Annotated in this window: 44 protein-coding genes, 1 tRNA gene, 2 rRNA genes and 7 pseudogenes (2 of these 54 running past the window's edge); 35 read left to right on the forward strand and 19 right to left on the reverse strand. The window is 58.6% G+C overall.

Going from position 1 to position 57,391, the window contains the following annotated elements; genetic code table 11:
* The 3 genes from ACSQ3F_RS08560 to ACSQ3F_RS08570 form a co-directional block, all read left to right on the forward strand.
* A 23S ribosomal RNA gene (locus ACSQ3F_RS08560) occupies positions 1-2,506 on the forward strand (it extends 447 nt beyond the left edge of the window).
* A 402-nt stretch (positions 2,507-2,908) separates the two neighbouring features.
* A 5S ribosomal RNA gene (rrf, locus tag ACSQ3F_RS08565) occupies positions 2,909-3,023 on the forward strand.
* A gap of 260 nt (positions 3,024-3,283) precedes the next feature.
* Positions 3,284-3,360: transfer RNA gene (locus ACSQ3F_RS08570), tRNA-Met, on the forward strand.
* Positions 3,361-3,629: 269 nt separating this feature from the next.
* On the opposite strand, the gene tnpC is transcribed toward ACSQ3F_RS08570, so the two are convergent.
* A complete protein-coding gene (gene tnpC, locus ACSQ3F_RS08575) occupies positions 3,630-5,282 on the reverse strand; it encodes an IS66 family transposase (RefSeq protein WP_436099828.1) in 1,653 nt (550 codons plus the stop codon).
* 64 nt (positions 5,283-5,346) lie between these two features.
* Positions 5,347-5,505 (reverse strand): IS66 family insertion sequence element accessory protein TnpB, encoded by a 159-nt coding sequence (tnpB, locus tag ACSQ3F_RS08580; RefSeq protein WP_436099829.1) that lies wholly within the window; start codon positions 5,503-5,505, stop codon positions 5,347-5,349.
* Positions 5,506-5,561: 56 nt separating this feature from the next.
* On the opposite strand from tnpB (ACSQ3F_RS08580), the pseudogene ACSQ3F_RS08585 reads away from it, so the two are divergent.
* From ACSQ3F_RS08585 to ACSQ3F_RS08595, 3 genes and pseudogenes are all read left to right on the forward strand, one after another.
* Positions 5,562-5,795: pseudogene (locus ACSQ3F_RS08585) on the forward strand (DUF5372 family protein); the annotation flags it as partial.
* 194 nt (positions 5,796-5,989) lie between these two features.
* The gene (locus ACSQ3F_RS08590; protein ID WP_436099830.1) at positions 5,990-6,451 is read left to right on the forward strand and encodes a helix-turn-helix domain-containing protein; all 462 of its coding nucleotides are present in this window, start codon (positions 5,990-5,992) and stop codon (positions 6,449-6,451) included.
* A 292-nt stretch (positions 6,452-6,743) separates the two neighbouring features.
* The gene (locus ACSQ3F_RS08595) at positions 6,744-8,813 is read left to right on the forward strand and encodes a recombinase family protein (RefSeq protein ID WP_436099831.1); all 2,070 of its coding nucleotides are present in this window, start codon (positions 6,744-6,746) and stop codon (positions 8,811-8,813) included.
* On the opposite strand, the gene tnpB (ACSQ3F_RS08600) is transcribed toward ACSQ3F_RS08595, so the two are convergent.
* The 3 genes and pseudogenes from tnpB (ACSQ3F_RS08600) to ACSQ3F_RS08610 all read right to left on the reverse strand — a co-directional run bounded on the left by tnpB (ACSQ3F_RS08600) (position 8,751) and on the right by ACSQ3F_RS08610 (position 11,461).
* Complete coding sequence (gene tnpB / locus ACSQ3F_RS08600; protein WP_436099832.1) at positions 8,751-9,083, reverse strand: IS66 family insertion sequence element accessory protein TnpB; 333 nt, start codon at positions 9,081-9,083, stop codon at positions 8,751-8,753. The two genes, ACSQ3F_RS08595 and tnpB (ACSQ3F_RS08600), sit on opposite strands and share 63 nt — an antisense overlap.
* A gap of 109 nt (positions 9,084-9,192) precedes the next feature.
* Positions 9,193-10,410: an IS256 family transposase gene (locus ACSQ3F_RS08605; protein ID WP_436099833.1), complete on the reverse strand. Its 1,218-nt coding sequence runs from the start codon at positions 10,408-10,410 to the stop codon at positions 9,193-9,195.
* 206 nt (positions 10,411-10,616) lie between these two features.
* Positions 10,617-11,461 (reverse strand): annotated as a pseudogene (locus ACSQ3F_RS08610) (IS5 family transposase).
* A gap of 80 nt (positions 11,462-11,541) precedes the next feature.
* On the opposite strand from ACSQ3F_RS08610, the gene ACSQ3F_RS08615 reads away from it, so the two are divergent.
* Positions 11,542-11,775: a DUF6429 family protein gene (locus ACSQ3F_RS08615; RefSeq protein ID WP_436099834.1), complete on the forward strand. Its 234-nt coding sequence runs from the start codon at positions 11,542-11,544 to the stop codon at positions 11,773-11,775.
* Here ACSQ3F_RS08615 and ACSQ3F_RS08620 read toward each other — a convergent pair.
* From ACSQ3F_RS08620 to ACSQ3F_RS08630, 3 genes and pseudogenes are all read right to left on the reverse strand, one after another.
* Positions 11,756-11,931 (reverse strand): annotated as a pseudogene (locus ACSQ3F_RS08620) (transposase domain-containing protein); the annotation flags it as partial. The gene ACSQ3F_RS08615 and the pseudogene ACSQ3F_RS08620 overlap by 20 nt on opposite strands.
* A 96-nt stretch (positions 11,932-12,027) precedes the next feature.
* Positions 12,028-12,774 (reverse strand): SDR family oxidoreductase, encoded by a 747-nt coding sequence (locus ACSQ3F_RS08625; protein WP_436099835.1) that lies wholly within the window; start codon positions 12,772-12,774, stop codon positions 12,028-12,030.
* The gene (locus ACSQ3F_RS08630) at positions 12,767-13,516 is read right to left on the reverse strand and encodes an SDR family NAD(P)-dependent oxidoreductase (protein ID WP_436099836.1); all 750 of its coding nucleotides are present in this window, start codon (positions 13,514-13,516) and stop codon (positions 12,767-12,769) included. The genes ACSQ3F_RS08625 and ACSQ3F_RS08630 overlap by 8 nt, the downstream gene beginning before the upstream one ends.
* Positions 13,517-13,625: 109 nt before the next feature.
* On the opposite strand from ACSQ3F_RS08630, the gene ydiJ reads away from it, so the two are divergent.
* Both ydiJ and ACSQ3F_RS08640 read left to right on the forward strand, forming a co-directional pair.
* Positions 13,626-16,685 carry a D-2-hydroxyglutarate dehydrogenase YdiJ gene (gene ydiJ / locus ACSQ3F_RS08635; protein ID WP_436099837.1) on the forward strand — a complete coding sequence of 1,020 codons (3,060 nt, stop codon included), beginning with the start codon at positions 13,626-13,628 and terminating at the stop codon, positions 16,683-16,685.
* 60 nt (positions 16,686-16,745) lie between these two features.
* On the forward strand, positions 16,746-17,477 hold the full coding sequence (locus tag ACSQ3F_RS08640) for a FadR/GntR family transcriptional regulator (RefSeq protein ID WP_436099838.1): 732 nt from the start codon (positions 16,746-16,748) through the stop codon (positions 17,475-17,477).
* A gap of 349 nt (positions 17,478-17,826) precedes the next feature.
* Here the strand turns inward: ACSQ3F_RS08640 and ACSQ3F_RS08645 are convergent, their stop codons facing one another.
* Genes ACSQ3F_RS08645 through ACSQ3F_RS08670 form a run of 6 tightly spaced genes read right to left on the reverse strand, consistent with a single transcriptional unit; the run spans position 17,827 to position 26,556 of the window.
* Complete coding sequence (locus ACSQ3F_RS08645) at positions 17,827-19,512, reverse strand: thiamine pyrophosphate-binding protein (RefSeq protein ID WP_436099839.1); 1,686 nt, start codon at positions 19,510-19,512, stop codon at positions 17,827-17,829.
* Between the two features lie 27 nt (positions 19,513-19,539).
* Positions 19,540-20,733: an NAD(P)/FAD-dependent oxidoreductase gene (locus ACSQ3F_RS08650; protein ID WP_436099840.1), complete on the reverse strand. Its 1,194-nt coding sequence runs from the start codon at positions 20,731-20,733 to the stop codon at positions 19,540-19,542.
* An 8-nt stretch (positions 20,734-20,741) separates the two neighbouring features.
* Entirely contained in the window at positions 20,742-21,557 is an 816-nt protein-coding gene (locus ACSQ3F_RS08655) for an NAD-dependent epimerase/dehydratase family protein (RefSeq protein WP_436099841.1), read from the reverse strand.
* Positions 21,558-21,578: 21 nt separating this feature from the next.
* Positions 21,579-22,790, reverse strand: coding sequence for a pyridoxal phosphate-dependent aminotransferase (locus ACSQ3F_RS08660; protein WP_436099842.1), 1,212 nt, complete (start codon positions 22,788-22,790; stop codon positions 21,579-21,581).
* A gap of 18 nt (positions 22,791-22,808) precedes the next feature.
* Positions 22,809-24,461, reverse strand: a complete 1,653-nt coding sequence (locus tag ACSQ3F_RS08665) for a hydantoinase B/oxoprolinase family protein (protein WP_436099843.1) — start codon at positions 24,459-24,461, stop codon at positions 22,809-22,811.
* 13 nt (positions 24,462-24,474) lie between these two features.
* Complete coding sequence (locus ACSQ3F_RS08670; protein ID WP_436102082.1) at positions 24,475-26,556, reverse strand: hydantoinase/oxoprolinase family protein; 2,082 nt, start codon at positions 26,554-26,556, stop codon at positions 24,475-24,477.
* Positions 26,557-26,823: 267 nt separating this feature from the next.
* Here ACSQ3F_RS08670 and ACSQ3F_RS08675 point away from each other — a divergent pair.
* From ACSQ3F_RS08675 to ACSQ3F_RS08685, 3 pseudogenes are all read left to right on the forward strand, one after another.
* Positions 26,824-27,438, forward strand: a pseudogene (locus ACSQ3F_RS08675) (aldehyde dehydrogenase family protein); the annotation flags it as partial.
* 21 nt (positions 27,439-27,459) lie between these two features.
* Positions 27,460-27,732 (forward strand): annotated as a pseudogene (locus ACSQ3F_RS08680) (electron transfer flavoprotein subunit beta/FixA family protein); the annotation flags it as partial.
* A pseudogene (locus ACSQ3F_RS08685) lies at positions 27,732-28,067 on the forward strand (electron transfer flavoprotein subunit alpha/FixB family protein); the annotation flags it as partial. The pseudogenes ACSQ3F_RS08680 and ACSQ3F_RS08685, both read left to right, overlap by 1 nt.
* Positions 28,068-28,112: 45 nt before the next feature.
* On the opposite strand, the gene ACSQ3F_RS08690 reads toward ACSQ3F_RS08685, so the two are convergent.
* Complete coding sequence (locus ACSQ3F_RS08690; protein ID WP_436099844.1) at positions 28,113-28,634, reverse strand: prepilin peptidase; 522 nt, start codon at positions 28,632-28,634, stop codon at positions 28,113-28,115.
* 331 nt (positions 28,635-28,965) lie between these two features.
* Between ACSQ3F_RS08690 and ACSQ3F_RS08695 the strand changes: the two genes are divergently transcribed.
* From ACSQ3F_RS08695 to ACSQ3F_RS08760, 14 genes are all read left to right on the forward strand, one after another.
* Positions 28,966-29,160, forward strand: a complete 195-nt coding sequence (locus tag ACSQ3F_RS08695) for a Flp family type IVb pilin (RefSeq protein WP_436099845.1) — start codon at positions 28,966-28,968, stop codon at positions 29,158-29,160.
* Positions 29,161-29,264: 104 nt separating this feature from the next.
* Positions 29,265-30,269: a Flp pilus assembly protein CpaB gene (gene cpaB, locus ACSQ3F_RS08700; protein ID WP_436099846.1), complete on the forward strand. Its 1,005-nt coding sequence runs from the start codon at positions 29,265-29,267 to the stop codon at positions 30,267-30,269.
* Positions 30,270-30,343: 74 nt separating this feature from the next.
* On the forward strand, positions 30,344-31,819 hold the full coding sequence (locus ACSQ3F_RS08705; protein ID WP_436099847.1) for a type II and III secretion system protein family protein: 1,476 nt from the start codon (positions 30,344-30,346) through the stop codon (positions 31,817-31,819).
* Entirely contained in the window at positions 31,803-32,120 is a 318-nt protein-coding gene (locus ACSQ3F_RS08710; RefSeq protein ID WP_436102083.1) for a pilus assembly protein, read from the forward strand. The genes ACSQ3F_RS08705 and ACSQ3F_RS08710 overlap by 17 nt, the downstream gene beginning before the upstream one ends.
* Before the next feature lie 114 nt (positions 32,121-32,234).
* A complete protein-coding gene (locus ACSQ3F_RS08715) occupies positions 32,235-33,827 on the forward strand; it encodes a TadE/TadG family type IV pilus assembly protein (RefSeq protein ID WP_436099848.1) in 1,593 nt (530 codons plus the stop codon).
* A complete protein-coding gene (locus ACSQ3F_RS08720) occupies positions 33,824-34,306 on the forward strand; it encodes a TadE/TadG family type IV pilus assembly protein (protein WP_436099849.1) in 483 nt (160 codons plus the stop codon). Before ACSQ3F_RS08715 ends, ACSQ3F_RS08720 begins: the two co-directional genes overlap by 4 nt.
* Complete coding sequence (locus tag ACSQ3F_RS08725) at positions 34,300-34,929, forward strand: TadE/TadG family type IV pilus assembly protein (RefSeq protein ID WP_436099850.1); 630 nt, start codon at positions 34,300-34,302, stop codon at positions 34,927-34,929. Before ACSQ3F_RS08720 ends, ACSQ3F_RS08725 begins: the two co-directional genes overlap by 7 nt.
* Positions 34,930-34,956: 27 nt before the next feature.
* The gene (locus ACSQ3F_RS08730; protein WP_436099851.1) at positions 34,957-36,099 is read left to right on the forward strand and encodes a pilus assembly protein; all 1,143 of its coding nucleotides are present in this window, start codon (positions 34,957-34,959) and stop codon (positions 36,097-36,099) included.
* Positions 36,100-36,164: 65 nt separating this feature from the next.
* Complete coding sequence (locus tag ACSQ3F_RS08735; RefSeq protein WP_436102084.1) at positions 36,165-36,704, forward strand: L,D-transpeptidase; 540 nt, start codon at positions 36,165-36,167, stop codon at positions 36,702-36,704.
* 19 nt (positions 36,705-36,723) lie between these two features.
* On the forward strand, positions 36,724-38,175 hold the full coding sequence (locus ACSQ3F_RS08740; RefSeq protein ID WP_436099852.1) for a CpaF family protein: 1,452 nt from the start codon (positions 36,724-36,726) through the stop codon (positions 38,173-38,175).
* A gap of 5 nt (positions 38,176-38,180) precedes the next feature.
* The gene (locus ACSQ3F_RS08745; RefSeq protein WP_436102085.1) at positions 38,181-39,134 is read left to right on the forward strand and encodes a type II secretion system F family protein; all 954 of its coding nucleotides are present in this window, start codon (positions 38,181-38,183) and stop codon (positions 39,132-39,134) included.
* A 7-nt stretch (positions 39,135-39,141) separates the two neighbouring features.
* Positions 39,142-40,089 (forward strand): type II secretion system F family protein, encoded by a 948-nt coding sequence (locus ACSQ3F_RS08750; RefSeq protein ID WP_436099853.1) that lies wholly within the window; start codon positions 39,142-39,144, stop codon positions 40,087-40,089.
* Between the two features lie 16 nt (positions 40,090-40,105).
* Positions 40,106-41,410, forward strand: coding sequence for an AAA family ATPase (locus ACSQ3F_RS08755; protein ID WP_436099854.1), 1,305 nt, complete (start codon positions 40,106-40,108; stop codon positions 41,408-41,410).
* A 116-nt stretch (positions 41,411-41,526) separates the two neighbouring features.
* The gene (locus tag ACSQ3F_RS08760) at positions 41,527-42,099 is read left to right on the forward strand and encodes a hypothetical protein (protein ID WP_436099855.1); all 573 of its coding nucleotides are present in this window, start codon (positions 41,527-41,529) and stop codon (positions 42,097-42,099) included.
* A gap of 217 nt (positions 42,100-42,316) precedes the next feature.
* On the opposite strand, the gene ACSQ3F_RS08765 is transcribed toward ACSQ3F_RS08760, so the two are convergent.
* Positions 42,317-42,838, reverse strand: a complete 522-nt coding sequence (locus ACSQ3F_RS08765) for a tetratricopeptide repeat protein (RefSeq protein ID WP_436099856.1) — start codon at positions 42,836-42,838, stop codon at positions 42,317-42,319.
* A 485-nt stretch (positions 42,839-43,323) separates the two neighbouring features.
* Between ACSQ3F_RS08765 and ACSQ3F_RS08770 the strand changes: the two genes are divergently transcribed.
* Positions 43,324-43,677, forward strand: a complete 354-nt coding sequence (locus tag ACSQ3F_RS08770; RefSeq protein ID WP_436099857.1) for a hypothetical protein — start codon at positions 43,324-43,326, stop codon at positions 43,675-43,677.
* Between the two features lie 60 nt (positions 43,678-43,737).
* Here the strand turns inward: ACSQ3F_RS08770 and ACSQ3F_RS08775 are convergent, their stop codons facing one another.
* Positions 43,738-44,544: a class I SAM-dependent methyltransferase gene (locus ACSQ3F_RS08775; RefSeq protein WP_436099858.1), complete on the reverse strand. Its 807-nt coding sequence runs from the start codon at positions 44,542-44,544 to the stop codon at positions 43,738-43,740.
* Positions 44,545-44,669: 125 nt separating this feature from the next.
* Here ACSQ3F_RS08775 and ACSQ3F_RS08780 point away from each other — a divergent pair, with 125 nt between their 5' ends.
* From ACSQ3F_RS08780 to ACSQ3F_RS08810, 7 genes and pseudogenes are all read left to right on the forward strand, one after another.
* Positions 44,670-45,806 carry an ABC transporter substrate-binding protein gene (locus ACSQ3F_RS08780; protein WP_436099859.1) on the forward strand — a complete coding sequence of 379 codons (1,137 nt, stop codon included), beginning with the start codon at positions 44,670-44,672 and terminating at the stop codon, positions 45,804-45,806.
* Between the two features lie 76 nt (positions 45,807-45,882).
* Positions 45,883-47,025 carry an ABC transporter substrate-binding protein gene (locus tag ACSQ3F_RS08785; protein WP_436099860.1) on the forward strand — a complete coding sequence of 381 codons (1,143 nt, stop codon included), beginning with the start codon at positions 45,883-45,885 and terminating at the stop codon, positions 47,023-47,025.
* Complete coding sequence (locus ACSQ3F_RS08790; protein WP_436099861.1) at positions 47,025-48,095, forward strand: FecCD family ABC transporter permease; 1,071 nt, start codon at positions 47,025-47,027, stop codon at positions 48,093-48,095. Before ACSQ3F_RS08785 ends, ACSQ3F_RS08790 begins: the two co-directional genes overlap by 1 nt.
* Complete coding sequence (locus ACSQ3F_RS08795; RefSeq protein ID WP_436099862.1) at positions 48,089-48,844, forward strand: ABC transporter ATP-binding protein; 756 nt, start codon at positions 48,089-48,091, stop codon at positions 48,842-48,844. The genes ACSQ3F_RS08790 and ACSQ3F_RS08795 overlap by 7 nt, the downstream gene beginning before the upstream one ends.
* A gap of 235 nt (positions 48,845-49,079) precedes the next feature.
* Positions 49,080-49,556 (forward strand): GNAT family N-acetyltransferase, encoded by a 477-nt coding sequence (locus ACSQ3F_RS08800; RefSeq protein WP_436099863.1) that lies wholly within the window; start codon positions 49,080-49,082, stop codon positions 49,554-49,556.
* Between the two features lie 48 nt (positions 49,557-49,604).
* A pseudogene (locus tag ACSQ3F_RS08805) lies at positions 49,605-49,883 on the forward strand (family 20 glycosylhydrolase); the annotation flags it as partial.
* A gap of 525 nt (positions 49,884-50,408) precedes the next feature.
* A complete protein-coding gene (locus tag ACSQ3F_RS08810; RefSeq protein ID WP_436099864.1) occupies positions 50,409-52,196 on the forward strand; it encodes a methyl-accepting chemotaxis protein in 1,788 nt (595 codons plus the stop codon).
* 82 nt (positions 52,197-52,278) lie between these two features.
* On the opposite strand, the gene ACSQ3F_RS08815 is transcribed toward ACSQ3F_RS08810, so the two are convergent.
* Both ACSQ3F_RS08815 and ACSQ3F_RS08820 read right to left on the reverse strand, forming a co-directional pair.
* A complete protein-coding gene (locus ACSQ3F_RS08815; RefSeq protein WP_436099865.1) occupies positions 52,279-55,509 on the reverse strand; it encodes an efflux RND transporter permease subunit in 3,231 nt (1,076 codons plus the stop codon).
* Positions 55,510-55,546: 37 nt separating this feature from the next.
* A complete protein-coding gene (locus ACSQ3F_RS08820) occupies positions 55,547-56,767 on the reverse strand; it encodes an efflux RND transporter periplasmic adaptor subunit (protein WP_436099866.1) in 1,221 nt (406 codons plus the stop codon).
* A 183-nt stretch (positions 56,768-56,950) separates the two neighbouring features.
* On the opposite strand from ACSQ3F_RS08820, the gene ACSQ3F_RS08825 reads away from it, so the two are divergent.
* Positions 56,951-57,391, forward strand: partial view of a TetR/AcrR family transcriptional regulator gene (locus ACSQ3F_RS08825; protein WP_436099867.1) — the 5' portion only. Its footprint extends 159 nt past the window's final position; only the first 441 of its 600 coding nucleotides appear in the window; it begins with the start codon at positions 56,951-56,953; its stop codon lies beyond the right edge, outside the window.

The following is a 57,391-nucleotide window of genomic DNA, read 5'->3' on the forward strand; positions in this document are numbered from 1 at the left end:
AAGTAGTGGCGAGCGAACGCGGACCAGGCCAGTGGCAATGAGGAATAAAGTGGAACGGAATGGAAAGTCCGGCCGTAGCGGGTGATAGCCCCGTACATGTAGAACACTCATTGTCCTTGAGTAAGGCGGGACACGTGAAATCCTGTTTGAAATTGGGGGGACCACCCTCCAAGCCTAAGTACTCGTGCATGACCGATAGCGAACAAGTACCGTGAGGGAAAGGTGAAAAGCACCCCGACAAGGGGAGTGAAATAGAACCTGAAACCGGTTGCCTACAAACAGTCGGAGCCATAATTGGTGACGGCGTACCTTTTGTATAATGGGTCAACGACTTAGTGTGACGAGCAAGCTTAAGCCGATAGGTGAAGGCGCAGCGAAAGCGAGTCTGAACAGGGCGTTCAGTTCGTCGCATTAGACCCGAAACCGAGTGATCTAGCCATGAGCAGGTTGAAGGTTGGGTAACACCAACTGGAGGACCGAACCCGCATCTGTTGCAATAGATTGGGATGACTTGTGGCTAGGGGTGAAAGGCCAATCAAACTCGGAAATAGCTGGTTCTCCGCGAAAACTATTTAGGTAGTGCGTCGACCGAATACCCTCGGGGGTAGAGCACTGGATGGGCTATGGGGACTCACCGTCTTACTGATCCTAACCAAACTCCGAATACCGAGGAGTACTAGTCGGCAGACACACGGCGGGTGCTAACGTCCGTCGTGAAGAGGGCAACAACCCTGACCTCCAGCTAAGGTCCCCAAGTCATGGCTAAGTGGGAAAGGATGTGAGGATCCCAAAACAACCAGGATGTTGGCTTAGAAGCAGCCATCATTTAAAGAAAGCGTAACAGCTCACTGGTCTAAATAAGGGTCTTTGCGCCGAAAATGTAACGGGGCTAAAGCCATGCACCGAAGCTGAGGATACGTAGTGATACGTGTGGTAGCGGAGCGTTCCGTAAGCCTGTGAAGAAAGACCCGTGAGGGCTTTTGGAGGTATCGGAAGTGCGAATGTTGACATGAGTAACGATAAAGGGAGTGAGAGACTCCCTCGCCGAAAGACCAAGGGTTCCTGCTTAAAGTTAATCTGAGCAGGGTTAGCCGGCCCCTAAGATGAGGCAGAAATGCGTAGTCGATGGGAACCACGTTAATATTCGTGGGCCTGGTGGTAGTGACGGATTGCACAAGTTGTTCAACCTTATTGGATTGGTTGGGCAGCGGAGCGGTTCCAGGAAATAGCTCCACCGTATAGACCGTACCCGAAACCGACACAGGTGGTCAGGTAGAGTATACCAAGGCGCTTGAGAGAACTATGCTGAAGGAACTCGGCAAATTGCACGCGTAACTTCGGAAGAAGCGTGACCCCACTGCACGCAAGTGTGTTGGGGTGGCACAGACCAGGGGGTAGCGACTGTTTATCAAAAACACAGGGCTCTGCGAAGTTGCAAAACGACGTATAGGGTCTGACGCCTGCCCGGTGCTGGAAGGTTAAGAGGAGAGGTGCAAGCTTTGAATCGAAGCCCCAGTAAACGGCGGCCGTAACTATAACGGTCCTAAGGTAGCGAAATTCCTTGTCGGGTAAGTTCCGACCTGCACGAATGGCGTAACGACTTCCCCGCTGTCTCCAGCATAGACTCAGTGAAATTGAATTCCCCGTGAAGATGCGGGGTTCCTGCGGTCAGACGGAAAGACCCCGTGCACCTTTACTATAGCTTTACACTGGCATTCGTGTCGGCATGTGTAGGATAGGTGGTAGGCTTTGAAGCGGGGACGCCAGTTCTCGTGGAGCCATCCTTGAAATACCACCCTTATCGTCATGGATGTCTAACCGCGGTCCGTTATCCGGATCCGGGACAGTGTATGGTGGGTAGTTTGACTGGGGCGGTCGCCTCCGAAAGAGTAACGGAGGCGCGCGATGGTGGGCTCAGACCGGTCGGAAATCGGTCGTCGAGTGCAATGGCATAAGCCCGCCTGACTGCGAGACTGACAAGTCGAGCAGAGACGAAAGTCGGTCATAGTGATCCGGTGGTCCCGTGTGGAAGGGCCATCGCTCAACGGATAAAAGGTACGCCGGGGATAACAGGCTGATGACCCCCAAGAGTCCATATCGACGGGGTTGTTTGGCACCTCGATGTCGGCTCATCGCATCCTGGGGCTGGAGCAGGTCCCAAGGGTTTGGCTGTTCGCCAATTAAAGCGGTACGTGAGCTGGGTTCAGAACGTCGTGAGACAGTTCGGTCCCTATCTGCCGTGGGTGTAGGAATATTGACAGGATCTGTCCCTAGTACGAGAGGACCGGGATGGACATATCTCTGGTGGACCTGTTGTGGCGCCAGCCGCATAGCAGGGTAGCTATATATGGAATGGATAACCGCTGAAGGCATCTAAGCGGGAAACCAACCTGAAAACGAGTATTCCCTTGAGAACCGTGGAAGACTACCACGTTGATAGGCCGGGTGTGGAAGCGCAGCAATGTGTGAAGCTTACCGGTACTAATCGTTCGATTGGCTTGATTGTTCTCATTGCTACTGCTCATCGAAGCGCCTTAGGCGCTTCAATGATCCCAAGCTGTTTTGTCCTGACGGTCGTGATCTTCAATCACTGCGCTCCGGACGGGCCGCGTCACGAGACGCGACGGCCCTTGGCCTTGCGGAGCTCTGCTCCGGATGTGCCAAAAGCAGCTTAGAAAAGACGTGTTCAAAACAAATGAAGTCTCAGACTTCAACCAGCTTCTCATTTTTGGTTTTACCCGCATCTGCGGTGTGAAACTTGGTTTGCCAGATGGAGCCTCCTTACGGAGGGTGCAGTATGGCCGGCGCAGGTCCCCTTCGAGCGGAAGCGAGAAGGATAGGGCATCTGCGCCAAGCAAAAACCAAGATTTACACCTGCACTGCAGGTGTAAATCTTGCCCTTAGTTGACCTGGTGGTTATTGCGGGGTGGCTGCACCCGTTCCCATTCCGAACACGGCCGTGAAACGCCCCAGCGCCGATGGTACTCCGTCTTAAGACGCGGGAGAGTAGGTCGCTGCCAGGTCTATTAAAGGCAAGAAAACAAACCAAATCATGCGCCAGAAGGCCAAAGCCTTCGGATAAGCTGCATGATCAACAAAAACCATCTTCTCGACACGCCTTCCGGCTCAGCCAAACAACCGGGCCGCCCTCAAGCGGCCTTTTTGCTTCGCTAATATACACGCCGGATAACAGACAAAAGGGCTGCCAACACAGCCCAAGCGCATACCGCCATTCGGCTAAAGCCGAAGGCGGAGATATTTTGCTAAAGCAAAAATCGGATAACGCGGGGTGGAGCAGCCCGGTAGCTCGTCAGGCTCATAACCTGAAGGCCGCAGGTTCAAATCCTGCCCCCGCAACCAACGATAATTGCAAACTCCGCCCACTCTGGGTATTTGCACCGAAGCTCCTCCGCGTAAGCGTCGAGGAGCTTTTTTTGTTTCGCCTCCGTGTCAATCTCGCCGGAAGCAATCCTCGCCATGAGATCATTCTGCGCGGCTGCGATGAACTGCTGCTCCAGCAGGTCCAGAACCGTATGCGGCGTCTCCGCCCCATTGATTTTCCGGTTGCAACGGTCAGGTCTTACGCTTTCGGATGGCTCTATGAGCACGTCGGGGAGTCCCGGACGAGGTCATTGTGAGGCTCTGATCCGTTGCGCATAGGCCCATGGCATGAGGGCGTCGATGTCTTTGGCGAGGTGGCCATTTGCGAGGCTGACGAAGAGATCTCGCAGGTAGGCGTAGGGCTCGACACCATTCATTTTGCAGCTTCCGATCAGGCTGGCAAATCGGGCCCAATTGCGTCCGCCCTCATCATGGCCGGCAAAGAGCGCATTGCGGCGGTTCATGGCCGGGCTGCGGATCGCGTTTTCGACCAGGTTGGAGTCGATGTCGACGCAGCCGTCGTCCAGGAACAGCCGAAAGCCATCCTGGCGTTTCAGCATATAGGCCATGGCCTCACCGAGGTCGGACTTGCGCGAGACGCGCGCGGCTTGAGCGGACAGCCAGGTGAAGAACTCATCCACCAATGGGCAGGACAGGTTCTGGCGGACATCCCGGCGATGTTCGGGATCACAACCGCGGATGCCGTCTTCAATCTTGTAAAGGGCGGCGATGCGCAACAACGCCTCGTCGACGATGGGCGAACCCTTCTTCGGCTTGGCCTTGATCAGTTTTCTGCGGCCATGCGCCCAGCAGAAGGCCAGCTTCAACGGATCGCCGCCCGTGCGGTCCGGCGTAGCGAGGTGCGAGTAGCCACCATAGGCATCCACCTGGATCGTGCCGTTGAAGCCGTCGAGGATTTCTGCGGCATATTCGCCTTTACGCCCAGGCCTGTAATGGAAGACCACGCCCGACGGGGCAGATCCGTTCCAGCCGCGATCATCGCGCAAAACAGCCCAGAGATAGCCAGTTTTTGTCTTGCCGCGTCCCGGATCCAACACCGGGGCCGTGGTCTCGTCGACATAAAGTCTTGAACTGCCCTGTTTCAGGATCATGGCCATGCGGTCTACCACCGGCGCGATCGCAGCACCCGTTCGGCCCATCCAATCGGCCAGGACCGTACGGTCGATCGGCACTCCGTGTCGGGCCATGACTGTCGCCTGACGGTTGAGCGGCATATGTTCGGAATGCTTGGACACGGCGATCTGCGCCAACAGGGCTTCGGTCGGCCAGCTACCTTCCAGCAAATGCGCCGGCGCTCTGGCCTGAACCACGCCCGTGCGGCCCTTGGGACAAGCGTATTTCGGGCGGATCGTGACGATCACCTGATAGCAAGCCGGAATTTGATCGAGCCGTTCCGTCCGATCTTCGCCGATCCGCACCATGTTGCCGCAACCACAGGGGCAAGCAATGCTATCGGGCTCGATCACCCGCTCGACCCGCGGCAGGTGCTCAGGCAGCGAGCGCGTCTTGCGCTGTTTGCGAGGGACGTCCTTCCCGATATCGGGTCCGCTCGCCGCGATCTTTTCCTCGACGAAGGCGATCTGGGCCTGTGTTTCGGCAATCGCCGTCTCAAGGTCTTCCAGCGCCAGTTCCATCTGCGTCGGATCCAGCTTTTCCGATTTCGGCCCGAACTTCGTGCGGCGGTAGTCCTGAACCTGGCTCTCCAGCCTCTCGATCAATTCCTTCAGCTCGGTGATGAAGGCGTCCTTTTCGGCCACCACCGCCTGCTCATGCTGACGTGCTGCACGCTCGACCGACAGCTCAAACTGCACCGCCGCAAAGGCGTTTAATACCTCGACGGGAAGGTCCGGGAACTGGCTGAGATCGATCGGCTGCGACATGCAGCTTTATAGCAAATGAAAGCAGAAAATCCCAATAAAACAATGCTAAAATCAAGCCAGTGAGTCATCCTGCCGCAGTCGGCGCTGCCACTCGCTGCGCCATCACCCGTCGCCAATCGAGCCCTTCGAATAAGGCTTCGTATTGAGCCCGCGAAAGACGCATCGTTCCATCCTGCACCTTGGGCCAGGCAAAGTTTCCCTGCTCAAGAACCTTGTACCTCACAAGAGAATGCAGCCTCTACCAATGCAGATCAGCAGTTAGTACGGGTAACGCATCCGTTTCATCCACTATTTCCGATGCAGTTGCCGTGTGTCGGCAGGCGCTGCAACCCGCATGGGGAGCGTCTTTTGCTGCAGACAGAGGATGCCACCGTTTGGTCCGTTCCCCCGCAATGGACTGACCTTGTGAGCCCAGATCCTGAAGTTGTCATGGGCAACGGACGGTCGCTCTTGCGGGTCGTCGACTTAATGGAATTGGCCGCCCTGGTAGAGCGCCTTTCCGGAACACGATGATGTGCAGGGAATGTAAAGATAAATATGCCGCATCTGTAAAGCTTATTATGCCGCATGGGTCTTATTCTTCTGGAATTAATTCCGCAATTACAAGGGCTACATAATGCTCAACCATGAGGATTGCCTTGACGAGACAGCAAAATACGTCATAATTAACGTTACGATAACGTCGCTTCATGTCCTCGGAGCCATCGATGTCTGCGAAGTACGACAGCAAGCGCACAAAGACGGATGTCCTTATCGAAGAGGGCACGTTCAATCCCGCCCCCGAGAAGGTGCGCGATCCAAAGTTTCGGGGCAGCGAGTTCTTCGATCCGCACGACGCCGTCCAGGTCAAATACGAGATGCTGCGTCGCGTCTCCATCGACAAGGTGTCGGTGACGGAGGCCTCCGACGAGTATGGTGTTTCCAGGCCAACCTACTACCAGGCCAAGGTGAACTTCGACATGGCCGGGATTGCCGGACTGGTGCCGACAAAGCCGGGCCCCCGCGGTCCCCACAAGATCGACGACAAAGTCCTGGCATTTCTGCAGGCGCAGCTCGCCCCAGGAGAACCCGTTCGCGCCCGGGAACTGGCCAAGCTGCTCCGCCAGGAACTCGATATCGAGCTTCATCCCAGATCGATCGAGCGGGTTCTAAAAAAAAGCGGCACGTAAACATTGCCGCGACGGCGGCATGCCCGATCCAACCGTCGACCATCGCGTCCCAGTACGAGGTATTGCGCAAGGCTGCCCTCGGCGCAGCGCTGCCGCTTATGGCCCGTAGCGGCCTGATGCTCTTTCTGCGCCGGGGCATGTGGGCATGGGTTCAGGCGCTGACCGCAACAGCAACCACCCCGCGAGAGCAGAACTACCCAGCGTCAATTGCTTGTCCGCTGCACGGCGGACACCGCGCCGTCGTTCACGTCCTTGCGACAATCGCCATGAGCACCAACGATCGGAGGTCACCATGAATGTACATCTCAAAGTCCAGCCTCATCACCTCGAACGCGGCGCCTACCTGTACATCCGCCAGTCTTCCATGCGGCAAGTCGTTGAGAACGTCGAGAGCGCCAGGCGGCAATATGCGCTTCGGGGACGCGCTGTCGCCCTCGGCTGGCGCGACGAGCAGATTATCGTCATTGACAACGATCAAGGAGAGTCCGGTGCATCGGCGGTCTGGCGCGAAGGGTTTCAGCGGCTGGTCAGCGATGTCGGCATGGGGCATGCCGGGATCGTCATGGGCCTGGAGGTCTCCCGTTTGGCGCGCAACAATGCCGACTGGCAGCGTCTGCTCGAGATCTGCGCCCTTGCCGACACCCTGATCCTCGACGAGGACGGCGTCTACGATCCGGCAAGCTTCAACGACCGGCTTCTGCTCGGTCTCAAGGGAACAATGAGTGAAGCCGAACTGCATGTGATCAAGGCAAGGCTGCGCGGCGGCATCCTCAACAAGGCGCGGCGCGGCGAGTTCCGCTGCCCCCTGCCAACCGGGCTGGTCTATGACCATTCCGGCAATGTGGCGCTTGAGCCGGACATGCAAATCAGAGAGACGATCGTCCATTTCTTCGAGACGTTCTCTCGCGTCGGATCCGCCTCCCAGACCGTCAAGGCCTTTCGCAAGGAAGGCCTTCTGTTCCCATCGCGCCTGCACAACAGCCAGACGGTATTCCGGCCACTGACGCCTTCGACGGCGATGCGTGTGCTGCACAATCCACGTTACGCCGGAGCCTATGCCTATGGCCGCCGCCGCTATCGACGCACCATTGATGGCAAGAGGATTGTGCGTGAACAAGATAATGATGATTGGACGGCATGTATTCCAGATGCCCATCCCGGCTACATCAGTTGGGAGCAGCATCAGGAGAACCTGAGGATTCTGAAGTCGAACATCTGCCACAAATGGAACGCGGGGGTCGCATCACCTCCGCGGGAAGGCCCGGCGCTGCTGCAGGGGCGGGCTGTGTGTGGGCAATGCGGCAGGCATTTTCGCATGCGCTACGCGGCCAGACGCGGCCGGCAGGAAGCCTGGTACGTTTGTGATCGCGCCCGTAGCGATCGCGGTGAACCCTTGTGCCAGGCGATCGCTGCACCTCCCGTCGACGAAGCCATCGGTATGCTGATCGCCGAGCAGATGACGCCGGCAGCCATCGAACTGGCGATTGAAGTCCGCAAAGAGATCGAAGCGCGACATGAAGAGGCGGATCGGCTGCGCTGTCGCGCGATCGAGCGCGCCCAAACGGAAGCCGATCTCGCCCAGCGCCGTTTCATGCTCGTCGATCCCAATAACCGCCTCGTCGCCGACACGCTCGAAGGCGAATGGAACGAGAAGCTCCGCATCTTGGCCAATGCCCGCGAAGAGCGCGAGCGCGCCCGGGAGCACGATCAATTCATCCTCGATAAGGCCGTCCACGAGCGGTTGGTCGCAATGACGGCGGACTTCAAAAAACTCTGGACCAATCCAGAGACCCCAAACCGCGAACGAAAGCGCCTGCTTGCCCACATCATTGAGGACGTCACCCTCCTCAAACTACCGAAGAGAGGCACAACCAAGGCTCATATTCGCTTCAAGGGCGGTAAAACCCAGACGCTCGTCACCATGAGCCCAAAATCTCCCAGCCAGCAGATCAAGACGAACCCCGACATCATCGAACTGATCGATAACCTCCTCGACAATCATATTTTTTCCGAGATAGCAGAGATGCTCAACGATCAGGGATATCGTCCGGGCTCGGTGACGCGCCGTGACCAGCGTAATGCACGCTTCACAACCAAACGCGTCACCTATCTCGTTCGCGAATACAAGCTGAGATCACGCTATGACCGGCTCCGGGATCGTGGGATGTTGACAAAAAAGGAGGCGGCTGCACACCTCAATATCCATGAACACACTCTCGCCAGATGGGCTGAACACGGCCTCGTCACCAGCCATGCCTACAACGGGCACTACTACCTGTACGAGCTTCCGAAGACAGATTTACCGCAAAAGCAATGCAGTCGATGGAACCAGCTCGTCGATCGCGTCGCCGCGCGTAAGTAAAATGCCAGCCAAGCCAAAACCTTCAACTGAATGCGAAAGAGAGATGCAGTATGAATGCAGATCGTTGTAGAACAGGCAGAACCCCTGGCCATCCCACCATAAAAGCTTGATCCGATCCGCGCGCTTGCCGCGGAAGCCGAAGATAGCGCCGGACCCTGGTGCCTCCTTTATAACCGTCTCGGCCAGCGCCGAGAGACCATCAATCCCACGCCGCATATCGGTCACCCCGCAGGCCAGATAGACCCGCACATTCCCCGAAGGCCCGATCATGCCGCCTCCACACAGGCGATCAACGACGCGACGCGAGCAGATCGTGTCCCGGGAGGTGGTGTAAGTCGCGGCTGAAGGCCGTGCTTTCCGACATAGAGCCGGAGGGATATCAGCGGGCCACAGCGGGCAGACTGATTTGCGGATCATCGCTCATTTGCGCCATGGTCTCAAGTGTCAGGTACCGGGCGCGTTGGACGGCCCATTCGTCATTCTGTTCGAGCAGCAGTGCGCCGACGAGACGGACGATGGCTTCGTCGTTCGGAAAGATGCCGACGACCTCGGTGCGTCGCTTGATTTCGCCGTTGAGACGCTCGATTGGATTCGTCGAATGCAGCTTTGCCCGGTGCTCTTTCGGGAAGGTCATGTAGGCGAGCACATCCTCTTCAGCGTTGTCCATGATGGTGGCGAGCTTTGGAACTTTCGGTCTGATCTGATCGGCGACGCTGCGCCATTGAGCGCTGGCTGCCTCCGAGGTCTCCTGGGCAAAGGCCGTTGCGATGAAGGCGGAGACGACCCGCCGGCCGCTCTTGCCGGCATGCGCGAGCACGTTTCTCATGAAGTGGACCCGGCATCTTTGCCAGGTGGCGCTGAGAACCTTGGTGACAGCCGCCTTGAGGCCTTCATGCGCATCGGAGACGACAAGCTTGACACCGCGCAATCCTCGGCGGGTCAGCCGGCGCAGGAACTCCGTCCAGATCGGCTCGGCTTCGGACGTGCCGACTTCCATACCAAGTACCTCACGCCGGCCGTCGCTGTTGACGCCGACGGCGATGATGACGGCAACGGAAACGATGCGCCCGCCGCGGCGGACCTTCAGATAGGTGGCATCGATCCAGATGTATGGCCAGTCACCTTCAATCGGCCTGTCGAGGAACGCCTTCACCTTGACGTCGATCTCCTCGCATAACCGCGACACCTGGCTCTTGGAGATACCGCTCATGCCCATGGCCTTGACCAGATCATCAACCGAGCGCGTCGAGATGCCTTGAATGTAGGCTTCCTGAATGACGGCCGTCAGAGCCTTCTCTGCCATTCGACGCGGCTCGAGAAAGCTTGGGAAATAGCTACCCTTGCGCAACTTAGGAATGCGCAGTTCGACGGTTCCGGCGCGCGTCTCCCAATCGCGGTCACGGTAGCCGTTGCGCTGGGCGAGCCGCATCGGGCTCTTCTCACCGAAACCAGCACCGGTCGCGCCGCCAACCTCCAGCTCCATCAACCGCTCGGCCGCAAAGCCCCCTCGGACTTGATCCGGGGGCATCTCGCGCAACAAATCCGCGTCGGCGCTCTTCTCAACAAGCGAACGCACGTTCATCATGTCATTGGTCATCGGTGATCTTTCCATCAGGTTGGTCTTGAACAACCCGAGCCTAAATGGAAAACACTGATGGCCGCCTAAACCTCAGGACCTACACCACCTGATGGGACACGATCAGCCCATTGGTGGCAAGCAATCCCACAGCATTACTGCAAAGGCAGGATGCCACTCCGCGGCCCTTACCGGATGGTTACCTTAGAGTCGGTCCGGAAAGTTATTCATTTTGAACAGAGCCTTCGCAGCATGAGGCGGATAGACGCCAGCTTGAGGAAGGCGAGCGCGTTGCGCGACAGATTTTCGAAATCCTTGGCCAGCCTGCGGCATCGACCCAGCCATGCGAACGTCCGTTCGACCACCCAGCGCCTCGGCAGAACCTCAAAACCCTTGGCGGTGTCGGAGCGCTTGACGATCGCGGTCGCAAGTCCTGGCATTGCCTTCTTTTGTCCCTTGGCGAAGACAGGCCCCTGATAGCCACCATCGGCGAACAGTTTCTTCAAGAACGGATAGCGCCCGAACAGCGTCTTCAGAACCAGCACGCCACCGTCGCGGTCCTGGATGTCGGCCGGATGAACCAGCGCATGCAGCAGAAGGCCTACCGTATCGACAAGGATATGGCGTTTCTTGCCTTTGATCTTTTTCCCCGCATCATACCCGCCCGGGTCAATGCAGCGCCCCCTTTTTCAGCGCCTTTGACGCTCTGGCTGTCCATGATTGCCGCCGTCGGACTGGCCTCGCGGCCCATCGCCTCACGGCATTTCACGTAGAGTTCCTCATGAATGCGGCCGAGCGTGCCGTCCCAGTTCCACAGGTCGAAATAGCTGAACAGCGTGCTCTTCGGCGGCAGGTCCTTCGGCACTGCCCGCCATTGGCAACCCGTGCTGAGAACATAAAGCAGGCCGTTGAGAACCTCCCGGACATCGACCTCACGCCTGCGACCGCCGTGCTTGGCAGGCGGAATCAAGGGTTCAGCCAGCGCCCATTCCGCATCCGTCAAATCGCTCGGATAGCGCAGACAATCTCGATTGTATTTCCCTCGGTTAGCCTTCGTCCACATCGCGTCCATGCCCTCATCGAATCAATTCAACTGCATGGAATCACAAACGATTCATATCATTCAACTTCTTTATGGACCGACACTTACGCGTGGAGATCGATGACGAGAAGATCGACGATGCTGTTCTTGCATTACTATGGCTGACGCTGGATGACGAGCGTCGAGCCTGGAAAGGGTTTGACTGGGGCGTGATGGACCGTTTGCATCAGAAGGGCCTGATTGCAAATCCCGCAAACAAGTCGAAGTCTGTCGTTCTGAGCGACGAAGGTTTGCGACGGTCGGAAGAATTGTTCCGCGCTCTGTTTACGCGGACGACGCGATGATCGCTGTTTCCGGTTTCCAATGCCACGGCAACAGCTCTGCGCGTTGTGTAATCGGCATGTCGGCGATGCGAGCGAGAACATCGCCAACCAGGCCTGGGGATCGATGTCATTGAGCTTTGCCGTCATGATCAGCGTTGCCATGAAGGCGGCTCGATCAGCGCATGGCGAAACATATTGGCTTCTGTTCCGTGGTATTGTGCGGCCGGAAGACAAGCTGGACAAGAACACCTTGCTGAGCTGGAGCAAGGTGGCTTACTGCTCGAACTTGACCATCGAGCCACCGCCTGTGGCCTGATCTGTTGGGAAAACCTCTACGCGGGCGACGTCGACAAACGTCGGAAGGGCAATCATCTGCGAGATGATAAGCGCGACATGTTCGGGTTGGATCGGCCGATAGCCATCATAAAGAGCCTTTTGTGCCTGCTCGGCGCCGAGCGCGGTCCTGTAGAGATCGGTCTGTACGCGACCCGGTACAACCTCGCTTACGCGAACCGAAGTTCCCAACAGATCGCAGCGAAGATTATCACAAAAGAGGCTCAAGCCCGCTTTGGAAGGGCCATAGGCGCCCATCGATGGATAGGCGGCTTGCCCTCCACTTGAGCCCAGATAGATCAGATGTCCGCGTTTTCGTTCTACCATCCCAGGCAACAGGGCACGTGTCAGGTGCATGGGAGCTTTCAAATTGACATCGATCATTGCGTCAATTTCCTCCGGATCGATTTCGTGAAAGCTTGCCCTGGTCGAAAGGATACCGGCATTGTTGACGAGGATATCAATCTCAAGGCCTGACAACCGCTCGGCAATGTACTGTGTATCGCGAACATCAGCCTCAATGGTCTGCGCGCCGCACTCTTCATCAATGGCCGCCAACGACGTTGCATTGCGGCCGACGGCAAAAACGGTGAGGCCCATTTGGCGCAGTTTGAAGACTGTCGCGCGACCGATTCCGCTGGTGGCGCCGGTGACAACAGCCGTCTTGTAGGGCATCGCATCAGACATAGATGTAGCCTCCACTGATGACCACATTCTCGCCAGTCGCATAGGTGTTGCGGCTGCTTGCCATCATGAGGATCCATTCCGCCATTTCTTTGGGCTCAGCGGCTCTGCCAAGCGCACTTGCCTTGGCGAGTTCTGGCAGGAAGCCAAGCTCCTTCGCCCGGTCGGTGGCAAAGCCCGCGGGCGCGACGGAGTTGACGAGGATCTGATCCTTGGCGCACTCCTGGGCAAAAGATTTGGTGAGGCTGACCACTGCCGCTTTCGTCGCTGCATAGTGTGCATTCTGAGGATGCGCCTTGAAGGCGTCCACGGAGGTAATGTTGACGATCCGTCCGGTCACCTCAGGCGCATTGACGAAGTTTCGCATATGGAGAACTGCAGCCACCATCATGTGGTATGTGCCTTTTATATTCACCGCATTTTCAAGGTCCCATTCCGCGTCTGTGATCTCGAGGATTGCCTTGCGCGGATAGATTGCGGCACTGTTGACCAGCGCATGAACGCGACCGAGCTGATTGACCACATGCTCGAAAGCCGCATGTGCACTTTCCCTGACAGAGATGTCGGCGCTTGCGACAGCAACCTCGGCACCCATCGATTGAAGCACCGCCGAGGCATCTGACAGAAGCCTTTCGTTCTTGTCGATCAGACCAATCTTGGCGCTTCCGCGCTCGACCATGATCTTTGCTGTTGTGAGGCCGAGGCCGGATGCCCCGCCTACGATAACGACAGTTTGCCCCTTCATTGTTCGCCCCTTTGCTGATTGTGTTTCGTTCATTTATTGGTATGTTATCACTTATATGCAAAGTAGCAAGCCGACATATGTTCGGAACGTCGTCTTTGCGGAGAGATAGATGATCCCGTATCTGGCCCCGGACAGCAACTCGCCACGCTTGGCCACGATCTTCTTTGTACGGCTACAGGAGAGCGGTTACCGCGGCGACATCGAAGATTCTGCCGCCACGACCACCGTTTTTTCCACGGACAATTCTATTTATCAGCTCCGCCCCCAGGGCGTGCTGTTTCCTCGCAGCAGTGCGGATATTGTTCTTATAGCCAAGCTGGTTTCCGACATTGTCTTCCGGGAGCTTACAATCGCCGTCCGCGGAGGCGGCACGGGAACGAATGGTCAATCGCTAACGGATGGTATTGTCGTGGATACCTCACGCCATATGAACCGGATCCTGTCCATTGATCCTGTCAACCGCAGGGCCGTCGTGGAAGCCGGCGTGGTCAAAGATCAGTTGAACAAGGCGCTTGAACCCCTCGGACTGTTTTTTGCTCCGGAACTGTCCACCTCCAACCGCGCAACGATCGGGGGGATGATCAATACGGACGCCTGCGGGCAAGGGTCTTGCATTTATGGCAAGACCAGCAGTCACGTTCGGTCGCTGAAGGCCGTCTTCATGGACGGGACCGAATGGTGGTTGGCTCCCCTTGATCGGGCGGCGTTGCTGGAGGTTCAGAAGCGACCTGACCGGGTCGGCGAGGTCTACCGTCTTGCGGACCGCATAGAGCGGGAAAATAGGGTGACCATTGAAGCAACTTTTCCAAAATTGAACCGGTTCCTGACGGGATACGACCTAGCCCATCTGCGTACACAAGATGGTGGGTTGAATCTCAATTCTGTCCTCTGCGGTGCTGAGGGCACCTTAGCAATGATCGCCGAGGCTGAGCTGGACCTGTTACCACTTCCCGCCTGCGCTGCGCTCATCAACGTCCGGTATGACAGCTTCGACGCTGCGTTGAGAGATGCCCGCACTCTGGTCGATTTGAACGTCGCGTCGATTGAAACCATCGATTCGAAAGTCCTGACATTGGCTAAGGGTGATATCATCTGGCCTCGGATCGCGGAGTTCTTTCCTGATGATCGATCCGGATCGCTTGGAGGGATCAACATTGTCGAGGTGCTTGCCAATGGCGAGGACGATCTCGCCGCAAAATTGCACCTGGTCACTGCCGGCCTGAATGATTTGGCTGTCGGCCGACGCGGTTACGTGGTTGCCAAGCGAAAGGCCGATATCGAAGCCATTTGGACCATGCGCAAACGTGCGGTCGGGTTGCTCGGCAATGTAGAGGGATCGCGGCGGCCGATTGCCTTCGTTGAAGATACGGCTGTCCCTCCCGAACATCTCGCAGACTACATAGTGGAGTTTCGCGCGCTGCTGGATGCGGAAGGGCTCGAATACGGGATGTTCGGGCACGTCGATGCTGGTGTTCTGCACGTCCGGCCAGCCGTGGATCTGTCAGAGGCGCATCAGGAACCGCTGGTTCGGAAGATTAGCGATGCCGTTGTGGAGCTGACACGGAAATACGGCGGAGTGTTGTGGGGAGAACATGGAAAAGGCTTCCGTTCGGAATACGTCCCGGAATTCTTTGGACCGCTTTATCCTTGCCTTCAGCAACTGAAGGCGGCCTTCGACCCAAATAACCAACTCAATCCTGGTAAGATTGCGGTGCCCGATGCCGGCTCGTTGACCCGGATCGACGGGGTTGCTCTTCGAGGTGCGTTCGACCGTCAGATTGATATAGGCACCAGACAGGCGTTCGATAATGCAGCTAATTGTAATGGCAATGGCGCATGTTTTGATTTCAATGCCGATTCTGCGATGTGTCCTTCCTTCAAGGGAACGGGAGACCGGCGGTTCTCTCCGAAAGGACGCGCTTCGTTGGTAAGGGAATGGTTGCGGCTCTTGGCGCAGCAGGGCGTCGATTTACGAGCGGAAACCAATGCAGTCCGCCAGAGAACGTTTCTTTCCGGGTTCGTCCACCGTATACACAACAGTCTGGGCAAAGCGAATGCCGGTGACTTCTCGCATCAGGTTCGTGAAGCCATGGACACGTGCCTGGCTTGTAAAGCCTGCGCCGGCCAGTGCCCGGTTAAGGTCAATGTTCCTGGGTTCCGGTCGAAATTTCTGGAGCTTTATTACGGTCGTTATCTCAGGCCCATCAAGGATCCTCTCGTTGCATCGATCGAGCAATTACTTCCGGTGCTTTCCAAGGCTGCCGTCGGCTACAATGCCGTGGTGGGAAGCGCTGCAGGGCAAGGCATATTGAAGCGCCTAGGCCTGACGGCACTGCCGAGTCTTTCAAATGTGTCGCTGAAGGCAGAGCTCGTTAAACGCGGCATTGCCATTGCGTCAGTCGATACCCTCGGCGAACTCTCTCAAATGGACAAGGACCGCAGCGTGGTGATCGTACAGGATGCGTTCACTTCCTACTTTGAAGCGCCGCTTCTCCTTGACATTATCGACTTCCTCCAATGGCTCGGGTTCAAGCCTTTTGTGGCACCTCTGAAGCCGAATGGGAAAGCGTTGCATGTTCACGGCTACTTAGGGGCCTTCGCTCGGACGGCAAAGCGCAACGCCCGTCATCTGTCCGAGTTTGCGGCTACTGGCGTTCCCATGATGGGTCTCGATCCATCCATGACCCTTTCCTATCGGAGCGAATACATAGGAGCGCTTGGCGCCGGAAACGTGCCGGAGATATTGCTTCCGCAGGAATGGCTGGCACGCCACATCAACACCTTGCGCGAAAGACGGTGGCACGTGTCAGCTCTGACCTATGTGCTGTTGCCCCACTGCACGGAACGAACAAATGCACCAACGGCTGTCGATTCCTGGGTGCCGATCTTCAAGGCCCTGAACCTTGAAATTACCGTCTCGGATGTCGGATGCTGCGGCATGGCCGGTACGTTCGGACACGAGGTCAGAAATCGCGGATTGTCGGAACGGATCTATGATCTCAGTTGGCGAGCGAGATTGGGCCACAGGGAGACAGGCAGCGTTTTCATGGCGACGGGATATTCCTGTCGATCCCAGGTAAAGTTGGCAGAAGGTTTGTCGCTGAAGCATCCGTTGCAAATATTGAAAACACTGGTCTCCGGTGATAGCTCGATGCTTGCTCAAAAGTAGCATGATATGTGATAAGTTAATGATGAAGCTTACAGCTCAAATGAAAGAATGGATTCAAAAGTGGCATTGATAACCCAGAGGGGCAATCTTGCGGAGATCGTGGCGGCCGAACTCTCCGCACGCATTGAATCAGGACTGTATGGGCCAGGGGATAAGCTTCCGTCGAGCACCCAGCTTTGCGAGGAGTTTGGGGTAAGCCGGACAGTCATTCGCGAAGCGGTTGCGTCACTGCGTGTCGCCGGTCGTGTCATCGCGCGACAAGGGGCTGGCGTGTTTGTCTCCGACAAGGACACCAAAACTCTCAACTTTGAGTTTAACCGGATCGACGATATTCGCTCGGCGATGCAGATACTCGAGTTGCGATTGGGTGTCGAACTGCAATCGGTGGGGCTCGCTGCGGCGCGGCGAACACCCGAAGCTCTGGCGGAAATTGCGCGGGCCTATGACTATCTCGAAAATCTTACTACGGATGATGCTGAGGTCGAAGCGCGCGCAGATTTTGATTTCCATCTGGCCATTGCAAAAGCGACGCGAAATCCTCATTTCCCGCAGTTTCTTGAGGCGGTCACGGGGGAGATCAGCTTCGATCTTGTGCTCAAACACCGCCAATCTTCAGGCGCCTACCAAACCTATCTCAAGAAGATCAACAAGGAGCACGCGGCCATTCTAGCGGCAATAACCCAGGGAGATGTGAAAGGTGCAAAGAATGCACTGGCGCAACATCTCGAAGAAAGCCTTGTTCGGTATCGGGCCATGCTTGAAGAACCGTTGCCCGCTGAGATCGTCGATTGAAGGGCGCGCCGACGACACTCCCGGCAGCTTCGGCGCCCATTTTCCGCCGATTCCTCGAATTATATATCGACGCCTTTTGCGACCCTACCGCAGATTCCAAGGCCAATCGTATCGCTTGGGTCGGATTGAGATAAACCGTTATTTAACCGGTTTTCGCGCCATAAAACCGTCGATGATTGGTAGCGGCGCGTGCGCATCGCCTCGATGGCGGTCGCAATGATGCGGCCGCCCTACTGCATAATTCCTTAAATCGGAATCGATTTGAGGATAAAATTATGCAGCAGATCAAAGTGTTACAGCGTCCTTTGCGCGTCATGTTTGACGCGCGGCGCTGTAAGCGGATGAAGACTTATCTGACCTTTGCCAACCCCTGTTCACGGATCTGGCTGAGGCTCATTTTTGGTGTCAATGCCTCTGGGTCAATGCGAATTTCTATCAGCGCCGGCTTTCCGGATCGTTCGGCCCGCTCAAATGCTGATGCGAACTGGGCAGTGTTTTCGACAATTTCACCATGAAGGCCGTAGGCCCGTGCGAGAGCCGCAAAATCTGGATTGGTGAGTTCCGTCCCGGACACCCGGCCTGGATAAGTCCGCTCCTGGTGCATGCGGATCGTGCCATACATGCCGTTGTTGATCACCAGAAAGATGACACGCGCGTCATATTGCATAGCGGTCGCCAGTTCCTGGCCGTTCATCAGAAAGCAGCCATCGCCGGCGAAGGCAACGACTGTGCGCTTGCGGTCGGTAAGCTTCGCGGCGACCGCTGCCGGCACGCCATAACCCATGGAGCCGTTGGTTGGGCCGAGCTGAGTGCGGAACATGCGGTATTGATAGAAGCGATGCGCCCAAGCGGAGTAATTTCCGGCGCCGGTTGTCAGGATAGCGTCTGGGCCGAGGTGCCCCCGCAGCCACGTCATGATGTCGCCCATCTGAACCGCGCCCGGCGTCTGGGGATGGATCAGATTTTCGCTGTAGTCAGAATTTGCCTGCTTGGTCCAAGCGGCCCATCTTGGATTTGCGATGGGGGCAAGCCCTTTCACTTGACCTGCAAAGGCAGTGACGCTGGCGTTGATCGGCAGCGTCGCGTGATAAACGCGGCCGAGTTCCTCGGCGCCCGCGTGGACATGCACGAGTGTCTGCTTCGGTACGGGGATGTCGATGAGGCTGTAACCACCCGTCGTCATTTCCCCGAGCCGTGCTCCAACGACAATCAACAGATCCGAATTCTGGATGTGCTGGATGAGCTTTGGTCCTGCTGCGAGGCCGAGATCGCCTGCATAGTTCGAATGGGTATTGTCGAAGAGATCCTGGCAGCGGAAGGAGGCGGCGACCGGAAGCGACATGGCTTCGCTAAAAGCGCGAATATCGTCCACTGCTTGCGACGACCATGTGCCTCCGCCCAGAATCATCATCGGTCGCTCGGCGTGCTCGAGGCGATCCCTCAGTTCCACAAGGTGCTCTTCGCCGGCGTGCATCTCCACCTTCTTGTAGGCCGGAACGTCGGGCACATCGACCTGATCGGTCAACATGTCTTCCGGCAGCGCCACCACCACCGGTCCCGGACGGCCATTGACGGCGCGATGGAAAGCCTGGCTGATCAGTTCGGGTATGCGGGACGCCTCGTCGATCTGGACGACCCACTTGGCCATCTGGCCAAACATGCGACGGTAGTCGACTTCCTGGAAGGCTTCACGCTCGACCTGGTCACGTGCGACCTGACCGATGAACAGGATCATCGGTGTCGAATCCTGGAACGCCGTATGTACGCCAACGGATGCGTTCGTCGCACCGGGGCCACGCGTCACGAAGCAGATACCGGGCTTGCCCGTCATCTTTCCATAGGCTTCCGCCATATAGGCCGCACCGCCCTCTTGACGACACACGATTAGCTCGATGTCATCCTTCGCATCATGCAGCGCGTCGAGAGCGGCGAGATAGCTTTCGCCCGGAACGCAGAATGCGCGTTCGACACCGTGGATACGCAATGCGTCAATCAGTACCTGGCCGCCGTTACGGCCGTTGGAACCGTGTGTCATGTGTCCGCCCCCAATTTCGTTGCAGTTTCAAATGACCGAGTCTTCGAGGAACGGTCTGTTTGCGATGACGCGCTCATACCCAAACGGCGTGAGGTCCAACGTGCGGAAGCCGCCATAGGTGACGAGCTCGCTGAGCGCTCGGCCCATTGCCGGGGATTGCTGGAGGCCATGGCCGCTGAAGCCATTGGCGAACAGGAAGTTGCCGACTTCAGGATGCGGGCCGAGAACGACATTGTGATCGAGAGTGCAGAAATCGTAGTGGCCGGCCCAAGCGTTGGCCACCTTGAGAGCTTCGAAGGCTGGCACGCGCTCGGCCAGCACGGGCCAGATCTCTTCTTCGAATTCGTCATGCATGATGTCAAAATCATCGGGATCCACTGCCGGGTCATTCTTCGGGTAGGTTCCCATGAGATAAAACTGGCCTTCGGGCCGAAAGAAAACGCCGCTGGGATCGATCGTCAAAGGGACGATACCTTCGAGTGGGGTTTGGCAGGAGACGACGAACAGGCTGCGCCGGCGCGGCTCCACCGGGACATCGAGACCTGCCATCCGGGCGACGCGCGCGCCCCGAGTACCGGCGGCATTGATGAAGGTGCCACAGGAAATAGTCTGTCCGGCTTTGGTGGTAACGGAAACGATCCGGTCGTTTTCCCGATCGAGGCCAATGACTTCGTCCTCGATATACTCGGCACCGAGCGAACGGGCCTTCTTGCGGAACCCCTGCATCAGGCCGGTGTTGTCGAACCAGCCTTCCCCTCTTTCACCGTAGCTCCCAAGTGTCAGGCCGTTGGTGTTCAGCCAAGGAAAACGATGCTTCAGTTCGTCAGGCTCGACGAGCGAGATCTCTGCACCACAGGAGGTCTGGGTGATGTGGTTCCGCTTTAAAACCTCGCGCCCTGCTGCATCTCCAGCAAGGAAAAGATATCCGTTCTCCTTGAAACCCAGTTCGACCTTCTCGCCTTCGACGCTGACATACTTCTCGAAGTCACGGATGAAATCCGAACCGAACTGAGAAATCTTGACATTTATGGCGTTGGAGAACTGATGCCGGATCGAGCTGGAGGACAGCGCGGTTGCCGAACGAGCATAACTCCAGTCCCGTTCGATAACCAGAATCGACCCTTTAAAGTCCGGGTTTGCTGCGAGAAAATATGCGGCTGCGCTGCCGATGACAGCGCCACCGACGATGACGACATCATATGCGGTTTTCGAGGCTGGCATAACGGAACCTATTTGTCCTGTTGATCTTCAAAATGGCCGGCAGCGGCAAAGCTCCCGCCCTGATAGCGCACTGCCGGATCGTTCGGGTCGCCCTGTGTCGTCGCCGCGACAACCTTGTCGCGATAGACATCGGCGCTATCCTGCGGTTTGTAACCAAGGACGGCGGCTGTTCGATTGTCCCAAAACGCTTCGCTGTTGTTGGACATGCCATAGGCAACCATGAAGCCGACACGGGGCGCCGAGAGGCTTTTCTCGACGAGCTGTCGGCAATCGCGGTACGACAGCCACGTGATCAGATGACGCCGGTCCGTCGGCTCAGGAAAGCTCGAACCGATACGCAGGCTGACGGTCTCGATGCCGAATTTGTCGAAATAGTATCGCGCAAGATTTTCCGCGAAGGTCTTGGATACGCCGTACAGACTGTCCGGCCGCGTCGGAACGTTGCCATCGATCGTCTGCGTGCGTTCGTAAAAGCCGATCGCATGGACCGAACTGGCGTAGACGATGCGCTTGACGCCGTGCTGCCGTGCAGCCTCATAAATATTGTAGCTCCCCACAATATTGGCGTTCAGGATGGTTTCCCACGAACCCTCAAGCGCTTGTCCGCCCATATGAATGATTGCATCGCAGCCTTTCACTGCAACTGAGACTGCATCGAAGTCTGCAAGATCGGCAGGCGCGTCTTCCTCATGTGCGGCGAGGTTCTCGCAGGCTTCGCGAGCCGACAGGCGAACGATCTTGCCGAGCCTTGTGCCCGATTTGCGCAACTCCGTGCCGAGTGCCCCGGCTGCGCCAGTGAGCAAAGTACGTTGGTAATCAGTCATGGCATTTCCCCGAAGCTCAAATTAGCGGAGTGCGGCGAGAGCTGTTCCAATACGCTCGATTGCGATGGACAGGTTCTCGCGCGAGGTTGCGAAGGACAGGCGGATATACGGCTCTATCCCGAAGGCAGCACCCGGAACCGTCGCAACCTTGCCTTCCGAAAGAAGGTAGGCGGCTAGGTCGGTGTCGTTTGAGATGCGCGTGCCGCTCGCCGTGCTGCGGCCGATATAGGGTTCGCATTTCGGGAAGAGATAGAATGCACCTTCCGGCGCCCGGACTTCAAGGCCGGGTATCGCCGAGAACCCGCGTGCCACCAACTCGCCACGCGCCTTGTACTCCAGGACGGCAGTCGACACGAACTCCTGCGGGCCATTGAGCGCTGCTGCCGCGGCGATCTGGGAGATCGACGAGGGACACGTCGTGCTTTGCGACTGCATCTTGTTCAGCACTTTCGTCAGGCTCTTAGGCCCTGCGGCATAACCGAGCCGCCATCCCGTCATCGCATAGGCTTTCGAAACGCCATTGATGATCAGCGTGCGATCCCGCAACTGCGGGCAGGCGATTGCAAAGGATGTAAATGGCACATTGCCGCAAACGATATGCTCGTAGATTTCATCCGACATGACGGAAACCTGTGGATGGCGATCCAGCACGGCACCGAGCGCTGCGAGTTCAGCTTGCGTATAAATCGCGCCAGTCGGATTGGACGGCGAATTGAACAGGAACCAGCGCGTTTTTTCGGTGATTGCCTGTTCGAGACGTTCGGGCGTGAGCTTGAAATCGTTTTCCACGCCGCAAGCGACGATCTTCGGTGTGCCACCATGCAGGATGACAATATCGGTGTAAGACACCCAATAAGGTGCCGGGACAAGGACCTCGTCGCCCGGTTCGAGGGTCCCGAGAAAGGCGTTGAACAGGATTTGCTTAGCGCCATTGCCGATGGAAATTTCGTCCATCGCGTAATCGAGCCCGTTCTCGCGCTTGAATTTCGCAACGATGGCAGAGCGAAGCTCCTCCATTCCATCCGGGCTCGTGTAACGGGTTTTACCGGTGCGCATGGCGGTAATCGCAGCCTCGACGATGAAGTCGGGCGTGTCGAAATCAGGTTCGCCGAGAGAGAGATCAACGACATGCTCCCCCTTTGCCCGCATTGACTTCGCCGCCATGGAAACTGCCATAGAAGGCGACGACTTGATGCTGCGAGCACGGTTGCTCTCGAAATTCATGATATTCATGGTGCTGCCTCCTACTTCTTACTGCTGTCGGCCGTAGTCGGCCGCAGCCTGACTTTCGGAGATGTATCCGTGACGGATATCGTCATTGACAGACCCTCCTGGACGCTTCGACGGATCGCCATAGCCACCGCCACCTGGAAGCTGCAGTATGAGTTTCTTTCCTTCCGGAACGAACTGCAGGCCCTTTCCGCGCAACGTTGTGCCATCGTCGAGCGAGACGGAACCGGCGGCTCCATCATGGCCACCTTCGCGGCCGCGGGCTGGATGTCCGAGCCGATCGAACATGGCTGAAAAGCGAAACATGTAACCTTCGGCCGCAGCGATTTCGATTGTCTGCCCAAGGCCACCTCGTTGCTCGCCCGCGCCGCCCGAGCCTTCCCGTAGTTCCTTGCGCCAGACGATGACTGGGCCAACATTTTCCGTTGCTTCAATCGGCATGGTATGAACACCACTCGGGAATGCGGTTGCGCTGAGCCCATCAAGTGCCGGCCGAGCGCCGGTTCCGCCGGAGTTGAACATGAGAATTTCGGCGCCCTTGCCGCCAATCTGATCGCTGACCGGACGCACGCTCATGTGAAGGTTCCAGAGCGCGCTTGCGCCTTCCGCCGGCACCTTGCCGGGCAGTGCTTGATGAAGCGCGCCGAGAACGAGATCCGGCACGAAATGACCGAGAACATGACGCACGGCGACCGGGGCTGGGCGCTTCGCGTTGAGAATGCAGCCTTCGGGCGCAACCACGTCGAACGGAGCGAGCGAGGCGGCATTGTTCGGGATCTCGGCTGCAACGATGCATTTGATGCCGTAGCACGCATACGCCTTTGCATAGACCAGTGGCACGTTAATCCCGAACTTGCTCATTCCAGATGTGCCATCGAAGTCCACCAGAACGCCCTCGGGGCCAATGGTGAGCTTGGCCGCCAGGGTGACGGGTTCATCATAGCCGTCAAGGTCGAGGCTATAGAACCAACTCCCATGTGGCAGGTTGCGAAGGCGTTCCAGCGTCGCGTCGCGGCTATGCTTAAGGATGAAGGTGCCGATCATATCGAGGTCATCGAGATTGAATTCCGTCAACATATCGATCAGACGGCGGTGCCCGGTCTCGTTGCATGCGGCCAGCGCGTAGAAGTCGCCGACAACCTTGTCGCTTTCACGCACATTGTTGCGCACGATGTTGAGCAGCGTGCGGTCCACCTGGCCGCGCTCGAAGAACTTCATGATCGGAATGAACAGGCCTTCCTCATAGACTTCCCGCGCATCGGGACCAAAACCGCGGCCGCCGATATCGACGACATGGGCAGTCGAGGCGAAGTAGCCGACGAGCTTGCCGTGATGGAAGGAAGGCGTGACGATGGTAATATCATGAAGGTGCCCGGTTCCCTTCCAGGGATCGTTGGTGATGTAGACATCACCTTCAAAAACGCTTTCCGGCCCGATATCGTTGATGAAATGAGCAACGGATTCAGCCATCGCGTTGACGTGGCCCGGCGTGCCGGTCACCGCCTGCGCCAGCATTCGCCCTTGCAGGTCGAAAATGCCTGCCGAAAGGTCGCCAGCCTCGCGCACGCTGGTTGAAAAAGCCGTGCGAATAAGGGTTTGGGCCTGCTCCTCGACGACGGAGATCAGGCGGTTCCACATAACCTGCATGTGGATGTCGATCAGGGGTTCGCTCATTGTCGTGGCCCTTTCAACGGCGGGTGATGAGAAGGCAACCATCAGTCTGGACGGTCGCTGCAAAGGACGAAGTAAGAACGGTGGAAGTCTCGCGCTCGACAATCACCGCGGGCCCATTGACGATGTCGCCGGGTGACAATCCTTCGCGCTCATGGATACCTGCATCCAGAAATGATCTGCTGCCCGCATCGAAAAGGCGTCGGCGTGTTCGGGGCTCCATTGTGCGCCGTCCTTCAACCTCGGCGACGCGCGCGACATCCGGGAGTGGCGAGCTGGCTTTCACCGACCAACTGACGATTTCGATTTCGAGACCGTCGATCGCCCGGCCAAAGAACCGCTCGTATTCTGCGAGAAACAGATCACGGATATGCCCGGCACTGGTCTCATCGAAACCGTTGAATGGAAGTGCGACGGGAATATCCCACCCTTGTCCGGCGTATCGCATAAAGACGATCCGATCGATGATCGGGCTACCCGCATCAAGGCCCCCGGAGACGAAGCTCAAAGCCTCATCCTGCATCGCGATCATGAGCCGATTTGCGCCGGCCGTATCGAAATTTGAGAGGTTGAACACCGCGCTACGTACGGATTCGTACCCGAATGGTGCCCGGAGAAAGCCTATCGCGGAGCCGACGCCTGCACCAGGCGGAACCAGGAAGGTGGAGATTCCCATCTTTTCGCAGAGACGCGCGGCATGAAGCGGGCCGGCGCCACCGAAGGTTATCATCGTAAAGTCTGATATGTTCTTCCCGTTTTCGACCGTGTGGACACGGCCTGCATTGGCCATGTTTTCATCGACCATCTCGCACGTCCCATAGGCGGCGCCATCGGCATCCAGTTTAAGGTTTGCTCCGATCTCGCGCTCCATGGCGTTACGCGCGGCTGCGATCGAAAGCGGGATCGCACCCCCGGCAAAATTGTCCGGATCAAGCTTGCCCAGAATAAGGTCTGCGTCGGTTACGGTCGGATTTCTCCCACCGCGTTGATAACAAGCAGGACCGGGTTCGGACGCTGCGCTGTGCGGACCAACCCGGATCTGCCGCATCGCATCGATGCCGGCAATTGAACCGCCACCAGCTCCGATCTCGACCATTTCGACGACCGGAATGGAGATAGGCATGCCGCTTCCCTTTCGGAAGCGATAAGTACGAGCCACCTCGAACGTCTTTGCGGTCTTGGGAACCTGGTTCTCGATCAGGCAGATCTTTGCAGTGGTTCCGCCCATGTCGAACGAGAGCACAGTGTCGAGACCGTAACGCCGCGCGATGTCGGCCGCGAAGATCGCGCCGCCAGCGGGGCCGGATTCGACCAGCCGAACCGGAAATTCCGATGCACTCTCGACTGAAACAATGCCACCGCCTGAATGGATCATGTAGACCGGGCAGCCGACTCCAATCTCCTTTAGCGAGATCACAAGCCGGTCGAGATAAGATTTGATTGCCGGCTTCACATAGGCGTTTGCACAGACCGTGTTGAAGCGCTCGAATTCGCGCATCTGTGGCGACACTTCAGATGAAATCGAAACGGAAAGATGGGGCAGACGGGACAGCAGTGCCTCGCGTACCTGCACTTCGTGTGCGCCATTGACATAGGCATGAATGAAACCGATCGCCACGCTCTCGTAGTCGCCTGCTGCAATTGTGTCGATCAGCGGGGCGAGTGAGCTCGTGTCCAACGGCAGCAGCGTCTTGCCGGAGGCGTCAATCCGCTCCCGGACGGTGAAGCGATCCACGCGCCCGATGAGCGCTGGTGGAAGCACGATGTTGAGGTCGTACTGCTCGAACCGGTTTTCGGTCCGCATCTCCAGGACATCACGAAATCCTTCCGTCGTGACGAACGCAGTCTTTGCGCCACGGCGCTCGATAAGGGCGTTCGTCGCGAGCGTGGTGCCGTGGATCAGAATATCGATGTCAGAGAGTTTGATGCCTGCCATCTCGGCTACGGACTTTACGCCCGTGAGGATGGCCCGCTCTGGCGCGGTATAGTCCGTAAGCACCTTGGTAGAATGGAGTGCTCCATCGAGATCAAGTGCAATGTCTGTAAACGTTCCACCGATGTCGACGCCGACGCGGCAGTTCCGAGGTGCGCTCGCCACCATTTCGTTCCCCACTTTTTGTTCCGCTGCATTTTGTATCCGTTTTTCCTGCGTTTCCCAGCGATTGCCGCGGCCCTGCGCAAGAGAGGGAGAAATATTTCCGCTTGACGTATATTACATATATCACTTAACATATAAGTGTCAACATGAGGGTGCTCGTTTCATTGCGGTGAGCGAGAGCGATTAGGAGGCAAAGAACTCCGGCTCGGAGCGACAAATCCGGCCGATCCTGCCGCCCAAAGAAAACGACCACGGGCAAACTCGTGGCGGAAAATCTGCCAGCGTTGCACGGCATCTTCTCGCCTGATCATTACGGAGGGCATCCACGACAGGTTCGTGGCGGCGCTCACCGAAAAGCTGAAGACACTTGTGGTCGATGATGCACTGAAGGCCGGCACGCATATCGGCCCGGTGGTTGATGCGGGACAGTTGAAGCAGGACACCGACTATATCGCGATTGGCCAGTCGGAAGGTGCCAAACTTGCATTCGGCGGCGAGACCATCTCGCGCGACAATCCGGGTTTCTTCCTGCAGCCGACGCTGTTTACCGAAGCGACCAACCAGATGCGCATCTGTCGCGAGGAGATCTTCGGGCCTGTCGCAAGTGTCATCCGCGTGAAGAACTACGAGGAGGCGCTGGCTACGGCCAACGATACCCCGTTTGGCTTGTCGGCAGGGATTGCAACCACGAGCCTTAAGCACGCGACGCATTTCAAACGCAATTCGGAAGCGGGCATGGTGATGGTCAATCTGCCAACGGCCGGCGTCGATTTCCATGTGCCGTTCGGTGGCCGCAAGGCCTCCTCATTCGGTCCACGCGAACAGGGCAGATATGCGAGCGAGTTCTTCACCGTCGTCAAGACGGCCTACACCTCGGCCTGAAAAGAGAAGAGAGACATTGCGATGAAAGTTCTGGTCACCGTCAAACGGGTCGTCGACTACAACGTGAAGATCCGCGTCAAGCCGGATGGTTCCGGTGTCGAGCTTGCCAATGTGAAGATGTCGATGAACCCGTTCGACGAGATCTCGGTCGAAGAGGCGCTCAGGCTGAAGGAAGCCGGCAAGGCCTCGGAAGTGGTCGTCGTCTCCGTCGGTCCGGCCAAGGCCGAGGAAACGCTGCGCACGGCGCTGGCGATGGGCGCCGACCGGGCGATCCTGGTCGAGACCGACGACCAGGCGGCCGGGCGCTGGGTTCGTCGGAGAAATTCCAGCAGGTCATCCTGCCGGTCGCCGACAAGCTCGGTGCCGCCGTCGGTGCAAGCCGCGCTGCCGTCGATGCCGGCTACGCCCCGAACGACTGGCAGGTCGGCCAGACCGGCAAGGTCGTCGCGCCGCAGCTCTACATCGCGGTCGGCATCTCCGGCGCCATCCAGCACCTAGCCGGCATGAAGGACTCGAAAGTCATCGTCGCCATCAACAAGGACGAGGAAGCGCCGATCTTCCAGGTCGCCGACTACGGCCTCGTCGGCGATCTGTTCGATATCCTGCCGGAGCTACAGACGGCAATTTGAAAAAAAAGGTAGCGGGAGTAATTGCCGCCGGCCTGCAATATGCTCTCAGGCCTTGCCGTAGCGCAGGGCGAGCACCGAGAGTGCGGCGAAGACCATGATGACGCCGTAGGGGACCTTGCGCATTGTGCGGATTTCCTCGATGCGCATGAAAATGGACATGTGCGCCAGTTGCAGCGGCATCGGCAATCGCAATGCCAGCAAGGCGAGGACACCGCCAATCAGGAGAAAGATGGCGAAGGGCAGCATGCTGTGCCAGCCGATGAAAAGACCGATCGGCAGGAAAAGCTTGGCATCGCCGGCGCCGAAGAGGCCGAAGGTCCAGAGGCCGACGCCAAGGGCAAAGAGCAGCAGGCCGGCCGCGGCATCGCCGCCGATCCCAATGGAGGAGAAGAGTGCCGCACCGATATCATCAGTCGTCAGCAATCCTGCCAGGGCACGCAGGCAATAGAGGGCGAGAAGGGCGAGGATGGCACCATTCGGTATTTTCCAGCTGCGGAAATCGCTCCAGGCCGCATAGAGGAAAAGTAATACTGAAATCGCAGTAATAATGTTGATTGTTTGTGTCATATTTCCTATCCATCTGTTCAAAATGACGGATTGTCGTAAAATCAAGAAGATACGGAATCGAGGCTAAGTCTTTTGGGGTAGATGAAAGTCAATAAATACTACCGCCTGTCATGCTTGTACAGCACATGGACAGGCCAAACCTCCCTTCTCTCCGATCGGAAGTTAACCATAAAATATAGAAGTTGAAAATTGGTATATTTTAGTAGTTGACGATATAATAATTAAGGGATTATTAATTATAGCAGTCGGAGAGGTGGTCTCGATGACATGGCGGGCCGGAGGACATTGCGGGCGCGCCAAATATTGTCAAATATTTTGGAGGTAATTCTCGATGAAAGCACTTTTGTCTGCAGTACGCGCTTTCGCGCGGGAAGAAGATGGCGTGGCACTGACCGAATATCTGATCCTTCTTGCCTTGCTCGTCGGTGGCGTTATCGTCGCGGTGACTTTGGCCGGCGAAAATCTGGGCAAAGTCTGGACTGCCTGGGCAGGCTGGTTCACGACGGCACTGGCAATCCCCGCCTGATATTATTGTTCATAAAAAGGGAGAGGGGATTTTTGTTAACCCCTCTCCCTTAAAATAGATTTTAGAAACGGACGTATTTCTGTCCATTGTTGCGAGTACCGGCGATGCGTTTCTCAACGATCCTCAGTCTTGTTTTTTCCATTATACTTGCCGGCACCGCGGTGTTTGCGATGCGCAGTTATCTCGCCGACCAGCAGGCGCGGCTTGTGGCCAGTGGCGATACGAAGGGGCAGGAGAAAATTCTCATTGTCGCGGCTAAGGAGATGCGCTTCGGCGACCCGGTGCGCCCCGAAAGTCTTAAGGCCATTCCCTGGCCCGCGGCGGAACTGCCGGACGGCTCGTTCGACAGCATCGAGGCGGTGGTCGGCGACGTCGACAAGCCGCGCTACGCCATGGCGGCGATCGATCCCGGCGAGCCTGTGCTCGCCTCGAAGATCACGGGTGCCGGCGAGCGGGCGACATTGTCGGCGGCGCTTGACCAGGGCATGAAGGCCGTCTCGATCCGCGTCAACGACGTTCTCGGCGTTGCGGGCTTCGTGCGCCCCTCGGACCGCGTCGACGTGCTGCTCACCCGCGTCATTCAAAACCGGCAGGACAACAGCGAGCAGACCTATGTCGATGTGCTTCTCCAGGGCGTGAAGGTGCTGGCGGTGGACCAGACCGCGGATGAGCGCAAGGACGAGCCCTCTGTCGTCAAGACGGTGACTTTCGAAGTCACGACCGAAGAGGCACAGCGCCTGACGTTGGGCGCCAATATCGGCACCCTGTCGCTTACCCTGCGCAATATCGCGTCTGCCTCTGCCGAACAGACGCGGCCGATTACCGTTGCGGACCTCGGCGGGGGGCCGATCGCGACCGAACTTAGCGAGGGGCTTGCGAAAAAGTCGGACGATGGTCGATTCGACGTCATCGAACGGCTGGTTCGAAAGGTCGGGGATGACCTGGGGGGCAGGCTAAACTCGGTCGAAAACCAGATGAAGACGCCTTTGCGGGAAAAACAAGTACAGATTGTTGAACGCGAAGTATTGCCGATTGAGCCAAAGTGGGCGACGGTAGGCGTCTGGAACACGACGAAGCGCGAGGAGCACCGAGTCGGCCTGATCCAGTGACTTTGAAATGCGGCATGCCCGCATGCGCAGCAGCCGAGCGAGAGAGGGGCTTAAGCGGAATGATGAGGGGAAGCATGAAGGGGGTGGCGGGAGCCAGAACCCTCGCGGCGGTGACCGCGGTAATTTTTGCCTATAGCTGCTGGGGCCCTGGCCTCGCCGGCCGGGCCGACGCCCAGGAGAAGTTCATCAGCCTTGCCGGCTCCGTGCAGCAGGTGACGATCCCTCCGAACGATACCTTGACGATCAAGACCGGCAAACCCTTTGGCGATCTGGTGATCGGCAGCGCCGAGCTGATCGATGTGGTGCCGCTTTCCGACAAGTCGCTGTTCATTCGCGGCAAGAAGAACGGCGCCACCAACATCTCGGTCTATGGCGACGACAAGTCGCTTCTCGGCGTCATCGATATCCGTGTTGCCAGCGATTTCACTGAAGTCGCCTCCGCCATTCGCTCCACCGCACCGTCTTCGCAGGTCAGGGTCATCAACTCCAACGACCGCATTCGCCTGACAGGCATGGTGCGCGACGCCGTCGAACTGCAGCGGGTGATGGAGATCGCCCAGTCCTATTCCGATCAGCCGGTCCTAAACCAGCTGCGGGTCGCCGATTCGCAGCAGGTCATGCTGGAGGTTCGGGTGATCGAGGCCTCGCGGTCGACCGGCCGCGACCTCGGTATCGGCTTTTCCGGGCAGGGCAATAACGGCATCGGCAAGGCAACGACGAGCCAGGGGATCGGGACCAACGACGACGACCAACTCGTGCGCACGCTCGGAGACGCCTCGGGCGTTGCAACCGGCCTGCAGCCATTCGGCCAGCTGATTGCCAAGGTGCTGGAAATTTCCGGCGGCAATATCGACATCGTCATCAATGCGCTGGAACAGAAGGGGCTGGTGCGCCGGTTGGCGCAGCCAAACCTGATCGCCATGAGCGGCGAGACCGCGAGCTTCCACGCCGGCGGCGAAGTGCCGATCCAGACGACGACGAACAACGGCGCGACAGTTGCGACGCAGACCGACTATCGGCCGTACGGTGTGCGGCTGACATTCACGCCGGTCGTGCTCGACGGCGGGCTGATCAACCTGAAGATCGAACCGGAAGTCTCCGAACTCGATACGTCCGTCAGCGTCAACGGCAATCCCGGCTTCATTTCGCGCGCGGCGAAGACGACGGTCGCGCTGCGCGACGGCCAGAGCTTTGCCATGGCGGGTCTGCTGCAGTCGATCAATTCCAAGGACATCCAGCAATTGCCAGGACTGGGAAAGCTTCCGATCCTCGGGGCGCTGTTCCGCTCGACCAGCTTTGCGAAAAAGGAATCTGATCTCGTCATCGTCGTCACGCCGCATATCGTGCGGCCGTCAGCGCCCGGCGAGGATCTCTACAGTCCGCTCGACCAGACGCGTTCGTCGAACGATGTCGAGCTCTTCGCGCTTGGCATACTGGAGGTCGACAAGGATATGCTGCGCCGCTTTCGCAACGGCGAAGGCGTGAAAGGACCCTATGGTCACCGTCTCGATCTCGAAGTGGGAGGCACCCTTGCTGTTGTCAAGAAATAAGCGCGTCCTGCTGGTCCTTGCGGCCGTGAGCCTTGTCTCGGGCTGTGCCGACTACATGAATCATCGCGATTCGATCACGTTTGGATTGGGCAATGCGGTGGAGGCCAACAAGGGCATCCACATACAGGATCCTTTCCCGCAGGTGGCGCAGAACACCCGCATCATCAGCGACGGCAAGACCGTCCACCGGGTCATGCGCGACTACCAGGGGGGCGGGCAGAGCGCCGCGACACCGGCAACGGCGGTGGTCCTGCCGGTGACCACGATGGGGACAAACGGAGCGCCGCCGTACGGGCAGTAACGAGCTGCCAGCGACGAACGGGAATTGACGGGCGGAATTAGGAAGCGGCGGAAAGGAATGCAGTAAACGCAACACGTCACGGCGAAAGAGGCGCCGCGATGGGGGGATATGCCAATGTTGTTGAGTACGGCTATCAGGCGGTTCTGGAATGATCATCGTGGATACGTCATCGCTTTGACGCTGATATCCATGCCGATGCTGCTGGGCTTTTCGCTGCTCGTGATCGATGTCGGGCGCAGCGGCAATCTTCATACCGACCTTCAAAACGCCGTCGACGCGATGGCGCTCACTGGCGCCCGCGAGCTCGACGGGCGCGACGACGCCATCGCCCGGGCCGAGGCGGCGATCGAGAAGCTCGCCAATACCGCTGCGTTTGGCGGCGGCGGGGCGGGAATGTCGCTCGGCTCCAGCCTCACGGTGACCTACGACGCCGGTGACGACGCTGCAAGCACGGTCACCGTTACGTTTCTCAAGGCCATTCCGGATAACGACGACGATCCCATCGCCGGATCGATGGTGACGACGGACAGCAACGAAGCAGCCTATGCCTGGGTCGCAGCCAAAGAGCAGGCGATGCAAACCATCTTCCCGCTGCCGGTCGGATTCACGCGGGGCACGATCAATGTTTCCGCCGATGCGGTTGCTGTCTATCGGGCAAGCGCCTGCGACGTCACGCCGATCTATATCTGCAATCCGTTCGAAAATCCGGCTGGGGGCGACGCGCAGGCCGCCGCCGACGAGTTTCACCAGAAGTTTGCCGCTGGGGACCTCTACGGCCTGCAGATTGAGCTGCGCAACAGCGGCAGTTACGAACCTGGTCCCGGCAATTTTGGCTTCCTGAGAACCAGCGGCAATGGTGCGAATGTGTTGGCCGCGGCGCTCGGCTCCGGCAGCCCGGGCGTTTGCTACAAGCAGGACGATCTCGATACGGAGCCCGGTGCCATCGTCGGACCGGTCGAACACGGATTGAACACCCGGTTCGGGCTTTACGGCGGTTCGTTCAACAAGGAAAATGGCGATCCTCGGTTCAGGCCCGCCAACAATGTGCGCATGGCACAGCAGCAGTCCGGTAAGAGCTGCACGACCTATTCTCCCGAACAGGAGGCCTATAACGCCGTCCCGCTCGGCTACGGCGCGACCATGCAGGACATTCCAGGCGGAGGCGGAAAGATAGCGACCGCGAACAACTGGAACCTGGACATGTATTGGGACATCACGCACTCCGGCCAGAATCCGAGCCCGCTGAAATCCAACCCAAGCTACACGCCGCCAGTAGCGCCGGCGGGCACGATCAGTAGCTATTCTTCGAGCTATCCGGGGGGCTCGACACCATCGGGCGTCAACCCGTCGGCTTATGATGTCTATAACTACGAACTGGGCAATGCCAACCTCTTGGCCAACACGGCACCGAGCGGCGAAACGGGCATTCCCCAATGCCACAAAAACTATGGCCTCGCCGACTACCCGGACAGCGTCTACGGCGACCGGCGGGAGATATTCGCGGCGATCGTGAACTGTGTCGATCAGGATCCGCAGGGACAGGACAATATCGAAGCACTGGCCTTCGCGCGGATGTTTCTGGTCAAGCCGGCCTATTCCTCCGGTGACGATCGCTATATGACGCTCGAAACCATCGACATCACGGGGCAGGGCGGCCGTGGCACGCTGGATGAATTCCTGCGGGAAGAAGCGGAGCTGGTCAGATGATGGCGCTGCGAAACTTCATTCTCCATCGGCTCTGTTTCGGCTTCTGGCAGAGGCAAGAGGGCGCCGTGCTTGCCGAGGCGCTGCTGGCCGTGCCCTTCGTGACGCTGTTCGCAGCCGGCATCCTCGAATTCGGCAATATCTTCTGGGAGCGAATGCAGATCGACGCGGGTCTGAGGGACGCCGGGCGCTATCTGTCGCGCTGCAGGCCGACCTCGCCGACCTACACGTCAAGCTGTTCGACGGCGACCGCGAAACTGATCGCTTTCTATGGAACCCAGAGCCCGGCCGAGGGTGCGGCATTGCGCGTGCCAGGCTGGGGACCCAATCTTGCCGATATCACCGTCACTCCGGTCGATGCCGACGGCACGATCACCGTGCAGACAGCACATCTCTATGAGACCTCTCCCCTGTTCGCCTGGCTCGGCGTCGATGCGATCACCCTCAATTCCGCGCATGAAGAGAGGTACATGGGATGGTAGATCTTCGCGCGCCCTTTTCCTTCTGGCGGGACGATCGCGGCGTGTCCCTGGCCGAAGGGCTGATCACGATCCCGATCGTGCTCCTGGTCTTCGCCGCCTTCGTCGAGTTCGGCTATGCCATGTCGCAGTGGAACCAGACGGTGAAGGCGCTGCAATATGGCGCGCGTCTTGCGGCCGTATCCGATCCACTGGTGGACAGCGAGGATTTCGCCGACGCCTTCCCGACCGACGCCGACGATCCATTGAACAATGGGGACGCGACGCCGAATGATTCGACGATATCCCTGACTTGTGGACCAGCGCTCGCCAACTGCGATGCTGCTGCATTGACCCGGATTGTGGAGGGAAGCGACGGTGCCTGTGCGGCGGGCGATCCGCGGCCGGGCATTTGCGATCTCAACTGGCGCATCCAGCCGGAGAACCTAGTGGTTACCTATCAGCGCTCGGGGCTCGGCTATTGGGGCCGGCCGGACGGGCCGGTGCTGACCATGCGGCTGGAAGTCCGCGATATTACATTTGATCTTCCCGTTCTTGGCGGACTGCTTGGGCTCAATGACGTCGTCATTCCCGCCCACCCGGTGACGATCACCACCGAAGACCTGAAGACATGTTCAACCTGCTAAACCCTTAATATTGCGTGGTAAAGCGAGATGACAGCTCATATAAATTTTGTAGCATCCACTAAAATCCTTGTTCTTTCCGATGACGCGGCTGCTGCGAGTTTCATGCTCGATACGTTCGGTTCGCTTTCGCGCTACGACGTGCGCCATATGGCTCTGACGGCGCTCAGAGATGCAGGACGGATCGACGTGGCGCAGTTCAATCTGATCGTGCTGGATGTCGACGATGGGGAGATGCTGAGCCATCCGGAACTGTTTACCTTCCGCAACAGCCATCGAAATACTCCGTTGGTGGTCGTCTCCGAGGACCTGCGCGATGATATGTTGCGGCAGCTGTTCCGCTTGAACGGCAATGACTGGCTAAAAAAGCCGCTCGAACGCCGCTCGCTGATCGATATGATCTCGACCTACGCGCCGACCGCGGGGGCCAGCGAAAGCCGGGTCCACGCGGTCGTCTCTGCCGTTGGCGGCGCGGGCGCCAGTGTGATTGCTTCCTCACTCGCGCATGTGCTGGCCCAGCCGACGAAAAATTCCACGCCGCGCGTCGATCTGTTCGACATGGATTTTTCCTCCGGGTCGCTTGGCTACTATCTCAACCTTGTCAATGACTACGATCTGAAGCCCATCATGGCCAATCCGTCGCGTGTCGATCTCGAATTCATCGATCTCGTGCGCAAACGCCATCCGGGCGGTTTTTCTCTGCTGTCTTTCAAGCAACCGTCGGTGCTTTTGCTGCCCAAGGGCGCCGAACTCGTCTTGCGGATGCTGGATGTCGCGGCCTTCGAAAGCGATCACACGGTCCTCGATATCCCCTATTACAACACGCCATGGAAAGATGATGTGCTGGGATCTGCCAACAGTATCTGCATTGTCACCGAAATGACGATCCCCGCCCTTCACGAAGCCAAGGATCTGTTTCTCAATCTGGTGCGGTTGCGCGGCAATTCGGACCAGATCTTTATCGTCATCAATAAATACCGCACCAAGCTCTTCAGCCTTGGTGTGCGCCGCCAGCAGGTCGACAAGATCTTCAAGGATATCCGCGCGCATATCATTGCCGATGATTGGGATACGCTGAACGAGGCGGTGAACCGCGGCGTATTGCCGTTCGAAGTCAATGCGCGTTCGCGTTTCTGCGGCTCGGTCAGCAAGCTGGGAGCGCTCGTTAAATGAAGTGGCGCAACGGCAGCAACGGACCAGAGGCACAGCGTCGCAACGGGGCGTCGCTCCGCCGAATGATGCGGGCGATCGTGGTTGCGGCGTCTTTCTGGCTCGCAGCCGCTTCGACGCAAACTTTGGCGAGTGGGCTGGTGCCGCGAAACCTGGGGCCAACGACGGGCATCATGGTGACCACCGAGCAAAACTATCCGGCCGGCACGATCGTCATCGTCAGCAGGGACCGGACGCTCGATCTTGTCGTCGCCGGCAACCGTGCGATCCGCTACAGGATCGGCGTCGGTCGCGATGGCTTCCGCTGGAGCGGCGTCGTCAAGGTCGGTCACAAGGCCGAATGGCCGGACTGGCGGCCGCCGGCCGAGATGAAGGCGCGCGCACCGGACCTTCCCGAGCTTGTGCCCGCCGGCCCGTTCAATCCGCTCGGCGCCCGCGGGATCTATCTTTACCGGGGAAATGCCGACACGCTCTATCGCATTCATGGAACCAACGATCAGTCGACGGTCGGCGGATTCGCGTCCTCGGGATGTTTCCGCATGAGCAATGCCGACGTCATCGATCTCTATAGCCGGGTGAAAGTCGGAGCCACGGTGATTGTGAAATAGTCGAACAGGGGGGAAGCTGATGACAAACGGGTTCATCGGACGTTTTTACAAGCAGCGGCAGACGGAAAGCGAAGAGCATTCGGAGATTGCCGATCTCTCCACGAATGCGGCAGGGAAGGCGCCCCTGCCGCAACTGCAGGCGGTCGGCGGGCCTGTGACGGCCGGAGAGGAAACAGCGCTCGGCCGGGATATGGTGGCCGAGCGGGTCAACCTGCATCGCTATCTGTTGGACCGCATCAATCTCGGCATTCTTGACATGCTCGACAATGAAGAGATTGCCACCGAGATCCGGCCGTTGGTCAAGGATTATATCCGGCAGAACAATTTCCCGCTCAATGCCAAGGAAATCAACGATCTGATCCATGACATCACGGACGAGATGCTGGGGCTCGGGCCGATCGAGCCGCTGCTGACCGACGATACGATCGCCGATATTCTGATCAACGGTCACAACAGCGTCTATGTGGAGCGGGGTGGCAAGCTCGAGAGCACGGCCGTCCGTTTCAAGGATGAAGACCACCTGCTGCGCGTGATCAACAAGATCGTCTCCGCCGTCGGGCGCCGCGTCGATGAATCGACCCCCCTGGTCGATGCCCGCCTCAAGGATGGGTCGCGCGTCAACGTCGCCATCCGGCCGATCTCGGTCGACGGGCCGCTCGTTTCTATCCGCAAGTTCACGCGATCGCCACTGACGCTGGAGCGTCTGGTCGAATACGGCGCCATGGCCAACGCGATGCGCATCCTGCTGAGTGCTGCGGTCAAAGGCAAGGTGTCGATGATCATCTCGGGCGGCACCGGCTCGGGCAAAACGACGTTGCTCAATGCCCTGTCGTCGCAGATCTCCCCGAGGGAGCGTCTGATCACCATCGAAGACGCGGCCGAACTCCAACTGCAGCAGCCGCATGTCGGGCGGCTGGAAACCCGGCCGCCAACGCTTGACGGCCGCAACGAGATTCGTCAGCGCGAGCTCCTGAAGAATGCGCTGCGCATGCGTCCGGATCGCATCATCGTCGGCGAAGTGCGCGGCGAGGAGGCCTTCGACATGCTGCAGGCGATGAACACGGGTCACGAGGGATCGATGACGACCATTCATGCCAACACCCCGCGCGATGCCGTCGGCCGCCTCGAGCAGATGGTCGGCATGGCCGGCATGCCGATGTCCCAGCTCAGCGTCCGTTCACAGATCACGTCTGCGATCTCGCTCATCGTCCAGGTTCAGCGGCTCAGCGATGGCACGCGCAAGGTCGTCTCGATCTCCGAAATCACCGGCATGGAGGGCGAAGTCGTTCAGATGCAGGAGATTATGAAATTCAAGAAAACCGGCACAGGTGACGATGGCCGCATTCGCGGGGAATTCCGCGCTACTGGCCTTCGCCCCCGGTTCGTTGAAGAATTCGCGGAACTCGGCATCATCGTCCCGGCAGCGATCTTCGATCCCGGGACACCTTTGCAAACAGGGCGGGCTAGCTGATGTCTCTGACCCTGCTCCTTGTCTATGGCGCCGTCTTCATCGCGGCACTGATTTCCGCCGAAGCGCTGTTGCGCGGCTACTTCAGCACATCCGAACGCCACAGGGCGGTGAACCATCGTTTAAGCCTGCTTGATGAAAGCGTCGATCGTCGCAAGACCTACCGCGACATGCTGAAAGAGCGCGGTGTTGACGAAAACTGGCGATCGCTCCCGCTGATGCAGCGGCTCCGGCAGTTCTATACGCAGTCGGGGATCAAGTTCGATGCGAAGCGATTTGTGCTCTATGCAATAGCCGGCGCACTGGTCGTCTGGCTGGTCGTTCAGTTTCTGGTACCGAGCAATCTGATCCGGATTCCGATCTTCGTGGCGGTCTGCTTTCTCACTCCTGTCCTCGTCATCTGGCGGGTTCGCGCGAGCCGGATGCGCAGATTTACCCAGAAACTCCCCGAGGCGCTTGACGTTGCTGTTCGCAGCCTCGCGGCCGGGCATCCGCTGCCTTCGGCGATTGCTCTCGTCGCGCGCGAAATGCCCGATCCCGTCGGCTCCGAATTCGGTCTGCTATCGGATGAACTGACCTATGGCGTGGCGCTGGAGGATGCGCTCGTCAACCTTGCAGACCGCGTCGGTGTGGAAGATCTGAACCTGTTGGCGATATCGCTGAGCGTGCAGGCCGGAACCGGCGGCAATCTCGTCGAAATCCTGCAAAACCTCTCGAAGACGCTGCGTGACCGGTTCATGCTGAGAGCGAAGGTCAAGGCGATCTCGTCAGAGGGACGGATCACGGCGATATTCATGTCGATCTATCCATTCCTTCTCTACGGAATGATCAAGGCGATTTCGCCGACCTACTTCGATCCGGTTTGGGACAGCGGTTACGGACCGACCGTCGTTGCCGTGTTGCTGTGCATAATGACAGTCGGAAATATCATTCTCTACAAGATGGTTAACTTCGAATACTGAGGCTGCGATGTTCGGTGAATATGGAATATACCTCGTCGTGTTTTTTTCGGTGCTGATCTTTTCCGCCGCCGCTTCGGAGTTTGTTTTCCGGCGGCGCGAAGTCGGTGTCCGGCTATCGGAAACGGCGGCGCAGGCGGCGGGCGAAGAATCCCATTTTGGCGATGCGACAATGGCCGACCTTGGCGAGGCGGAAAATCGTCTGATTCGCCGCTATTTCGAGATCACCCGGCGCGACGCGAATGCCAATTCCACTCAGAACCGCCTGATTCGTGCCGGATATTTCAGTGCCAGCGCGGTCACGACTTTCCAAATGATCCGCGCGCTGACATGCGTCGCAGTGCTGGTCGCAACCGTCTGGACCGTCGACCGTTTCTTTCCTGAGATGTCGCGGCTGTCGACCCTGCTCATCGCGATGTTTGCCGCGGGCATCACCTTCATTTTGGTCAATATCTATATCGACCGGCGCGGCCAAGCCAAGGAGCGGGAGTACCGGCGTCTCTTTCCCGATTTCATGGACATGCTGATCGTCTGTCTGGACGCCGGTATGAGCGTCGAGGCGGCGGCAAACCGGGTCGCACGGGAATTCGTCAGCAAACGGCAGGATTTCGGCCTGCATCTTTCCATCATGATGCTGGAAGTCCGAGGCGGGCGCCGCCTGCGGGATGCATTGGCCAATCTTGCGACACGATTGCGGATAGACGAGGCCCGGGCGCTTTCCGTACTGTTCCGCCAATCGGAGGAACTCGGAACGAGCGTTACGCAGACGTTGCGGGTTTACAGCAAGGAAATGCGCGATCTTCGCATCGTGCGAGCCGAAGAAAAGGCCAACGCCCTGCCGATCAAGATGTTGCTGCCGCTCGGGGGCTTCCTGTTTCCTGTCAGCCTCATCATCGTGCTCGTGCCCGTTGTCGCCCGTGTCGTCAGTCTTCTCATCGGCTTGACGCCCGGTGGATAAACACAGCGAGGTCAACATGCAGTATTCCCTGGATCAAGATCGTGAAGACGTCGCCTTGGCGCTCGATCCGCGCATGCCGCTGGCGCCGACAAGCCTCGAGGAGACCGGGCTTGAACTGTCGTTCATGTTGAGACTGGCGGCAAAATGCGCAGCCGAGCAGGATACCGTCACGCCATCGCATCTGGCCGGCCGGATGAAGCTGCCGAAAGTGCTGATAAATTTCCTGGTCAAGGAACTGGTGAAGCTTGCATTCCTCGAGGCGCGCGGCCTGGCGGGAGAGGACGTCAGATCCGACATTCGGTATGCGCTTTCGACCAAAGGTCTGGAATATGCGCATCAGGCATTACGGCAATCACAATATATTGGGCCGGCCCCGGTGTCCCTGGATGCCTTCTGCCGACAGATCGGATTGCAGTCCATCCATGACGAGCGCGTGACGCATGCGCGTTTGATCGAGAGCCTCGAAGGTTTGGTGTTGTCGCAATCCTTGATCGAGAAACTTGGCCCGGCAATGAATTCGGGGCTCTCCATCCTGCTCTACGGACCGCCCGGCAACGGCAAGACGAGCATTGCAGAGCGGAGCTCACGACTGTTTCTTCAGTCGATCTGGGTGCCCTATGCCATCGAAGTCAGCGGTCACGTAATCAGCTTCTATGACGAGGCTGTGCATCGGCCCGCCGTCGGCGCGGCGGAAAAGCCTTACCCGAAGGTGGATCAACGATGGATCGAGTGCCGTCGGCCGGTCATCAAGACGGGTGGGGAACTGACGCTCGACCTACTGGACCTGACCTTCAGCGAGGGCTCGACGGTCTATGAAGCTCCCATGCATCTCAAGGCGTCAGGCGGCGTTTTCATCATCGACGATTTTGGCCGCCAGCAAGTCGCGCCACAGGCGCTCATCAACCGTTGGATCGTGCCGCTCGAACGCGGGTATGACTTCCTCACGCTGCATACGGGGCGGAAGTTCAAGGTTCCATTCGATCAACTTGTCGTCTTCTCGACCAATATCGCCCCAAAGGACCTCTCCGATGAGGCAGGCCTGCGGCGTCTCAAGTACAAAATATTTGTGAATAACCCGTCTCGGGACGACTATATCCGGATCTTCCAGTCGTATGCGGGCAGCGTTTCGGTTGAAACAGATCATCGTGATTTGGAATTGTTCTATGATCGCAGGTACAATTGCAACTTGCCGGCGTCCTGCTATCATCCTAAGTACCTGTTGGATTTCATCGGGTCCTATTGCGAATTTAACGCAATGCCCAAGATTGCATCGCTGGAGATGTTGGAACGGGCGTGGGACGGGGTGTTCACGCTGGATTAGGGAGGTGCCGGTGGGACATGATCATCGCAACGGCATAGGCGGATATTAAGGAATTCCTGAGAAACTGCTGTAGCATACGAGGAGGGCCAAGGCCTGATTCGCGGGGAGTAACGTCGATGACCAGCATTGCAAATGTCGATGTCGAATCGGATGGCCCAAGGCCGCGTAGCGAGCAAACGGCTAAAGAGCCGCCGCGTTCGAAAGGCGCTCCGTTCATCGCAATGGCGCTGATGCTTCTTCCGTTGAATGCGGGCATTCTGCTCTACACCGCGAAGAATGCCGCCGATGTGCGCGAAAGCAGCGAGACGCTTGCCTCACTCAAGCTGTCGATCGATGGCCTGAAGGCGCAGATCGACAAGCAGGCGCATACTATCGCCAAGGGTGCAAAGGCCGACGACATGGCAATCATTCGGCAACATGTGGAGAGCCTGCAGAAAGACGTGGCGGACTTGGATGGCCGAATGCGGTCAGGCGTGTTTGCTTCCGGCGGCGCACAGATCTTGAGTGCACCCGGTAAGGAAGTGACGCAGTATCTCGAGCCCTCCTTTGGTGCGGTATCGGTTCGTCGCGGGATTGCGAACGACAGCCTGGCCTCGATCGACGCCCAAGGCGTTTCAGTTTCTGACCTACCGCGTTATGAACGATCGGTCTCGCCGGAAGGCAAACTGATTCTTCGGAAAGTGCAATAGTCGCAGGATTTGCGCCACAGCGCGTGCGTCTTTTCGGACGCGATAGGTGACTGCGGCGCCTTTTGCTGCGCGATTTTATCCCGCAATGACAGCAAAGTTCGCGATGTGCCTTCTACGGGGCGCATTTTTCGACGTGTTTTCCACGGCGGAGCCGCAGCGCGAACTCCCTTTCGCCGCGTCGACCCCGCATCAACACATCTTCGAGCGTCAAGCGTTTCTATCGCTGCGCGACATGCACGCTGTTCTTCATCAGTTCAAGGTTTCGGGCCGTCGTCTCGTTGGTGGGATCGAGTTCGTAGGCTTTGAGGAAATAACGCCTTGCCTTGGGCAGTTCACCACGCAAGAGATGGGAGTATCCGATATTGTTGTAATAGACGGGCGTGTTGCCGATCATCCGCGAGAGCTGCAGATAAGCGCGGTCGGAGCTGTCAAACCGGCCGATCATATCGGACGATGCCGCAAAGCCTAGCCATGCCGCTGGATCTTGGGGAAAGACTGCAACTGCCCGTTTGTAAATTGCGTATGACTTTCCGTAGTTCTTTTCCTGGAATTGAAGCTTCCCCGTCGTTATCAACTCGTCGTTCTTGTAGAAGGCCACAGCCGAATCATCTTCGACGGTCTTTGCGCTATCGCCAAAAGCGGACATGTCTTCGAGACTTGAAGACTGGCATCCGGCCAATGTCGCGAAACCGGCGAGCAATAACGTAAGGCATCTGATCCTTGATGTGATCTGAAACATTACCATTCATTCCCCCAACTTTCAGATATCTTAGCGGTGCATAAGCATGTGCTCACGGTAAATCCTGATGAAAAAATGCTAACAAAGAAAGAATTGACCGAGTGAGTCGCATTAAAGAGACACATGTCGCGCTTGTATAGTGTCACTCTTGCAACATAGCTCAACGGCACGGCGACCTCTCTTGAGGTGAAGCGTGATTTTTTCGAGAGTGTAGCAGGCTTGTGCGATACATAGTCCTGATCCACGTGGCGACAGTCTGGTAATCCACAGGTAAGCGTCATCTCATATATTGTTTCGATTGGTATGGCTGCGGCTTGGGGCGAGAGGAAGCGAAGCAGATGCGAAACCCGATTCTAACACTCATACGACTAGGCCCATCAGCCGTCTATGCGTTGGCGGCGATCTTTCTCATCAGTATGGTTCTGCTCACGAATTATCCCTCAAGCGCATGGGCATGGTGGCTCCATATGACGATACTCCCGGTGATGCGTGGACCCATCTCTCTGCTTCTGGCCGTTCCCGGCATCGCGTTCTGGAGTGCTTTGACGATACTAACGCTTGCGGCGCTTTTCGGCACCTACCTTGCGATACGCCCGGAGCGATACCCGAAGACGGGCTTCATTCACGCGCATGTCGCGCTCATCGTAACTGCGCTTGCCATGGTCCGGGTGACAAACGCGCAGGCCGGTCTTTCCGGCTTTTCTCTGCCGCAGGTGCTGCGCGGTGATTGGTCGATGCTGCAGATAACGGATTCACTGCTCGGGACGGCGCTGCTTGTTTTCGTATTCCTTGCTTGTCTTTGTTCACACGTCGCGATGATCCGGCGCATTCGCACATAATCCGGACCGACAATGCCGGGCGGATGATGAAACCTTTTCATCGTGCCCGGAAAGCGTTGTTCAGCCAGCCTTAGTGGCTCTGATCGCGTAGCGGTGCTGGATGCCTCGGGCCAGGCCTTTGAACAGATTCCAATGTTTAGCCTGCGCGCGATGGATCCTGGCCAGATCGGTATCAATGGTCACGGTGTCGAAGCCGCTCTGCCGAAGGAGACCGGCGACCGCTTCGGCGCGTGCACCTTGCGAGAAATAGACACGAGAAAGAATGCCGCGATGCGTATCCATCATTGCCGCTGACGCCTGCACCGGATCGCTCTTCAGGATGCGGAGCCGCTGGCTAAGAGCGGCGAGCTTGGAGAACAGCCGCTCCAACGGTGTCGAACTGACGAAGTCGCCGTCGATGATCAGCAGCGTTCCGCCCGGTTTCAATACGCGCAGCCATTCGGCGAATGCCGCCTTCGGATCGACCAGCGTCCAGACGAGGTGCCTGTTGATGACCACGTCATAGGCGTTGTCGGGCTCCATCGTGTTCTCGGCATCGCCCAGGCGGAAGCTGATGCTGCGCTTGCGGGTCTTTGCCTTGGCGTGGGCGCGCTCCATCATCGGCTCCGCCCAGTCCATTCCCGTTACCCGGAAGCCGAGATCGTCCATCAGATGCGAAATGACACCGGTGCCGCTGGCAAGATCGAGCGCGGCCCGCCCGTCGCCGGAGCCCAGGTGCCGGAGGAGCAACTGGTGCCAGGCTGCCCGTTCGTCCTCCGAAAATATTTCGTGGCCGGGCGACTGGTCGAAGGTGGCGGCCCGTTCGGACCAGTATGCCTTGATCTCGGCGCGCAGGTCGTAGTTCGTCAGTCTTTCGGTATTGCTCATCGTCAGGTCCCGGATTGCGCCGTGCAGGTTAAGTAACTTCCTGGAATCCTTCTAAAAGATAAAACTTGACTGTCAATATCATGAAATACTAAAAGCGCCCCAGTTTCCCCGATGGAGTGATGACAATGAATGTGTTCGGTAGGGTGGCCTTGGCCGCCGTGGGTTTCTGCGCGCTTTTTTCCGGCTCGTCCTTTGCCGGTGAGAAAGTCACCATCAAGGATGTGACTGGCCGCGATGTCGAAATCAGCGTCCCGGTCGAGCACGTCATTCTCGGCGAAGGCCGGCAGATCTATTTCGTTGCCGCTCTCGATACGGACGCGCCGTTCAGCCGCGTTGTTGGCTGGCGCGACGATTTCAAGAAAGCCGATCTCGACGGCTACAATGAATATCTTGCCAAGTTTCCGGAAATGGACAAGCTGCCGACCTTCGGCGGCATGAAGGACGGCACATTCGACATCGAGCAGGCCGTCGCTCTGAAGCCCGACGTCATCATCATGAACATCGATGCCAAGACCGCGACCGAAGAGGCCGGCTATATCGAAAAGCTCGGCAAGGTCGGTATTCCGCTCGTCTACGTCGACTTCCGCGAAAAGCCGATGGAAAACACCGAGGCCAGCATGCGCGTCATCGGCACGCTGTTCGGCAAACAGGAGAAGGCCGAGGAATTCATCACCTTCCGGGCCGAGCAGATTGCCCGCGTCACCGACGTGCTGGCCAAGGCCGATGCGAAGAAACCGCTGGTCTTCATGGAGCGCGCGGGCGGCTATTCCGACGATTGCTGCATGTCGTTCGGCAATGAGAATTTCGGCAAGATGGTCGAGCTCGCCGGTGGAGCCAACATGGCCAAGGACATCATTCCGGGCACGTTCGGCACTGTCAATCCCGAACAGATCATCGCCTCCAATCCGGACCAGATCATCGTCACCGGCGCCAACTGGGAGCTCTATGTTCCCGGCGGCAACTGGGTCGGCGTCGGCCCGGGCGCGGATCCGAAGGAATCGGTCCGCAAGCTTGCCAACCTGATGCAGCGTCCTGCGTTCACCGGCGTCAAGGCGGTCAAGGACAACAATGTCCACGCCATCTGGCACCAGTTCTACAACAATCCCTATCAGTTCGTCGCGGTGCAGCAGATTGCCAAGTGGCTGCATCCGGAGCTGTTCAAGGATCTCGATCCGGACGCCACGTTCAAGGAACTGCACGAGCGCTTCCTGCCCGTCGACTACAAGCCCGGCTATTTCGCCTCGCTCGCGGTTGCAGGCTGATCGGAAGGATAACCGGCACGGGGCGGGCTTTCCGCCCCGATTGCATTTGCCAAATTGTTTTTCGAAGGGCAGGGCAATGAAAACTCTGAACATCGCTATTCTTGCGCTTGCCGGCTTTATCGGCCTCGCCGTTGGGCCGGCTGCGGCCGAAAAGGCCGTCATTACCGACGTCACCGGCCGTAAGGTCGAGCTGGACCTGCCGGCCAAACGTGTCCTCTTGGGCGAAGCCCGGCAGGTCCATGTGATCGCGGCGCTCAAAGGCGACAAAACATTCGAGACGATTGTCGGCTGGCGTGACGATCTCTTGAAGAAGGACGCGGACACCTATGTGAGCTATCACGAGCGCTTTCCCGACATCGAGAAGCTGCCGCGCTTCGGCTATGTCGGCAACGGTACCTTCGATCTGGAAGCCGCCATCGCGCTCAAGCCGGACGTGCTGACGCTCAATCTGGAATCAGTAAAGGCGGCCGAAGAGGCCTCGCTCGTCGAGAAGGCCGCAGCCGTCGGCATTGCCGTGGTCTATCTCGACTTCCGGGTTGATCCGGAAAAGAACACCGAAGACAGCATCGCCCTGCTCGGCGAGATTTTCGGTGCCGAGCAGAAGGCCAAGGACCTGACCGACTATCGCCGCGCGCAGATCGCGCGGGTGACGGACCGGCTTGCTGAGGCAAAGCCTGCTTATCCGAAAGTGTTCATCGAGCGCTCGCCGGGCATTTCCGGCGATCTCGCCTGCTGCCGCACATTCGGGCCGGTCAATTTCGGCCGGATGGTCGAGCTTGGCGGAGGGCACAATATCGGTTCCGACGTGATCACGGGGACATTCGGCGATCTCAATCCGGAACAGCTCGTCGTGGCAAACCCGGATCATGTCATCGTGACCGGGGCCAACTGGGCGGCGGAATCCGACATCAACCAGTTCGTCAATGTCGGACCGGGAGCTGATCCGAAGGCGGCGCGCGAGAGGCTTGCCGATCTCATGCAACGGCCCGCCTTTCCAGGCCTGAAGGCGGTGAAGCAGAACCAGGTCCACGCCGTCTGGCACCAGTTCTACGGCAACCCTTACGACTTCGTCGCAATCCAGCAATTCGCCAAATGGTTCCATCCGCAGCTTTTCGCCGATCTCGACGCGGAGGAAACCTTCAGGGATTTCCATGAGAAGTTCCTGCCGGTCGCCTATCGCACGGGCTATTTTGTTTCCCTTGAAGCGGGAGACATGTGATGACCCTGGTCCTCGCGCAGCAGCCCATTGACGCGGCGGGGGGCGGGCGTTACCGCGCCCTTGCCTTTCGCCGTATTGTCCTGATCCTGTGTCTTGTTGCGGCGCTGTTTCTCAGTGTCGCAGTGGATATGGCGCTCGGGCCGGCAAATTACGCGCTTTCGGATGTTCTGAGGGCATTGTTTCAGCCGGCATCGGTCGATGACCAGTTGCGCGTCGTCATCTGGGATATCCGTATGCCGATCGCGCTGATGGCGGTCACGGTCGGTGCTTCGCTTTCGGTCGCCGGCGCGCAGATGCAGACGATCCTCGCCAATCCCTTGGCAAGCCCGTTCACGCTCGGCATCTCCGCGGCTGCGAGTTTCGGCGCGGCGCTGGGGCTTGTCGGCGGAGTCGCGATCTTCCCGGTCGCTGTCCACTACATGGTGCCGATCAACGCCTTCCTGATGGCGATGGTCGCGGCGCTGTTCATTCATTTCGCCTCGACCATGCGTGGCGTCACTGTCGAGACCATCGTTCTTCTCGGCATCGCCCTTGTCTTCACCTTCAATGCCCTGCTCTCGCTGCTTGAATATCTCGCCTCGGAGCAGGCATTGGCTGCCGTCGTCTTCTGGACCATGGGCAGTCTCACCAAGGCGACCTGGGCCAAGGTCTGGGTGACCGGCGCCATTCTCTTGCTTGCCGTTCCGCTCTTTGCCCGCCGCGCCTGGGCGCTGACGGCGCTGCGGCTCGGCGACGACAAGGCAGCGAGCTTCGGCATCAATGTGCGCGGACTTCGCCTCGAAACGATGATGCTGGTCAGCCTTCTCGCCGCGATCCCGGTTTCCTTCGTCGGTACCATCGGCTTTGTCGGTCTGGTCGGGCCGCATATTGCGCGCATGCTGGTCGGCGAGGATCAACGTTTCTTTCTTCCGGCCTCGCTCGTGTGCGGTGCGCTGCTGTTGTCTGCGACCTCGGTCGTGTCGAAGACGATCATTCCCGGCGCCATTCTGCCGATCGGCGTCATCACCGCGCTTGTGGGTGTTCCCTTCTTCTTTGTGCTCATCTTCAGCAATCGGAGGCGATCATGGTAAGCATGGCACTCGAGGGGCTTGGCGCCAAATACGGCAAGCACGTCGTTCTGTCCGGCGTCGATACCGGCGTGCTCGCCGGTGGCGTCATCACCGCCGTCATCGGGCCCAACGCGGCCGGCAAATCCACGCTTTTCAAGCGTATCGCGGGCCTCACCTCCGGGCCGGGGACCGTGTATCTCAGCGATACCGACAAGGGTCCGGAAACGATCTGCTATATGCCGCAGGACACCGGTGCCAATGCGGTCCTGACGGTCTACGAATCGATTTTGCTGGCAGCCAAGCAGGGAACCGGCTGGAAGGTTCACGACCGGGATCTGACGGACATCGACAACGTTCTGCAGGCACTCCGGATCGACGATCTTGCCTTTCGCGGTCTCGGCGAACTGTCCGGCGGGCAGCGCCAACTGGTGTCGATCGCCCAGGCGCTCGTTCGCAAGCCCGAGGTTCTTCTGATGGACGAACCGACGTCGGCTCTCGATCTCTTCCGGCAGATCGAAGTGCTGGGTTTCATGAAGGCACTGGCATCCCGATCGGGCATGGCGGTGCTGATTGCGCTGCACGATCTCAATCATGCGCTTCGCTATTGCGACAACACCATCGTCATCGCCGACGGCAAAATGGCCGCAAGCGGTCCGACGGCCGATGTCATAACGGAAAGCATGTTGCGTAACATCTACCGGGTCGAGGCACGACTCGAAGCCTGCTCCCAGGGGAAACCACTGGTGATCGTGGATAGCTCTATCGTTTGATCGCCAAAGGAAGGCGGGAGCCGCCATCCTCAGTGACCTTCGGCGCCCCTCCGGCGCCGGTTGCTTTTCTGCACCGACAAAATTTAGGCTGTTGTGGTTTGGCCAACCGCCGAAGGTGAGTTGACGTGCCTTTGTTTTTCCCTCTACATTAAGTCAATGTATTTGACTTAATGTAGAGGTCGAGCATCGGCCTGTGTTCTTGGCCCATGCCAAGCGTGATCGTAAAAGGTTCAACATGGACTATCTGGTCAACCTCTCGATGGTTAAGCCCGTTCCCGGTCTCGACGCGCGGATGGAAAAAGCGGGCGTCACCATCCGGCGGGCGCTTGCGCCGGAACTCGAACTGGTGACCAGCTGGGTGCGGGAAAAGTTTGGTTCCGGCTGGGCGAGCGAGACCACCGTCGCCTTTGCCCGCCAGCCGCCCACCTGCTTTCTCGCGACCCGAGCTGAAAAGCTCATTGGTTTTGCCTGCCACGAATCGATCGCCCGCGGTTTCTTCGGGCCGACGGGCGTCGATGAGGCGGCGCGCGGCGAGGGCACAGGTCATGCGCTGCTTTTGGCCTGTCTGCTGGACCTGAAGACGATGGGTTACGGCTACGCGATCATCGGCGATGTCGGGCCATCCGCATTCTACGAGCGCACCGTGGGCGCCACGCCGATCCCGAATTCCGCGCCCGGCGTCTATGCCGGCCTGCTTAAGAGCGCCGACTGACATAGTCCCTGGGGTGAGATCATGACGATTGCGGAGAAAAGCAGCCTGCTTTTCGGCTGGCGCACGGTCGAAGCCTCAGCTGCGCTTGCGGGCGACGGGTACGATATGGTCGTCTGCCCGGGGCAGATCTATTATCTCGACATGGCCAACAGCCAGGCATGGTCGGAGCCGATGACCGATCGCGGTGTCTTCGACCGGCTCGTATTCCCCCGCCTGTCGGCACTCGCCGAAACCGGCTGGACGCTTCCGAAGCGCAAGTCCTTCGAGCGTTTCGAGGCGTTGGTCGGCCTGATGCCGATCCTTTACGGCGTCTATTCCGAGCAATAGGTTCACGCTGCTTTCTTCACCGGAAGCACGCAAGGACAATTAAAACGTGTAGTTTTGCTAACTGACAGTAGAGAGCTTCGCCAAGCGCCAATCCAGGAGAATATCTTCGGATTTGCAAATTTTGATCAGTATTCACAATCGTGATTGGGAAAAATCATGCATCTGATCAGAAAAACTCAAAATCTCGATATTTTCGGATCTCCCTTTGTGGTGTTACCCGAGTAAAAATCGTCAAAGCGTTAATCGTTCCTTCAGATATAACACTAATAGTTGCAGTGTGAACTTTATTTATATTCTCGCATGACGCGAGTTCGCCGGCCGGGAAATTATCCGGCATGTCGCTTTTCAGAAGCCTGATTGTCTCGCGGCTGGCCCGGTGCGTGCGGGGACCGCTGTAGTCAGGTCTAAAGGCCACAAGAGAAAATCAAAACACACCGGCATTCGGGGCTCTGACCGGCCGGCGCATGAGCATTTTATCGCGCCTCAATGGCGCCGGAACCGATCAGATGCCGAAGGAGGCGTTTCATGAGCATACTTTTCCCACGCTTTGGTGGCGATGCCGCCGCCATCCTTGCCGCGATGCATAAATCCCAAGCCATTATCGAATTCGATCTCACAGGCAATATTCTCAATGCCAACCCGAATTTCTGCGCGGCCCTGGGCTACGAGCTTTCGGAGATAAAAGGCAAGCATCACCGGATTTTCGTCGATCCGACGGCGGTGGCGAGCGCGGACTATCGCGAATTCTGGGCGCGGCTTAGTCGCGGCGAATTCGACAAACGCCAGTACAAGCGCATCGCCAAGAGCGGCAAGGAGATCTGGATCGAGGCATCCTACAATCCGGTCTTCCGCGGCGGCAAGCCCTACAAGGTCGTGAAGTTCGCGACTGACATCACCTCTGCCAAGCAGAAGGCGACGGAAGATGCCGGCAAGTTGGCCGCCATCTCGCGCTCGCAGGCGGTCATCGAATTCACGCCGGTAGGCGAGGTCCTGACGGCGAACGAGAATTTTTGCGGTGCGCTTGGCTACCAGCTGTCGGAAATCCAGGGCAAGCATCACCGCATGTTCTGCGACCCGGCCTATGTGCAGACCGAGGAATACCGGCAGTTCTGGGAGCGGCTCGGACGCGGCGAATTCGCCGCCAACGAGTTCCTGCGCTTTGGTAAGGGCGGCAAGGAAATCTGGATTCAGGCAGCTTACAACCCCATCGTCGATGACAAGGGAAAGGTCTTCAAGGTCGTAAAGTTCGCGACCGACGTGACCGAGCGCATGGGGGCAGTCGCGATGCTTGCCGCGGCCTTGAAAGACCTGTCCGACGGTGATCTCACACAAAGCCTCGACAGGCCGTTCGTCCCGACGATGGAAAAGGTCCGGCACGATTTCAATGATGCCGTGTCCAAGCTGCGCTCGGCGATGCAGTCGGTCGGCGCCAACGCTCAAGCTATTGCGGCGGGCTCGACAGAAATCCGCTCCGCGGCGGACGATCTGTCAAAACGGACCGAGCAGCAGGCCGCAGCCGTTGAGGAAACCGCCGCGGCGCTGGAGGAGATCACGACGACGGTGGCCGATTCCAGCCGCAGGGCCGAGGATGCCGGCAATCTTGTTGCCGCTACCCGCGAAAACGCCGAGCAATCCGGCGCCGTGGTCCGCAGTGCCATTACGGCGATGGGGCAGATCGAAAACTCGTCGCGCGAAATCTCCAACATCATCGGCGTGATCGACGACATCGCCTTCCAGACCAACCTTCTCGCTCTCAATGCCGGGGTGGAAGCCGCGCGTGCCGGCGACGCGGGCAAGGGCTTTGCCGTCGTCGCCCAGGAAGTCCGCGAGCTTGCCCAGCGCTCCGCCAAGGCCGCCAAGGAAATCAAGGCTCTGATCAACGCTTCCGGTGAACAGGTGAAGAGCGGCGTCTCGCTAGTGGGCGAAACCGGCAGGGCGCTGGAGGAAATCGTCAAGCAGGTTCAGGAAATCAACACCAACGTCATCGCCATCGTCGAAGGTGCGCGGGAACAGGCGACTGGCTTGAAGGAAATCAACCAGTCGGTGAATGCGATGGATCAGGGCACGCAGCAGAATGCCGCGATGGTCGAGCAATCCACTGCCGCGAGCCACAGCCTCGCGCGCGAGGCGGAAGCGCTATTTGCTCTTCTGGGCCAGTTCAAGGTCGGACAGCGGGGCTCATCGCCGCGCTCAGTCGATACCGGCCATTATCCTCGGCCAGTCGCATCGCCTGCGCGCAAGATGGCGGGGCAGGTCATTCGGGCGTTTTCAGGGAGCGCTACTCCCACCCAGGAAAGCTGGAAAGAGTTCTGAGCCGGCGCAGTCGAATCGATAAAAGGGAACGGCGCCGCAGGATTGCGGCGCCGCTCTTTGTGTGAGGGTCGGTGAAGAGCTGTTATTCCGCAGCTTCCAGCCCAGGCAGGACTGGCTGTGTGTGCAACTGCGTCACGGTGGCCGTCTCGGCGGGAGCTACGTGCGCCCCGGTTATCTTCAATGGCCTGTTGCCGGAAAGCGCGCGGACCACGACGTAGAAGACCGGCGTTAGGAACAGGCCGAACAGCGTCACGCCGATCATGCCGGAGAACACTGCGACACCCATGGCGTGGCGCATTTCCGCGCCGGCCCCGGTCGAGGTGACGAGCGGCACCACGCCCATGATGAAGGCCATAGACGTCATCAGGATCGGGCGCAGGCGAAGGCGGCTGGCCTTGACCACCGCATCGAAGGGTGTGGCTCCCTCGAATTCCAGTTCGCGCGCGAATTCGACGATCAGGATGGCGTTCTTCGCCGACAGCCCGACCAGCACGATCAGGCCGATCTGGGTGAAGACGTTGTTGTCGCCCGCCGTCAGCCAGACGCCTGCAAGGGCAGCCAGCAGCGCCATCGGGATGATCATGATGATCGATAGCGGCAGGGACAGGCTTTCATACTGCGCAGCCAGCACCAGGAAGACGAGCAGGATCGACAGCGGGAAGATCAGCACACCGGTATTGCCGGCGATGATCTCCTGGTAGGTCAGTTCCGTCCATTCGAAGCTGACGCCTGCGGGCAGGGTTTCCGCTGCGATCCGTTCGACGGCGGCGCGCGCCTGGCCGGAGGAATAGCCCGGTGCCGTGTTGCCGTTGACATCGGCCGAAAGGAAACCGTTGTAACGCATCGCCCGTTCCGGCCCGGCAGTGGAGCTGACATTCAGCACTGCCGATAGCGGGATCATCTCGCCGGAATTCGAGCGAACCTGCAGCTTGCCGATATCCTCGGCCTGCGCGCGATAAGCCGCATCGGCCTGGACGCGGACGGAGTAGGTGCGGCCGAACTTGTTGAAGTCGTTGACGTAGACCGAGCCGAGATAGATCTGCAGCGTATTGAAGATCTCAGTCAGCGGAACATTCAGCTGGCGGGCCTTGGCGCGGTCGACGTCGGCATAGAGTTGCGGAACGTTGACCTGATAGCTGGAGAACAGGCCGACCAGTTCGGGCGCGGTGTAGGCCTTGGCGAGGAAGCTCTTCACGGCTCCGTCCAGCGCCTCGTAGCCCAAGCCCGCCTTGTCTTCCAGTTGCAGCTTGAAGCCGCCGATCGCGCCGAGACCCTGGACGGGTGGTGGCGGGAAGATTGCGCTGAAGGAGTCCTGAATGACGCTCAGTTCCTGGTTCAGCCGCCCGGCAATCGCGCCGGCCGAAAGATCCGGTGTCGTGCGCTCCTCGAAGGGTTTCAGCGACAGGAAGACGATGCCGGCGTTGGACGAGTTGGTGAAGCCGTTGATCGACAGGCCGGGGAAGGCGATGGCGTTTTCGACGCCAGGCACCTTGAGCGCGATGTCGCTGATGCGGCGGATCACTTCCTCCGTCCGGTCAAGCGAAGCGCCGTCCGGCAACTGGGTGAAGCCGACCAGATACTGCTTGTCCTGAGGTGGCACGAAGCCGCCCGGTACGGCCTTGAAGAAGAAGACGGTCGCGCCGATGAGGATGAGATAGACGCCCATCATCAGCGTCTTGCGCGAAATCACGCCCTTGACGCCGGTGCTGTAGGCCCGCGAGCCGCGCGAAAAGACGGCATTGAAACCACGGAAGAACCAGCCGAACAGGAAATCCATGATCCGGGTCAGGCGATCCTTTGGCGCATCATGGCCGCGCAGCAGAAGAGCGGCGAGGGCCGGGGAGAGGGTGAGCGAGTTGAAGGCCGAGATGACGGTTGAAATGGCGATCGTCAGGGCGAACTGCTTGTAGAACTGGCCGGTGAGGCCGGAGATGAAGGCAAGCGGCACGAAAACGGCGACGAGCACCAGCGCAATCGCGACGATCGGGCCGGAGACTTCGGACATTGCCCGGTAGGTTGCCTCCCGTGGGGCAAGACCATTCTCGATGTTCCGCTCGACGTTCTCGACGACCACGATCGCGTCGTCGACGACGATGCCGATAGCAAGCACCAGCCCGAACAGGCTGAGCGCATTGATCGAGAAGCCGAAGAGCTGCATGATCGCAAAAGTGCCGACGATTGACACGGGAACGGCGATCAGCGGGATGATCGAGGCGCGCCATGTCTGCAGGAAGATGATGACGACGATGACGACGAGCGCAATGGCTTCGAGCAGCGTGTGAATGACGGCCTCGATCGAGGCGCGCACGAATTGCGTCGTGTCGTAGACGATCTCGTAGTCGACATCCTGCGGCATCGTTGCCTTGATCTCCTTCATCACGGTACGGACCTGATCGGCGATCTCGATGGCGTTCGATCCGGGCGCCTGGAAGACGGGGACGGCGACGGCCTGCTTGTTGTTGAGCAGCGAGCGCAGCGAATATTCGGCTGAGCCGAGCTCGATGCGGGCGACATCGCGCAACCGCGTGATCGCGCCGGTCGGGCTCGTCTTGATGATGATTTCGCCGAACTCTTCCTCGCTCTGCAGGCGCCCCTGCGCGTTCACGGAAAGCTGCAGGTCGACGCCCTCGAGATTGGGCGAGGAACCGATGACGCCGGCGGCGGCCTGGATGTTCTGGGCGCGGATTTCGTTGACGACGTCCGATGCCGACAAGCCCAGCTGCGCCATCTTCTGCGGGTCGAGCCAGATGCGCATCGAATAGTCGCCTGAGCCGAACAGTTGCACCTGTCCGACACCGTCGATGCGGGCGAGCCTGTCCTTGACGTTGATCAGCGCATAGTTGCGCAGATAGGTCATGTCGTAGCGGCCTTCGGGTGAGGTCAGGTGCACGACCATCATCAGGTCGGGCGAGCTCTTGACGGTGGTGACGCCGAGACGGCGCACTTCCTCGGGCAGACGCGGCTCAGCCTGGCTGACACGGTTCTGGACGAGCTGCTGCGCCTGATCCGGATCGGTGCCGAGCTTGAAGGTGACGGTCAGCGTCATCAGGCCGTCGGTGGTCGCCTGGCTGCTCATGTAGAGCATGTCCTGGACGCCGTTGATCGATTCCTCCAGCGGTGTTGCCACCGTTTCGGCGATCACCTTGGGGTTGGCGCCCGGATAGTTGGCGCGCACCACGACGGACGGTGGCACGACATCCGGATATTCGGAGATCGGCAGGATCGTCATGGCGATCAGACCGCCAAGGAAGATGAGGAAAGATAAAACGCCCGCGAAAACCGGGCGATCGATGAAGAACCTGGAGATATTCATGGCGCGATCGCCCTTGTTCTTAAGTGCCGGTGACGGCTTATTGTGCTATGGAGGCTTGCAGAGCCGGGTTTGCGCCGGCGCTCATCGAGACCATTTCGGGTGCGACGAGCGTGCCGGGACGGATGCGCTGCAGGCCGTTGACGACGATGCGTTCCTCAGCCTTCAGACCTGACGTCACCACCCGCAGGCCATCGTATTTCATGCCGACGGTGATTTCGCGGTATTCGGTGGTGTTGTCCGGCTTCACGACCATCACATATTTCTTGTTCTGGTCGGTGCCGATCGCCCGTTCGTGGACCAGCACTGCGTCCTCCGTCTTCGCCTGGCCCAAGCTCAGCCGGGCGAACTGCCCCGGCATCAGCGCGCCATTGGCGTTGTCGAAGACGGCGCGAACCCGGATCGTTCCGCTCTCGGGATCGACGCTGTTATCGACGAGCTGGAGCTTGCCCTTGATATCCGGGTGGCCGGCGACATCCATCTGCACCGGAACACGGTCGAGGAAGTTGCGGGCATTCACGCCTTCGGGCAGTTCGGCCAGAATGCCGGAAACGATCTGCTCGTCAGCCTCGAAGCTCGCATAGATGGGGCTCAGCGACACCAGCCGGGTGAGGATCGGCGACGATGGGCCGGCGGCGATCAAATTACCTGCGGTGATCTCGATCTTGCCGACGCGGCCGGTGATCGGCGCACGGATTTCGGTGTAGCCCAGATTGAGCGCTGCCGATTGCAGAACGGCGCGGGCTGCTTCGAGATCGGCCTCAGCACTTGCCTGGCCGTTCAGACGCTGATCGTAGTCGCTCTGCGATACGGCGTTGGAGGCAAGCAGCTGCTTGCCTCGCTTCAGTTCGGTGCGGGCCAAGGAAGCCCGGGCCTCGGCCGCGGTCACGCTCGCCTGGGCGCGTGCCACCTCTGCCTGATAGGGGGCCGGGTCGATGGTGACGAGCAGATCGCCTTTCTCGACGATCGCGCCTTCCTGGAAATGAACGGACTGGATCGCTCCGGCCACGCGGGAGCGCAGCTCGACGTGATCGATCGCCTCCAGCCGGCCGGAGAATTCGCTCCACTGGGTCACGGGCTTCGCCTCGACGACGGCGACGGAGACGGGAACAGCAACGGGCGCTGCGGCCGTGGCATCGGCTGCATTGCCGGTGCCGGAGGGGCTGCCCTGGATTTCGAAGAAGATCGTCGGTGCAATGGTTGCCACGGCAAGAACGAGCCCGGTGGCGAGAAGCTTGTTTCTGAAAGGTCCGAAAGACATGGCGTTATCCTGATTCTGGCCTCGGGGGCGGGCCTGCCGGTCGTCCCTCACGGGAGGCGAGAGATTTGGGCGAGGGTTGCATTGACGTTCAATACCGGTCGGTATAAAAATAGGTTCCTAAGCCGGTCGCGTCAATCGAATTGTATACCGATCGGTATAAAAAAATTCGGGAGGGCCCGGCCTATGGGACGGCCAAGAGAGTTTGATGTCGACGAAGCCTTGGAAACGGCGATGGAACTGTTTTGGCGAAAGGGCTACGAAGGCACGTCTCTAACCGATCTGACCGAGGGAATGGGCATTACCAAGCCGAGCCTCTACGGTGTTTTCGGCAACAAGGAAGGCCTCTTTCTCAAGGCGCTAGAGCGTTACGAGCGCACCAAGATGAACTTCTTTCATGAAGCTCTCAAAGAGCCGAAGGCCCGCGTCGTTGCCGAGAAGATCCTTCGGGGCTTCGCTGATGCGCAGACGGCGGAAAAGGACCCGAGCGGCTGCATGGGCATCAATGGTGCGCTCGCCTGCAGCGAGGCTGCAGCCGAAATCCAGAAGTGCCTGATCGAAAACCGTCATCGCGGCGAGCGGGAATTGGCCAAGCGGTTCGAGCGCGCTGCAGCGGAAGGTGATCTG

Source organism: Pararhizobium sp. LjRoot238 (assembly GCF_964252955.1).
Taxonomy (GTDB): domain Bacteria; phylum Pseudomonadota; class Alphaproteobacteria; order Rhizobiales; family Rhizobiaceae; genus Pararhizobium.

Bases quoted from the DNA above. Each gene is read 5' to 3' on its own strand.
- tnpC (WP_436099828.1), bottom strand. From the start codon at position 5,282: ATGTCGCAGCCGATCGATCTCAGCCAGTTCCCGGACCTTCCCGTCGAG.
- ACSQ3F_RS08725 (WP_436099850.1), top strand. From the start codon at position 34,300: ATGGTAGATCTTCGCGCGCCCTTTTCCTTCTGGCGGGACGATCGCGGC.
- ACSQ3F_RS08785 (WP_436099860.1), top strand. From the start codon at position 45,883: ATGAAAACTCTGAACATCGCTATTCTTGCGCTTGCCGGCTTTATCGGC.
- ACSQ3F_RS08695 (WP_436099845.1), top strand. From the start codon at position 28,966: ATGAAAGCACTTTTGTCTGCAGTACGCGCTTTCGCGCGGGAAGAAGAT.
- ACSQ3F_RS08595 (WP_436099831.1), top strand. From the start codon at position 6,744: ATGAATGTACATCTCAAAGTCCAGCCTCATCACCTCGAACGCGGCGCC.
- ACSQ3F_RS08760 (WP_436099855.1), top strand. From the start codon at position 41,527: ATGACCAGCATTGCAAATGTCGATGTCGAATCGGATGGCCCAAGGCCG.
- ACSQ3F_RS08735 (WP_436102084.1), top strand. From the start codon at position 36,165: ATGCGGGCGATCGTGGTTGCGGCGTCTTTCTGGCTCGCAGCCGCTTCG.
- ACSQ3F_RS08650 (WP_436099840.1), bottom strand. From the start codon at position 20,733: ATGCCAGCCTCGAAAACCGCATATGATGTCGTCATCGTCGGTGGCGCT.
- ACSQ3F_RS08720 (WP_436099849.1), top strand. From the start codon at position 33,824: ATGATGGCGCTGCGAAACTTCATTCTCCATCGGCTCTGTTTCGGCTTC.
- ACSQ3F_RS08750 (WP_436099853.1), top strand. From the start codon at position 39,142: ATGTTCGGTGAATATGGAATATACCTCGTCGTGTTTTTTTCGGTGCTG.
- cpaB (WP_436099846.1), top strand. From the start codon at position 29,265: ATGCGTTTCTCAACGATCCTCAGTCTTGTTTTTTCCATTATACTTGCC.
- ACSQ3F_RS08755 (WP_436099854.1), top strand. From the start codon at position 40,106: ATGCAGTATTCCCTGGATCAAGATCGTGAAGACGTCGCCTTGGCGCTC.
- ACSQ3F_RS08765 (WP_436099856.1), bottom strand. From the start codon at position 42,838: ATGTTTCAGATCACATCAAGGATCAGATGCCTTACGTTATTGCTCGCC.
- ACSQ3F_RS08770 (WP_436099857.1), top strand. From the start codon at position 43,324: ATGCGTGGACCCATCTCTCTGCTTCTGGCCGTTCCCGGCATCGCGTTC.
- ACSQ3F_RS08820 (WP_436099866.1), bottom strand. From the start codon at position 56,767: ATGTCTTTCGGACCTTTCAGAAACAAGCTTCTCGCCACCGGGCTCGTT.
- ACSQ3F_RS08590 (WP_436099830.1), top strand. From the start codon at position 5,990: ATGTCTGCGAAGTACGACAGCAAGCGCACAAAGACGGATGTCCTTATC.
- ACSQ3F_RS08730 (WP_436099851.1), top strand. From the start codon at position 34,957: ATGACAGCTCATATAAATTTTGTAGCATCCACTAAAATCCTTGTTCTT.
- ACSQ3F_RS08810 (WP_436099864.1), top strand. From the start codon at position 50,409: ATGAGCATACTTTTCCCACGCTTTGGTGGCGATGCCGCCGCCATCCTT.
- ACSQ3F_RS08780 (WP_436099859.1), top strand. From the start codon at position 44,670: ATGAATGTGTTCGGTAGGGTGGCCTTGGCCGCCGTGGGTTTCTGCGCG.
- ACSQ3F_RS08630 (WP_436099836.1), bottom strand. From the start codon at position 13,516: ATGAAGGGGCAAACTGTCGTTATCGTAGGCGGGGCATCCGGCCTCGGC.
- ACSQ3F_RS08790 (WP_436099861.1), top strand. From the start codon at position 47,025: ATGACCCTGGTCCTCGCGCAGCAGCCCATTGACGCGGCGGGGGGCGGG.
- ACSQ3F_RS08800 (WP_436099863.1), top strand. From the start codon at position 49,080: ATGGACTATCTGGTCAACCTCTCGATGGTTAAGCCCGTTCCCGGTCTC.
- ACSQ3F_RS08605 (WP_436099833.1), bottom strand. From the start codon at position 10,410: ATGACCAATGACATGATGAACGTGCGTTCGCTTGTTGAGAAGAGCGCC.
- ACSQ3F_RS08655 (WP_436099841.1), bottom strand. From the start codon at position 21,557: ATGACTGATTACCAACGTACTTTGCTCACTGGCGCAGCCGGGGCACTC.
- ACSQ3F_RS08690 (WP_436099844.1), bottom strand. From the start codon at position 28,634: ATGACACAAACAATCAACATTATTACTGCGATTTCAGTATTACTTTTC.
- ACSQ3F_RS08715 (WP_436099848.1), top strand. From the start codon at position 32,235: ATGTTGTTGAGTACGGCTATCAGGCGGTTCTGGAATGATCATCGTGGA.
- ACSQ3F_RS08740 (WP_436099852.1), top strand. From the start codon at position 36,724: ATGACAAACGGGTTCATCGGACGTTTTTACAAGCAGCGGCAGACGGAA.
- ACSQ3F_RS08705 (WP_436099847.1), top strand. From the start codon at position 30,344: ATGAAGGGGGTGGCGGGAGCCAGAACCCTCGCGGCGGTGACCGCGGTA.
- ACSQ3F_RS08625 (WP_436099835.1), bottom strand. From the start codon at position 12,774: ATGTCTGATGCGATGCCCTACAAGACGGCTGTTGTCACCGGCGCCACC.
- ACSQ3F_RS08795 (WP_436099862.1), top strand. From the start codon at position 48,089: ATGGTAAGCATGGCACTCGAGGGGCTTGGCGCCAAATACGGCAAGCAC.
- tnpB (WP_436099832.1), bottom strand. From the start codon at position 9,083: ATGATCGGGCCTTCGGGGAATGTGCGGGTCTATCTGGCCTGCGGGGTG.
- ACSQ3F_RS08665 (WP_436099843.1), bottom strand. From the start codon at position 24,461: ATGAGCGAACCCCTGATCGACATCCACATGCAGGTTATGTGGAACCGC.
- ACSQ3F_RS08660 (WP_436099842.1), bottom strand. From the start codon at position 22,790: ATGAATATCATGAATTTCGAGAGCAACCGTGCTCGCAGCATCAAGTCG.
- ydiJ (WP_436099837.1), top strand. From the start codon at position 13,626: ATGATCCCGTATCTGGCCCCGGACAGCAACTCGCCACGCTTGGCCACG.
- ACSQ3F_RS08815 (WP_436099865.1), bottom strand. From the start codon at position 55,509: ATGAATATCTCCAGGTTCTTCATCGATCGCCCGGTTTTCGCGGGCGTT.
- ACSQ3F_RS08775 (WP_436099858.1), bottom strand. From the start codon at position 44,544: ATGAGCAATACCGAAAGACTGACGAACTACGACCTGCGCGCCGAGATC.
- ACSQ3F_RS08645 (WP_436099839.1), bottom strand. From the start codon at position 19,512: ATGACACACGGTTCCAACGGCCGTAACGGCGGCCAGGTACTGATTGAC.